Source organism: Micromonospora sp. DT68, from assembly GCF_049847245.1.
GTDB lineage: Bacteria > Actinomycetota > Actinomycetes > Mycobacteriales > Micromonosporaceae > Micromonospora > Micromonospora profundi.
On record NZ_JBNCNZ010000003.1, the window covers coordinates 428,366 to 484,211 of the forward strand.

The 55,846-nt window shown below is 70.2% G+C and carries 55 protein-coding genes and 3 tRNA genes (1 of these 58 only partly in view); 33 read left to right on the forward strand and 25 right to left on the reverse strand.

The window, feature by feature from the left end; all coding sequences use genetic code 11:
- Positions 1–410: the 5' portion of a hypothetical protein gene (locus tag ACPXB1_RS08205; RefSeq protein ID WP_355628419.1), read on the reverse strand. 370 nt of this gene lie to the left of the window's left edge; 410 of the gene's 780 nt are visible here — the first part of the coding sequence; its start codon is at positions 408–410; the stop codon falls past the left edge of the window.
- An 84-nt stretch (positions 411–494) separates the two neighbouring features.
- Here ACPXB1_RS08205 and ACPXB1_RS08210 point away from each other — a divergent pair, with 84 nt between their 5' ends.
- On the forward strand, positions 495–1,025 hold the full coding sequence (locus ACPXB1_RS08210; protein WP_355587207.1) for a peptidylprolyl isomerase: 531 nt from the start codon (positions 495–497) through the stop codon (positions 1,023–1,025).
- Between the two features lie 100 nt (positions 1,026–1,125).
- The gene (locus ACPXB1_RS08215; protein WP_355587204.1) at positions 1,126–2,037 is read left to right on the forward strand and encodes a rhomboid family intramembrane serine protease; all 912 of its coding nucleotides are present in this window, start codon (positions 1,126–1,128) and stop codon (positions 2,035–2,037) included.
- Between the two features lie 7 nt (positions 2,038–2,044).
- On the opposite strand, the gene ACPXB1_RS08220 is transcribed toward ACPXB1_RS08215, so the two are convergent.
- A complete protein-coding gene (locus ACPXB1_RS08220) occupies positions 2,045–2,479 on the reverse strand; it encodes a PH domain-containing protein (RefSeq protein ID WP_355587201.1) in 435 nt (144 codons plus the stop codon).
- Positions 2,480–2,558: 79 nt separating this feature from the next.
- Here ACPXB1_RS08220 and ACPXB1_RS08225 point away from each other — a divergent pair, with 79 nt between their 5' ends.
- From ACPXB1_RS08225 to ACPXB1_RS08250, 6 genes are all read left to right on the forward strand, one after another.
- Positions 2,559–3,731, forward strand: a complete 1,173-nt coding sequence (locus ACPXB1_RS08225) for a thiolase family protein (RefSeq protein WP_355587199.1) — start codon at positions 2,559–2,561, stop codon at positions 3,729–3,731.
- Positions 3,732–3,824: 93 nt separating this feature from the next.
- Positions 3,825–4,838: an aminoglycoside phosphotransferase family protein gene (locus ACPXB1_RS08230; protein WP_355628416.1), complete on the forward strand. Its 1,014-nt coding sequence runs from the start codon at positions 3,825–3,827 to the stop codon at positions 4,836–4,838.
- 111 nt (positions 4,839–4,949) lie between these two features.
- Entirely contained in the window at positions 4,950–5,462 is a 513-nt protein-coding gene (locus ACPXB1_RS08235; RefSeq protein WP_355587194.1) for a hypothetical protein, read from the forward strand.
- A gap of 78 nt (positions 5,463–5,540) precedes the next feature.
- Positions 5,541–6,233: a response regulator transcription factor gene (locus ACPXB1_RS08240; protein WP_355587191.1), complete on the forward strand. Its 693-nt coding sequence runs from the start codon at positions 5,541–5,543 to the stop codon at positions 6,231–6,233.
- Positions 6,226–7,707, forward strand: coding sequence for an ATP-binding protein (locus ACPXB1_RS08245; protein ID WP_425735005.1), 1,482 nt, complete (start codon positions 6,226–6,228; stop codon positions 7,705–7,707). Before ACPXB1_RS08240 ends, ACPXB1_RS08245 begins: the two co-directional genes overlap by 8 nt.
- 56 nt (positions 7,708–7,763) lie before the next feature.
- The gene (locus ACPXB1_RS08250; RefSeq protein ID WP_425735006.1) at positions 7,764–8,351 is read left to right on the forward strand and encodes a hypothetical protein; all 588 of its coding nucleotides are present in this window, start codon (positions 7,764–7,766) and stop codon (positions 8,349–8,351) included.
- A 52-nt stretch (positions 8,352–8,403) separates the two neighbouring features.
- Here ACPXB1_RS08250 and ACPXB1_RS08255 read toward each other — a convergent pair whose 3' ends face one another.
- The gene (locus tag ACPXB1_RS08255) at positions 8,404–10,014 is read right to left on the reverse strand and encodes a ricin-type beta-trefoil lectin domain protein (RefSeq protein WP_355587185.1); all 1,611 of its coding nucleotides are present in this window, start codon (positions 10,012–10,014) and stop codon (positions 8,404–8,406) included.
- Positions 10,015–10,210: 196 nt separating this feature from the next.
- Positions 10,211–12,358: a hypothetical protein gene (locus ACPXB1_RS08260; protein ID WP_425735007.1), complete on the reverse strand. Its 2,148-nt coding sequence runs from the start codon at positions 12,356–12,358 to the stop codon at positions 10,211–10,213.
- Between the two features lie 123 nt (positions 12,359–12,481).
- On the opposite strand from ACPXB1_RS08260, the gene ACPXB1_RS08265 reads away from it, so the two are divergent.
- Positions 12,482–13,189, forward strand: coding sequence for a glycosyltransferase family 2 protein (locus tag ACPXB1_RS08265; RefSeq protein WP_355587180.1), 708 nt, complete (start codon positions 12,482–12,484; stop codon positions 13,187–13,189).
- Here the strand turns inward: ACPXB1_RS08265 and ACPXB1_RS08270 are convergent.
- Together ACPXB1_RS08270 and ACPXB1_RS08275 are read right to left on the reverse strand one after the other, a co-directional pair.
- A complete protein-coding gene (locus ACPXB1_RS08270; RefSeq protein ID WP_425735008.1) occupies positions 13,175–14,068 on the reverse strand; it encodes a transketolase family protein in 894 nt (297 codons plus the stop codon). The two genes, ACPXB1_RS08265 and ACPXB1_RS08270, sit on opposite strands and share 15 nt — an antisense overlap.
- 5 nt (positions 14,069–14,073) lie before the next feature.
- Positions 14,074–14,769, reverse strand: coding sequence for a transketolase (locus tag ACPXB1_RS08275; protein WP_355628407.1), 696 nt, complete (start codon positions 14,767–14,769; stop codon positions 14,074–14,076).
- A gap of 46 nt (positions 14,770–14,815) precedes the next feature.
- Between ACPXB1_RS08275 and soxR the strand changes: the two genes are divergently transcribed.
- Positions 14,816–15,271, forward strand: a complete 456-nt coding sequence (soxR, locus tag ACPXB1_RS08280; RefSeq protein ID WP_355587171.1) for a redox-sensitive transcriptional activator SoxR — start codon at positions 14,816–14,818, stop codon at positions 15,269–15,271.
- Between the two features lie 20 nt (positions 15,272–15,291).
- On the opposite strand, the gene ACPXB1_RS08285 is transcribed toward soxR, so the two are convergent.
- Entirely contained in the window at positions 15,292–16,266 is a 975-nt protein-coding gene (locus ACPXB1_RS08285) for an NAD(P)H-quinone oxidoreductase (protein ID WP_355587169.1), read from the reverse strand.
- Positions 16,267–16,438: 172 nt separating this feature from the next.
- Between ACPXB1_RS08285 and ACPXB1_RS08290 the strand changes: the two genes are divergently transcribed.
- Positions 16,439–16,525: transfer RNA gene (locus ACPXB1_RS08290), tRNA-Ser, on the forward strand.
- Between the two features lie 56 nt (positions 16,526–16,581).
- Here ACPXB1_RS08290 and ACPXB1_RS08295 read toward each other — a convergent pair.
- From ACPXB1_RS08295 to ACPXB1_RS08305, 3 genes are read right to left on the reverse strand one after another with little or no spacing between them, the layout of a single operon-like run.
- Positions 16,582–16,902, reverse strand: coding sequence for a hypothetical protein (locus ACPXB1_RS08295; RefSeq protein ID WP_355587166.1), 321 nt, complete (start codon positions 16,900–16,902; stop codon positions 16,582–16,584).
- Positions 16,899–17,405, reverse strand: coding sequence for a helix-turn-helix domain-containing protein (locus tag ACPXB1_RS08300; RefSeq protein ID WP_355587163.1), 507 nt, complete (start codon positions 17,403–17,405; stop codon positions 16,899–16,901). The genes ACPXB1_RS08295 and ACPXB1_RS08300 overlap by 4 nt, the downstream gene beginning before the upstream one ends.
- A gap of 46 nt (positions 17,406–17,451) precedes the next feature.
- Entirely contained in the window at positions 17,452–17,607 is a 156-nt protein-coding gene (locus ACPXB1_RS08305; RefSeq protein ID WP_355587160.1) for a hypothetical protein, read from the reverse strand.
- Between the two features lie 143 nt (positions 17,608–17,750).
- Here ACPXB1_RS08305 and ACPXB1_RS08310 point away from each other — a divergent pair, with 143 nt between their 5' ends.
- Entirely contained in the window at positions 17,751–18,293 is a 543-nt protein-coding gene (locus ACPXB1_RS08310; protein WP_355587158.1) for a YbhB/YbcL family Raf kinase inhibitor-like protein, read from the forward strand.
- A gap of 118 nt (positions 18,294–18,411) precedes the next feature.
- On the opposite strand, the gene ACPXB1_RS08315 is transcribed toward ACPXB1_RS08310, so the two are convergent.
- The gene (locus ACPXB1_RS08315; protein WP_355587155.1) at positions 18,412–19,122 is read right to left on the reverse strand and encodes a class I SAM-dependent methyltransferase; all 711 of its coding nucleotides are present in this window, start codon (positions 19,120–19,122) and stop codon (positions 18,412–18,414) included.
- A 212-nt stretch (positions 19,123–19,334) separates the two neighbouring features.
- Here ACPXB1_RS08315 and ACPXB1_RS08320 point away from each other — a divergent pair, with 212 nt between their 5' ends.
- Positions 19,335–21,209 (forward strand): hypothetical protein, encoded by a 1,875-nt coding sequence (locus ACPXB1_RS08320; RefSeq protein WP_355587153.1) that lies wholly within the window; start codon positions 19,335–19,337, stop codon positions 21,207–21,209.
- 49 nt (positions 21,210–21,258) lie between these two features.
- Here ACPXB1_RS08320 and ACPXB1_RS08325 read toward each other — a convergent pair whose 3' ends face one another.
- Positions 21,259–22,041 (reverse strand): IucA/IucC family C-terminal-domain containing protein, encoded by a 783-nt coding sequence (locus ACPXB1_RS08325; protein WP_355588415.1) that lies wholly within the window; start codon positions 22,039–22,041, stop codon positions 21,259–21,261.
- Between the two features lie 319 nt (positions 22,042–22,360).
- Here ACPXB1_RS08325 and ACPXB1_RS08330 point away from each other — a divergent pair, with 319 nt between their 5' ends.
- Positions 22,361–23,890: a peptide deformylase gene (locus tag ACPXB1_RS08330; RefSeq protein ID WP_355587150.1), complete on the forward strand. Its 1,530-nt coding sequence runs from the start codon at positions 22,361–22,363 to the stop codon at positions 23,888–23,890.
- 106 nt (positions 23,891–23,996) lie between these two features.
- On the opposite strand, the gene ACPXB1_RS08335 is transcribed toward ACPXB1_RS08330, so the two are convergent.
- The gene (locus ACPXB1_RS08335; RefSeq protein WP_355587148.1) at positions 23,997–25,112 is read right to left on the reverse strand and encodes a globin domain-containing protein; all 1,116 of its coding nucleotides are present in this window, start codon (positions 25,110–25,112) and stop codon (positions 23,997–23,999) included.
- A 145-nt stretch (positions 25,113–25,257) separates the two neighbouring features.
- Here ACPXB1_RS08335 and ACPXB1_RS08340 point away from each other — a divergent pair, with 145 nt between their 5' ends.
- Complete coding sequence (locus ACPXB1_RS08340; RefSeq protein WP_355587145.1) at positions 25,258–26,028, forward strand: CPBP family intramembrane glutamic endopeptidase; 771 nt, start codon at positions 25,258–25,260, stop codon at positions 26,026–26,028.
- Here ACPXB1_RS08340 and ACPXB1_RS08345 read toward each other — a convergent pair.
- Positions 25,989–26,630: a hypothetical protein gene (locus ACPXB1_RS08345; RefSeq protein ID WP_355587142.1), complete on the reverse strand. Its 642-nt coding sequence runs from the start codon at positions 26,628–26,630 to the stop codon at positions 25,989–25,991. The two genes, ACPXB1_RS08340 and ACPXB1_RS08345, sit on opposite strands and share 40 nt — an antisense overlap.
- A gap of 241 nt (positions 26,631–26,871) precedes the next feature.
- Here ACPXB1_RS08345 and ACPXB1_RS08350 point away from each other — a divergent pair, with 241 nt between their 5' ends.
- The 3 genes from ACPXB1_RS08350 (at position 26,872) to ACPXB1_RS08360 (ending at position 28,146) form a co-directional block, all read left to right on the forward strand.
- A complete protein-coding gene (locus ACPXB1_RS08350) occupies positions 26,872–27,495 on the forward strand; it encodes a hypothetical protein (RefSeq protein WP_355587139.1) in 624 nt (207 codons plus the stop codon).
- A 452-nt stretch (positions 27,496–27,947) separates the two neighbouring features.
- Positions 27,948–28,038: transfer RNA gene (locus ACPXB1_RS08355), tRNA-Ser, on the forward strand.
- Positions 28,039–28,073: 35 nt separating this feature from the next.
- Positions 28,074–28,146: transfer RNA gene (locus tag ACPXB1_RS08360), tRNA-Arg, on the forward strand.
- A gap of 525 nt (positions 28,147–28,671) precedes the next feature.
- Here the strand turns inward: ACPXB1_RS08360 and ACPXB1_RS08365 are convergent.
- Complete coding sequence (locus tag ACPXB1_RS08365) at positions 28,672–31,500, reverse strand: WD40 repeat domain-containing protein (RefSeq protein WP_425735009.1); 2,829 nt, start codon at positions 31,498–31,500, stop codon at positions 28,672–28,674.
- A 330-nt stretch (positions 31,501–31,830) separates the two neighbouring features.
- On the opposite strand from ACPXB1_RS08365, the gene ACPXB1_RS08370 reads away from it, so the two are divergent.
- The 4 genes from ACPXB1_RS08370 (at position 31,831) to bla (ending at position 38,133) form a co-directional block, all read left to right on the forward strand.
- Positions 31,831–33,186, forward strand: coding sequence for an SWIM zinc finger family protein (locus ACPXB1_RS08370; RefSeq protein WP_355631177.1), 1,356 nt, complete (start codon positions 31,831–31,833; stop codon positions 33,184–33,186).
- Positions 33,183–35,774: a DUF6493 family protein gene (locus ACPXB1_RS08375; protein WP_425735010.1), complete on the forward strand. Its 2,592-nt coding sequence runs from the start codon at positions 33,183–33,185 to the stop codon at positions 35,772–35,774. The genes ACPXB1_RS08370 and ACPXB1_RS08375 overlap by 4 nt, the downstream gene beginning before the upstream one ends.
- A gap of 651 nt (positions 35,775–36,425) precedes the next feature.
- On the forward strand, positions 36,426–37,052 hold the full coding sequence (locus ACPXB1_RS08380; RefSeq protein WP_425735011.1) for a hypothetical protein: 627 nt from the start codon (positions 36,426–36,428) through the stop codon (positions 37,050–37,052).
- A 169-nt stretch (positions 37,053–37,221) separates the two neighbouring features.
- Positions 37,222–38,133, forward strand: coding sequence for a class A beta-lactamase (bla, locus tag ACPXB1_RS08385; RefSeq protein ID WP_425735028.1), 912 nt, complete (start codon positions 37,222–37,224; stop codon positions 38,131–38,133).
- 17 nt (positions 38,134–38,150) lie between these two features.
- Here bla and ACPXB1_RS08390 read toward each other — a convergent pair whose 3' ends face one another.
- From ACPXB1_RS08390 to ACPXB1_RS08400, 3 genes are all read right to left on the reverse strand, one after another.
- Entirely contained in the window at positions 38,151–39,071 is a 921-nt protein-coding gene (locus tag ACPXB1_RS08390; RefSeq protein WP_355587123.1) for a serine hydrolase, read from the reverse strand.
- Entirely contained in the window at positions 39,068–39,985 is a 918-nt protein-coding gene (locus tag ACPXB1_RS08395; RefSeq protein ID WP_355587120.1) for a LysR family transcriptional regulator, read from the reverse strand. The genes ACPXB1_RS08390 and ACPXB1_RS08395 overlap by 4 nt, the downstream gene beginning before the upstream one ends.
- Before the next feature lie 86 nt (positions 39,986–40,071).
- Complete coding sequence (locus ACPXB1_RS08400; RefSeq protein ID WP_355587117.1) at positions 40,072–40,482, reverse strand: RidA family protein; 411 nt, start codon at positions 40,480–40,482, stop codon at positions 40,072–40,074.
- 79 nt (positions 40,483–40,561) lie between these two features.
- On the opposite strand from ACPXB1_RS08400, the gene ACPXB1_RS08405 reads away from it, so the two are divergent.
- Entirely contained in the window at positions 40,562–40,939 is a 378-nt protein-coding gene (locus tag ACPXB1_RS08405; RefSeq protein WP_355587115.1) for a winged helix-turn-helix transcriptional regulator, read from the forward strand.
- A 59-nt stretch (positions 40,940–40,998) separates the two neighbouring features.
- Here ACPXB1_RS08405 and ACPXB1_RS08410 read toward each other — a convergent pair whose 3' ends face one another.
- Positions 40,999–42,006 (reverse strand): hemolysin family protein, encoded by a 1,008-nt coding sequence (locus tag ACPXB1_RS08410; protein WP_355587112.1) that lies wholly within the window; start codon positions 42,004–42,006, stop codon positions 40,999–41,001.
- Positions 42,003–43,310, reverse strand: coding sequence for a hemolysin family protein (locus ACPXB1_RS08415; protein WP_425735012.1), 1,308 nt, complete (start codon positions 43,308–43,310; stop codon positions 42,003–42,005). The genes ACPXB1_RS08410 and ACPXB1_RS08415 overlap by 4 nt, the downstream gene beginning before the upstream one ends.
- A gap of 467 nt (positions 43,311–43,777) precedes the next feature.
- Here ACPXB1_RS08415 and ACPXB1_RS08420 point away from each other — a divergent pair, with 467 nt between their 5' ends.
- Positions 43,778–44,761 carry a DUF1996 domain-containing protein gene (locus ACPXB1_RS08420; RefSeq protein ID WP_355631168.1) on the forward strand — a complete coding sequence of 328 codons (984 nt, stop codon included), beginning with the start codon at positions 43,778–43,780 and terminating at the stop codon, positions 44,759–44,761.
- Between the two features lie 22 nt (positions 44,762–44,783).
- Here ACPXB1_RS08420 and ACPXB1_RS08425 read toward each other — a convergent pair whose 3' ends face one another.
- Positions 44,784–45,227 carry a DUF4333 domain-containing protein gene (locus ACPXB1_RS08425; RefSeq protein ID WP_355587105.1) on the reverse strand — a complete coding sequence of 148 codons (444 nt, stop codon included), beginning with the start codon at positions 45,225–45,227 and terminating at the stop codon, positions 44,784–44,786.
- 38 nt (positions 45,228–45,265) lie between these two features.
- Here ACPXB1_RS08425 and ACPXB1_RS08430 point away from each other — a divergent pair, with 38 nt between their 5' ends.
- The 5 genes from ACPXB1_RS08430 (at position 45,266) to ACPXB1_RS08450 (ending at position 49,207) form a co-directional block, all read left to right on the forward strand.
- Entirely contained in the window at positions 45,266–45,757 is a 492-nt protein-coding gene (locus ACPXB1_RS08430; protein ID WP_355587103.1) for a type VII secretion system-associated protein, read from the forward strand.
- A gap of 77 nt (positions 45,758–45,834) precedes the next feature.
- Positions 45,835–47,169, forward strand: coding sequence for a hypothetical protein (locus ACPXB1_RS08435; protein ID WP_425735013.1), 1,335 nt, complete (start codon positions 45,835–45,837; stop codon positions 47,167–47,169).
- A 42-nt stretch (positions 47,170–47,211) separates the two neighbouring features.
- Positions 47,212–47,814 carry a hypothetical protein gene (locus ACPXB1_RS08440; RefSeq protein WP_425735014.1) on the forward strand — a complete coding sequence of 201 codons (603 nt, stop codon included), beginning with the start codon at positions 47,212–47,214 and terminating at the stop codon, positions 47,812–47,814.
- A gap of 113 nt (positions 47,815–47,927) precedes the next feature.
- Positions 47,928–48,476, forward strand: coding sequence for a sigma-70 family RNA polymerase sigma factor (locus tag ACPXB1_RS08445; RefSeq protein WP_053651415.1), 549 nt, complete (start codon positions 47,928–47,930; stop codon positions 48,474–48,476).
- Complete coding sequence (locus tag ACPXB1_RS08450) at positions 48,473–49,207, forward strand: anti-sigma factor family protein (protein ID WP_306273212.1); 735 nt, start codon at positions 48,473–48,475, stop codon at positions 49,205–49,207. The genes ACPXB1_RS08445 and ACPXB1_RS08450 overlap by 4 nt, the downstream gene beginning before the upstream one ends.
- A gap of 226 nt (positions 49,208–49,433) precedes the next feature.
- On the opposite strand, the gene ACPXB1_RS08455 is transcribed toward ACPXB1_RS08450, so the two are convergent.
- On the reverse strand, positions 49,434–50,426 hold the full coding sequence (locus ACPXB1_RS08455) for a hypothetical protein (RefSeq protein WP_306273213.1): 993 nt from the start codon (positions 50,424–50,426) through the stop codon (positions 49,434–49,436).
- A 153-nt stretch (positions 50,427–50,579) separates the two neighbouring features.
- Between ACPXB1_RS08455 and ACPXB1_RS08460 the strand changes: the two genes are divergently transcribed.
- The 3 genes from ACPXB1_RS08460 (at position 50,580) to ACPXB1_RS08470 (ending at position 52,398) form a co-directional block, all read left to right on the forward strand.
- On the forward strand, positions 50,580–51,128 hold the full coding sequence (locus ACPXB1_RS08460) for a carboxymuconolactone decarboxylase family protein (RefSeq protein ID WP_053652292.1): 549 nt from the start codon (positions 50,580–50,582) through the stop codon (positions 51,126–51,128).
- Between the two features lie 68 nt (positions 51,129–51,196).
- On the forward strand, positions 51,197–51,745 hold the full coding sequence (locus ACPXB1_RS08465; RefSeq protein WP_425735016.1) for a carboxymuconolactone decarboxylase family protein: 549 nt from the start codon (positions 51,197–51,199) through the stop codon (positions 51,743–51,745).
- A 98-nt stretch (positions 51,746–51,843) separates the two neighbouring features.
- The gene (locus tag ACPXB1_RS08470) at positions 51,844–52,398 is read left to right on the forward strand and encodes a DUF3592 domain-containing protein (protein ID WP_425735029.1); all 555 of its coding nucleotides are present in this window, start codon (positions 51,844–51,846) and stop codon (positions 52,396–52,398) included.
- A 471-nt stretch (positions 52,399–52,869) separates the two neighbouring features.
- Here the strand turns inward: ACPXB1_RS08470 and ACPXB1_RS08475 are convergent, their stop codons facing one another.
- Complete coding sequence (locus ACPXB1_RS08475) at positions 52,870–53,100, reverse strand: hypothetical protein (RefSeq protein WP_053651410.1); 231 nt, start codon at positions 53,098–53,100, stop codon at positions 52,870–52,872.
- Positions 53,101–53,232: 132 nt separating this feature from the next.
- Between ACPXB1_RS08475 and ACPXB1_RS08480 the strand changes: the two genes are divergently transcribed.
- The gene (locus tag ACPXB1_RS08480; RefSeq protein ID WP_209273421.1) at positions 53,233–54,288 is read left to right on the forward strand and encodes an arabinan endo-1,5-alpha-L-arabinosidase; all 1,056 of its coding nucleotides are present in this window, start codon (positions 53,233–53,235) and stop codon (positions 54,286–54,288) included.
- Between the two features lie 46 nt (positions 54,289–54,334).
- On the opposite strand, the gene ACPXB1_RS08485 is transcribed toward ACPXB1_RS08480, so the two are convergent.
- Together ACPXB1_RS08485 and ACPXB1_RS08490 are read right to left on the reverse strand one after the other, a co-directional pair.
- Entirely contained in the window at positions 54,335–54,916 is a 582-nt protein-coding gene (locus ACPXB1_RS08485; RefSeq protein ID WP_425735017.1) for a dihydrofolate reductase family protein, read from the reverse strand.
- Positions 54,917–55,034: 118 nt separating this feature from the next.
- On the reverse strand, positions 55,035–55,697 hold the full coding sequence (locus ACPXB1_RS08490; protein ID WP_355587079.1) for a hypothetical protein: 663 nt from the start codon (positions 55,695–55,697) through the stop codon (positions 55,035–55,037).
- Positions 55,698–55,846 lie beyond the last annotated feature (149 nt).

A 55,846-nucleotide genomic window follows, 5' to 3' on the forward strand; every position in this document is an offset into this window, starting at 1 on the left:
CCGGCGATGGCACCCGCGGCCAGAAGGCCGGTCATCATCGAGCCGCGACGACGCGGCTGCTTCTTCTTGCCAGTGATCCGCATGCTCTTCGACTTGGCCTTCCTGGTCAACGGCCCTGCCTGCGCGGCGCCATCACGGGCCACCGCGGCCAGCGGTGCCAGCGTGGTGAGTGTCGTCCCCCAGCCGGTCGACGCACGATCGCGTACCTTCGCCGCCGTCGGCGCAACGTAGCCACGGGCGACCTGCACCCGCGGGCCGACCGTCGAGCCAGCGCCCTTAGCGGCGTGGTTGGCTGCTTGCATCAGGTGGCTGATGCTCTGGTTCAGCTCTGCTCTGGCCAGCTGACCCTGGGACTTACGCCGCCCGATTCCAAACACGGTCCCACCTCCTGGGAGTTGTTCCTTCGTCATCCTCCACCTTCGGATGCCTCCGCGATGCCAGATCGGGCACATGGGAGGATCCGCATGGAACTGACCAACGAGTGAGGAGTACCCGTGGCCGAGGCTGTCTACGCCACCTTGCACACCAACGCTGGGCCGATCCGTCTGGAGCTCTTCCCGAACCACGCGCCGAAGACGGTCCGCAACTTCATCGACCTGGCCGAGGGCAACCGCGAATACACCGACCCGCGCACCGGCCAGCCGGGCAGCGGGCCGTACTACGACGGCACCATCTCGCACCGCGTGATCAGCGGTTTCATGGTTCAGATGGGCGACCCGACCGGCACCGGCCGGGGCGGGCCGGGCTACAAGTTCGCCGACGAGTTCCACCCGGAGCTGCGCTTCGACCGGCCGTACCTGCTGGCGATGGCGAACGCCGGACCGGGCACCAACGGTTCGCAGTTCTTCATCACCGTGTCGCCGACGCCGCACCTCAACAACCGGCACACCATCTTCGGGCAGGTCGCCGACGAGGAGTCGGTGAAGGTCGTCGACTCGATCGCGAACACCCCGACCGGCCCGAGCGACCGTCCGCTCCAGGACGTCGTGATCGAGCGGGTCGAGATCGAGCGGTCTGCTGGCTGACGAACCAGCGAGGTACCTTTGCTCGCATGATTGAGCGCTCCGGAGCACCGCACCGGCCAGCGCCGGTGCCCCGCGCGGTGACGGACGGAGGGTCGGCCCGGTGAGCGAGTCCCCACCGACCACCCCGGTCTGCTACCGGCACCCCGGTCGGGAGACCTACGTCCGGTGCACCCGCTGCGACCGGCCGATCTGCCCGGACTGCATGCGGGACGCGTCCGTCGGGCACCAGTGCCCGGAGTGCGTCGACGAGGGACGTCGTAGTGTCCGGCCGGCGCGTACCGCCTTCGGTGGTGGTGCGGCCGGCCGGCACGGCTACGTCACCAAGGCGCTCATCGCGCTGAACGTGCTTCTCATGGTGCTCTCCATCGCCTCCGACCGGGGTGGTGACGCGGCGGTCGGCGGTTCCGGCTTCGGCGGTCTGATGGGCGGCAGCACGCCGCTTACCAACTGGGGTTCGGTGCTCGGGCTGGCGGTCTTCCCCGACGGCACGCTCGGCGGCATCGCCGACGGCCAGTGGTACCGGCTGGTCACCGCGATGTTCCTGCACTACGGCGTGATCCACCTGCTGCTCAACATGTGGGCGCTCTGGGTGCTCGGCCGTTCGCTGGAGGCCAACCTGGGGCGGGCGCGTTTCGCTGCGCTCTACCTGATCGCGGGTCTCGGCGGTAACGTCGCCGCCTACCTGTTCAGCGCGCAGAACTCGGCCACCGCCGGTGCGTCCACAGCCGTCTTCGGTCTCTTCGCCGCGCTGATCATCATCGAGCGCAAGATGGGCCGGGACATCTCCCAGGTGATCCCGATCCTGGTGATCAACCTGGTGTTCACGTTGACAGTGCCGGGCATCTCGATCCCCGGGCACCTGGGCGGCCTGGCGGTCGGTGCCGCGATGGCGCTGGTTCTCGCCTACGCGCCCAGGGGCCGGCGCACGCTGGTGCAGGTCGGCGGCGGTGCGGTGATCCTGCTCATCCTGCTGGCCCTCGTCCTGTTCCGCACCGCCCAGCTACTGGGCTGACCACCGGCTATCCGGTCGCGCCCGGGCGGGCGGCGTGCAGCTCGGCGGCCACGTCCTCGGGCATTGTGCCCAGGTCGTAGCGGCCGAAGAGGTGCAGTGACTCGCCCGCGTCGATCTCCAGCATCTCGGTGGTCAGCCCCAACCGGGGTCGGCGGTCCACGGTGATCGCCTCGATCGCCGGCCAGGGCAGCATCCGCCGACCGGCGAACCCGTGGATGACGGTGACCCCCTCCGGGCCGACCGCCAACCGGACCGGCGCGACCAGGTCGCGTGCCGCCCAGCCCACCAGTGCGGCGGCCGCCAGGCAGGCCAGGACCAGCCGTACCGTGTCGCCGTCGGCGAAGAGCAGCCCGATCGCGACGAGTGCCACCGCGCCGGCGATCTTGATCGCCGGAAGACTCGCGGGCACCCGCCACTGCCGGGTCGTGGAGGTCTCATCCATCCGCCCAGCATGCCCGGGGGCGGACGGCCGGTCCACCGACGACGTAGGATCGGGGCAGTCAGGTTACCGGGGAGTAAACATGAGTGACGCGGTCATCGTCGGCGCGGTACGCACCCCGGTCGGGCGGCGCAAGGGCAGCCTCGCCGGTGTCCACCCGGTCGATCTCTCGGCGCACGTGCTGCGCGCCCTCGCCGAGCGCACTGGCCTCGACCCGGCGCAGGTCGACGACGTCTTCTGGGGCTGCGTGTCCCAGGTCGGCGAGCAGTCGTGGAACATCGCCCGCAACGCCGTGCTCGCCGCAGGCTGGCCCGAGTCGGTGCCTGGCACCACCATCGACCGGCAGTGCGGCTCCAGCCAGCAGGCACTGCACTTCGCCGCCGCTACCGTCCTCTCCGGCCAGGCAGACCTGGTGGTCGCCGGCGGGGTGGAGTCGATGACCCGGGTGCCGATGGGCTCCAGCGTGGGCGGTGGCATGCCGTTCAGCGACCAGGTCCGGGCCCGCTACCGGGGCGTCGAGGGCTTCGCCGACGACGAGCCGCTGCCGTTCAACCAGGGCGTCGGGGCCGAGCTGATCGCCCAGCGGTGGCGTCTGTCGCGTACCCAGCTCGACGAGTTCGCGCTGGCCAGCCACGAGAAGGCCGCCGCAGCCCAGGACGCCGGGGCGTTCGACCCGGAGCTGACGTCGGTGCCGCTTGCCGACGGCGGCAAGTTCGCCGCCGACGAGGGCATCCGCCGGTCCACCTCACTGGAGAAGCTGGGCGAGCTGGCCACCCCGTTCCGTGCTGACGGCGTGGTGACCGCCGGCTCCGCGTCCCAGATCTCCGACGGCGCCGCCGCGCTCGCCGTGACCACCTCCGACTGGGCCAGCCGGCACGGCCTGCGCCCGCTGGCCCGCATCCACACCGCAGTGGTCGCCGCCGACGACCCGGTCACCATGCTCACCGCGCCCATCCCGGCCACCGCGAAGGCGCTGCGCCGCGCGGGGCTGGGCATCGAGGAGATCGGGGTGTACGAGGTGAACGAGGCGTTTGCCCCGGTGCCGCTGGCGTGGCTGGCGGAGACCGAGGCCGACCCGGAGCGGCTCAACCCGCGCGGCGGCGCGATCGCCCTCGGTCACCCGCTCGGCGGTTCCGGTGCGCGGATCATGACCACGATGCTTCAGCACATGCGGGACAACGGGATCCGCTACGGCCTCCAGACCATGTGCGAGGGCGGCGGCATGGCCAACGCCACGATCGTCGAGCTGGTCTGATCCCGGGCCCCTCTGCCGCTGGCGAACTGTCGCGGCGCGCCGCCACTGAAAAAGCGTGGCCCGGGAGGGGCAACCGACCCTAGGGTGCCCACCGTGGAGACGATCGCCGGTGAGCATGCCCCCGACTGGTCCAGTGAGCAGTGGCAGGCGCAGGCTCGCGACTGGGTCGACGAGCAGCTCGCGGGAGTCGGCCTGCTGGTCACCGGGGCCGTGGAGCCCCGGGTCCGTCCGTGGTCGCTTGTGTGGCGGGTGCCCACCGACGGCGGGCCGGTGTGGTTCAAGGCCAACAACCAGGGCACCGTGCACGAGGCAGTTCTGATCGCGGCGCTGGCCGAGCTGGCCCCCGACCGGGTGCTGACACCGATCGCCGTGGACCCGCAGCGGGGCTGGTCGCTGCTGCCCGACGGCGGGGAGTCGCTGCGTGACGTGCTGGGCCGCGATCCTGACCTGGCGCACTGGGAACGGGCTCTGCCCGGGTACGCCGCGCTCCAGCTCGCCACCGCGCCACGCGCCGACGAGCTGGTCGCCCTCGGGGTGCCGGACCACCGCCCCGAGGTGCTGGCCGGGTTGCTCGCCGACCTGCTGGACGACAATGAGTCGCTGCGGATCGGCGCCGAGGGCGGGCTCGCCCCCGAGACGTACGAGCGGCTGCGGGCGGAGCTTCCGGCGTACGCCGAGCGCTGTCGCCGGCTCGCCGACCTCGGCATCGCGGCCACCATCCAGCACGACGACCTGCACGACGGCAACGTCTTCGCCGGCCCGACCGGGTACCGGTACTTCGACTGGGGCGACGCGTCGGTGGCGCACCCGTTCGGCACGCTGCTGGTGACACTGCGCTCCATCCGGTACGCCGCCGAGCTGGCTGCCGACGACGCCACGCTGGTCCGCCTTCGCGACAGTTATCTGGAGGCGTGGACCGACAGGTACGACCGCCGGACGCTTGTCGAGGCCGCCGACCTGGCGATGAATCTGGGCGCGGTGAGTCGTGCGCTGTCCTGGCGGCGAGCCCTGGACACCGTCGACCCGACACGCGCCGAGTACGCCGAGGCGGTGCCCGGTTGGCTCGCCGAGCTGTTCGCCGCCGTCCCGTTGCAGCCGGAATCCTGACCGGGATCCGTCCCCGTCGGAAGTCGGACATGCAGTGCGACGAGCGGCGTGGAACTTCCAAAAAAGCGCCGTGACCCGCGTCACCCCTGCCGGGGGGTCGTTGGGCAGGTCATGGACGTCTTCTCCCGAACGTTCCTCCCGGCCGCCGCCGAGGCTGGCCTGGCCGTGCAGACCGTGAGCCGGCACATGCCGGTGTTCCGGCGCTGCGTCGGCTCCGGTGACGCGACAATCCTGGTCACCCGTTGCAGCCGCCCCGACCGCCCGGTCACCGGCGACTACCTGCTCCTGCTCACCCACCGCCGGCTGGTGGTGACCCAGCAGACGCGGCTGCTGCACCGGCTCCGCCTGCACCTCAACACCGAGCTGCGCGAGCTGAGCAACGTCACCTGGAGCCCCGATCCGCGGCTGCACTCGGTCGAGCTGGCCGCCACCGCGATCGACGGGATCCGTGAGCGGTTCCTGATCCGCACCACCCACCCCAAGCAGGTGTGGCAGATGGACGCCCTGCTCAACCACGCGTTCCGGACTCGACTGCGGACGCCCCGCGAGCGGATCGTCGCCACCATCGGCGACGCGCCGGCGACCGTACGGCCCAGTGTGTTCCGCCCCGCCGTGGCGCGCTGACGCCGCACCGGGACGCCTTTACCGAACCCGAACACGCGTCGATCGCGCCGGGGCCGCCCCTTCCGCAATCATGGGCCGGTGACCGTCGAAACGTCGTACCGCGGGCTCGTCCTCGTGGTCGAGGACGAGCCGGCCATCGCCGACCTGGTGCGGCTCTATCTCACCCGCGACGGGTTCGGCGTGCAGATGGAACGCGACGGCGAGGCGGGCCTGAGCGCCGCCCGCCGGCTGCGACCTGTGGTCTGCGTCCTGGACATCGCACTGCCCGGCCTGCCCGGCACCGAGATCTGCCGTCGCTTGCGCGAGGCTGGCGACTGGACGCCAGTCATCTTCCTCACCGCCCGTGACGACGAGGTGGATCGGATCGTCGGCCTGGAGTTGGGCGCCGACGACTACGTCACCAAGCCGTTCAGCCCGCGCGAACTTGTCGCCCGGGTGCGTGCCGTGCTGCGCCGCGCCGCTGGCGGCCCCGAAGGGGCGGAGCAGCCACGCGTCGTCGGCGCGGTGACGCTCGACCCGGCCCGCCGGACTGTCACCGTGGCGGGCGCCCCGGTGCAGCTCACCTCCACCGAGTTCGACCTGCTGGCGCACCTCATGGCCCGACCGGGGCGGGTCTTCAGCCGGGAGGAACTGCTGGCCGGGGTGTGGGGTTACGCAGCGCACGCCGGAACCCGCACCGTCGACGTGCATGTCGCCCAGGTCCGGGCGAAGCTCGGCCCGGCAGGTGTCATCCGCACCCACCGGGGCGTGGGGTACGCCGTCGATGCCTGACCATCCCGTTCCGCGACAGCCCGCGCGCACCGAAGAGCAGGTCGGGGCGCTGCCTGTGGCCGCAGTTCCCCCGCCGGCAGCACCTCGGCGCCGCCGGTTCGGCGAGACCCTCACCGCCCGCGCGGTGCTCGTCACCTGCACAGTGGCGCTGGTGTCGGTGCTCGTCACCGCCATCGTCGCGGTGCCGCTGGCGATCCGGGGCGCGGAGCGGCGAGATCAGGAGGCACTCGCCGCACAGGCACGGCTCGCCGCCGAGGTGCTGCGGACACGGTTGGACCGGGGTCGCACCGCCGACGAGGAACGGCTCATCCGGCAACTGCGCAGCCAGGGCATCGACGCGTACCTGATCAGGCGCGGGACCGCCGACCGACCGGGCCTGCCGCCCCGCGTGGTGCAGCGGGTCGGCCAGGGCCGCAACGTGTCGGCGCGCCGCCCGGTCGACGGCCGCCGTGCTCTCGTCGAGGGCAGGGCTCTGCCCGGCGGCAACGGGGTGGTGCTCTCCCGCGCCTCGTCGCCGGGGCTGTGGCGGCAGGTACTGCTCAGCCTCTGGCTGCCGCTGCTGGCCGGGTTGGCCGCCGGTGTGGTGGCCGGGCTCCTGCTGGCCCGCCGCCTGGCCCGGCCGATCCGGGTCGCCGCGACCGCAGCGGCCCGGCTACGGGCCGGGGACCGTGCCGTACGGGTGCCGGTCGAGCCACCGGACGAGGTCGCCGACCTGGCGGAGGCGTTGAACGGGCTGGCCGCCGCGCTGACCACAAGCGAGGGGCGGCAGCGGGAATTCCTGCTCTCCGTCTCGCACGAACTGCGGACCCCGCTGACAGCGATCCGTGGGTACGCCGAGGCGCTGGCCGACGGAGTGATCGAGGCGGACGGCACGGCTGCCGCCGGACGGACCATGCTCGCCGAATCCCAGCACCTCGACCGGCTCATCGGTGACCTGCTGGCGTTGGCCCGGCTGGAAGCCGCCGACTTCCCCCTCGAACCGGCACCGGTGGACCTGGCCCGCCTCGCCGCCGACGCCGAGCCCACCTGGTCGGGCCGGTGCGCGGCGGTGGGAGTGTCGTTCCGGGTGGAGAGCCCCGGCCGGCCCGTCCCGGCGTACACCGACCCGGGTCGGATCCGGCAGGTGGTGGACGGGCTGCTGGAGAACGCGCTGCGGGTCGTACCCCCGGGGGCGTCCGTGGTGCTCGCGGTCCGGCAGGCGGGTATGGACCCGGCTGCCGGCGGCGTGCTGGAGGTCCGCGACGGCGGGCCGGGCCTCACCGACGACGACCTGGCCGTGGCGTTCGAGCGGGGAGCGTTGCACGAGCGCTACCGGGGGGTGCGCAAGGTGGGCAGCGGTCTGGGGCTGGCGCTGGCTGCCGGGCTGGTCCGCCGGCTCGGTGGAGACATCAACGCGGGTCACGCGCCGGAAGGTGGTGCCGCGTTCACAGTTCGGCTGCCCGGTGATCCTTACCGGATCCGAACATCGGCCTGACGTTGCGCTCGTCATCGCCGGGCAGGCTGAGGGCTCCACTGACGAGAGGGAACGCCATGCCACGTTGGGGACTCGCCACCGCCACCACGTCACTGCTCGCAGCTGTGGCACTCGGCGCCAGCGGCTGCGGAGCGGCCGAGGTGGCCAGCCCACCGGCCCGGGACGCCGCCGTCGAGGTCGAGGCCGCGCTGGGCGTGGAGGGCCAAGCGCTCACCGCGATGGGCTTCGACGCCGATGACCTGGACACGCAACCGGTCGCCGCGCTGGCCACCCCGTCTCCCACCACTGCGGAGAAGGCCAGGCAGAAGCGTGGTGAAGAGTGGCGCCAGCGCCGCCAGGCCCGGGTGCTGCTGCGCAAGAACACACTGCACGGCGAGGCCGTCGTGCAGACGAAGGACGGCGGTACGCGGACCGTCGCCGTGCAGCGCGGCGAGGTCACGGCGATCGACGGTGACTCGATGACTGTCAAGTCCACCGACGGCTACACGATGACCTGGACCTTCGGCGACGATCTGCGGGTCGTGCAGCGGCGCACCACAGTGCAGCCCAGCGAGGTGAAGGTCGGCGCGAAGCTCGGCGTCGCCGGCGCGAAGGACGGCGACAAGAGCGTCGCCCGGCTCGTCCTCATCCCGCGCATTAAGTGAAAGGAAGGGCCCCTCATTAACGCCTCGCGTTAATAAGGGGCCCTTCCTTTCGTCAGTAGACGCGGGAGCCGATGAAGTCGCCGTAACCGTAACCGACCGGGTTGGCGGCGGTACGGGCCTCGGACGACCACTGCTGCCGGGTGCTTGTGGAGCAGGCGGCCAACCGCAGTCGCGGAGTGCCCGCGGTGTCGAACGCCACGCAGAGGTTGCTGGCGCTGGCCGGCTTGAGTTGGTTGCCGACGAAGGCGAACTGCTGGGCAGGGGTGCCGTTGCAGTCGTAGATGTTGACAGCGGTACCGGACGTCATCGATCCACCGGCGACGTCCAGGCAGCGGTCGTGGGAGAGCTCCGAGTGCAGCGAACGCCGGGTCGCGTCGTACCAGAAGCCCTGGTTGCGCCCTCCGTGGCAGCCGTACGACTGCTGGGGGGTGCCGTTGCGTGAGTCGTAACCCTTACCGTCGACGCACGTGTTGGTGGCGAGATTGCGCAACTGCTTGAACTGGAGCAGGCCGGCGTAGAGCACGCCGCCGCCGGTGCTGGCCGGGTCGACGCAGGTGGCCTGGTTCTGCCCGGAGTTCCAGAACTGCGTGATGCACTGGGCGAACATGCCGTGCCCACGGGCGTTCGGGTGGAACGACTGCCGGGCGGCGTTCTCGTTCCAGATCCCCACCTCGATGAAGAGACCACGGACCGATGTGTTGTCGGTGCACACCTCGTGGCCGTGGAACAGCCGGCTCGCGTCGAGGTACCGGGTGCCGGTGTTGACGGCGGCCGAGCGCAGCGCCGACTCGAACAGCGGCACCGCCTTGTTCCGGGCGAACGCCGCGTCGGCGAGGTAGAGCAGGCAGCCGCCGGAGTACCAGCCGGGGAAGTTCGGGTTGTCCTCCACGTCCGGGCTGGCCGGGCCGGGGTACGACATCAGCACCAGCTCGTAGTCCGAGCGCAGGTAGCCGGCTTTGGTCATCGTCGCCCGGATGTCGGTGAGCGCCGCCTCCACCGCGCGCCGGCTGCCGTCGGTCCGGATCGTCCACTGGTCGGTGTAGGCGGGGTAGCAGTTGCCCTGTAGGAAGACCCGGCGTACGGCGCAGTCGGTGGCGACCGGCCCGAACTGGATGGTGCCGTCGCCGTTCGCGCCGACCACCACCCAGATCAGCTTGACGTGCGTGTTGCGCGCTTTGATGCCCAGGTAGTCGCCCTGGTTCAGCTCGTTGTGCTGGGTCGGCCCGCCCGCGATCAGGTTCCAGGGGGTCGCGCCGGAGCACGCCAGGTTGTATCGCGTGTCCGACTGGATGCCGGTGCGGAACACCGCCTGGTCGTACGAGCGGTCGCACCAGTTGCCGTTCTGGTGGGTGCCGGGGACGTAGTTGCCGACCCCCTCACCGGAGATCTGACTGTCACCCATGGTGATCAGCGCGGTGCGGCGTTGCTCGATCGGGCGGATGGCCGGGCTTCCGTAGAGAGCTGTCGCTTCGGTGGCCCGGATGGTCTCCAGGTTGGCGGGCAGTGGCTGGACAGCGGGTCGGTCGGCGGTGGTGGCGGGAGCGGCGGTGGCGGTGGCGGTCGGTCCGGCGAGCATCGGCAGGACAAGAGCGGCGACGGCGACGGCGATGGTGCAGGCCCGTCGTCGGGTCGCGCGTTCGGGCCTGGCGGAGGTAACAGGCATCGACGCACTCCTCTCGGCTCGATCGCGGGACGTCGATCGAGTTACCAGAAGGTAACCCGATGATCGGTGGATGTGAATGCAGCTCGGGTTCTTGCGCGCGGGTTGCCGAACCGCCCGGATCGGACGATCCGGTCACCCGACCCGCCCGCGTCAGCCCGGCCGGGTCAGCCCGTCGGCGTCAGGTCAGCGCGACGAGTCAGCGGCCGGGTGGCAGCGCGTAGCCGACGTAGCCGCGGAACTCCAGCCGCCAGCCCGCCGGAACCAGCTTGGCGCAGGCCGGCTGGCTGCCTGTGCAGACGATCGCGTCCACCGAGGTGGGGTCGGCGGGCGGCCGTTCCGAAAGGACCGACTGCAACGCCACCAGATCCGGCGACCGCCCGTCGGTGTGGCGCAGCAGCAGCCACCACGGGTACTCCCAGTTGTCGTTCTGCTGCACCAGCCCGATCCGCTGGGCGCCGCTGTCGCGGACGGCCGTCGCGGCCCAGCGGAACTCGTCGGTCCACTGCGGGCGGCGCAGGAACCGGGTGTCCCAGTCCGAGGTGGTGAAGACCGAGCCGTCGCCGACGAGCCGGCGCGGGAAGCCGTACGACAGGGAGAGCACTCCGGCCAGCGCCGAGGTGGCCAGTACCGCGATCGCGGTCATGGTGGCCACCGAACGCCGTCCGCGCCCACCTGTGGCGTGGCGCCGGAAGAACGCGTCGAGCCACAGGCCGGCGAACGGGATGGCGAGCACCAGGGCGTAGAGGATCAGCCGGTTGCCCCACGGCTGCCACTTGATCATCGAGGTGTGCAGCAGGACAGCGACGAGCACCACAACGGCGTACGCCCGCAGCGGCCCCGCCAGCCCGGGGTCGATCCGGCGGGGGCGGGTGAGCGCGACGACCGCGCCGATCAGTGCCAGCGCTCCGGCGATCGGGAAGGCCACCCGGTCCTCGTCCGGATACCAGGCGGGCTCGGGGAAGATCTCCCGGCCGAAGGTGATCTCCCGGTCCTGGGGGTCGACGCCGATCGCCTGCGCGCCGCTGATGATCGCCTCCGCGCCGGCCCGCCGCAGCGGCGCCAGTGGCGTGTCGAACGCTGTGTGCCCGATCCGCAGGGCGTTCACCAGGATCGACTGCGGATCGTGCCGTTCCATCGGGATCGACTCGCGAAGCCGGGGCGGGCCCAGCGGATGCCCGAACTCGGCAGTCACGCGGGCCATGAACGGACCGACCACAGTAGCCGCGACCAGCAGGATCAACACCGAACCGCCGACGGTACGGGCCATCGGACCAACCGGCCGGGCCCCACCAGCCTCCGCCCGGGCGCTCACTGCGAGCCGGAGCTGGGCCAGCCCCCAGAGCACCAGCAGCGGACCCACAGCGATCAGGCCACTTGTCTTCGTCACAGCGGTCAGCCCGGTGGCCGCTCCCAACCCGAGCAGGGTGCCCAGGCCGGTCCGTCGGCGCAGCCCGTCCAGCACCAGCGTCGCCGCGCACGCCACCCACGCCGCGCAGACCAGGTCGGTCTGCGTGCTCGTGGCCTGGAGTACGACCATTGGGGTGCTGGCCAACACGAACGCGGTGATCAGTTGAGCCCGGCGGCTGCCGCCGAGCTGCGCGGTGATCCGGGCGACCGCCAGCAGGCAGATGATCCCGGCGGCCCACTGCACCAGGTTGTGCAGCGCGTCGCCGCCCGTCAGCAGGCGCAGGTGCAGCAACAGGTACTCCGCGCCGGGCGGGATGGTCACCTGCCGGTGGATGGCGGTGGGCCAGAAGTCGAGGTCGCCCTGGGCGACCCAGTGCTCCACCTTGGGCAGGTGGTACGTCTGCGAGTCGAAGTTGTTCGGCTCGGCAAGCAGTGCGACAAGCAATTCCACCAGCACCAGGCCGCCGATGGTGCCGGCGAGCAGGCGCTCGCCCCGACCCGCCGTACGCCAGGCGTCGGCCGCTCGGGCGAGCGGGTTCGCGCGTACCCGATCGGGTTGGACCGGCGCGATGTCGTCGGTGACCGGGGCGGCTGTCGCCGGGCCGGTGCCGGCGGTCATCGCCGCGCCGACCGGCACCGAGCGGGGCGCGGCCACCTGCGGCTGCGCGGCAGCCTGCCGCTGGCGCAGCACCGCGGCGGTCCCGGCGGCAAGCAGGAACAGCAGCCAGGCGGCCACGAACGCCGGCCGGGTAAGCGCGTGCAGGGCTCCGAGCAGCTCGACGACGAGCACCGCGTACGCGCCGGTGAGCAGGGCGGCGCGCACCACGGCGAGTCGTAGCGGCGCCACCGTGTCAGTCCGGCGCGGCCTCATCGCGACGGTGAGTAGGAGCACCGAGGCGGCGGGTAGCGCCGCGAGCAGGAAGCCGGCAGCCGACATGGCGCGAAGTAAACACCATCCGGCTGAGCCCGCCACGCCGGCTGCCCGATGGTGCGGCCAGCGTTTGGCTGACCAGCCACGCTAGGCTATGCCCGACGTGTTGTCGCCACCGTGGAGAATCCCGTGAAGCTGTCGATCCTCATGCCGGTCTACAACGAGGAAGAACGCATCGCGGATGCCCTCAAGCAGGCATTGGCGGTGGATTACCCGTGCGAAATCGAGTTGGTAGTGGTCGATGACGGCAGCCGTGACGGCACCGGCGAAATCCTCGGCCGCGCCGACGACGCCCGCCTGCGGGTCATCACCCACCAGCGCAACGCCGGTAAGGGCGCGGCCATCAAGACCGCGGTGGACAGCGCCGAGGGTGACTACATGGTCATCCTCGACGCCGACCTTGAGTACGACCCGCAGGACATCCCCAAGCTGCTCGACCCGGTGCTCGACGGGCGGGCCACGGTGGTCTACGGCAATCGCACCTTCGGCAGCCACAGCGCCTACAGCTTCTGGTACGTGATGGGCAACAAGGGCGTCACGATGGCGGCCAATGTGCTTTTCAACTCGTACATCGGCGATCTGGAGACCTGCTTCAAGCTGATGCCTGTGGCGCTCTACAGGTCGCTTGAGGTGCGCTCGCGTGGCTTCGGCATGGAGGCCGAGGTGACGGGCAAGCTGCTGCGCCGGCGCATCCGGCCGTACGAGGTGCCGATCAGCTACCGGGCGCGCGGTCGCGAAGAGGGCAAGAAGATCACCTGGAAGGACGGCGTCGAGGCGATCTGGATCCTCGGTCGCGAGCGCGCACGCCGCCGTCCTGCCCCCTCAGCGGCGCGCTGACTTCAGGAACGCGCTTATCGACCGCCGCAGGCCGTCGGCGTCCAGGCCGTGCCACCGGGCGTGGTCGGCCGGGTCGCCGTACCGTCGCAGGTCGGTCTGACCCACGCCGAGCGCCAGCAGCCGATGCGGTACGTCCGCCAGCGCGCGGCTCACGACAGCGCTCGACGTTCCCGCCAGGTACGGCTCGACAAGCACCACGTCGGTCCCGACGAATGCCCGCAGTCCGGCCGTGTCGAAGGGCCGGGGTGTGTGGGTGTACGCGACAGTCACGTCCATCCCCTCGGTCGCCGCCATCGTGGGATCGAGCATCGGCCCGACGGCCACCACGAGCGGCGCGTTCGTCCCGCCCTGCCGCAGCACCCGGAGGCGGTCGGCGTCCGGGTACCCGGACGTGTTGCGCTGTTCGCTGAGCCGCAGATAGACCGGGTCGTCGGTGGCAGCGGCGGCACGCAGCAGGGGCGTGACCTCGTCGGGGTGGCCGGGCACCCGAACGGTCCAACCGCCGCCAAGTGAGTCGAAGAGCGCCAGGTCGGCCGGCGACTGGTGTGTCCGGCCCTCCCGTGACCCGTCGTACGACGCGCCGATGCTCACCAGGACCGCGCCCACGCCCTGGTGGTCCAGATCCAACTTGATCTGCTCGTACGTCCTGTCCACCAGGAACGTCGCGTACGAGTGCACGATCGGGCGGAGCCCGGTCAGGGCGAGCCCGCCGGCCATGCCGATCATCAGTTGTTCGCGGATGCCGACGTTGAGCACCCGGTCCGGGTGTCGGTGTCCGGCCGGTGCGAACTGGCTTGCCGAGATGTCGGCAAGCACGAGCGCCGTACGCGGGTCCTCGTCGAGCAGCGCGGCGGTGGTGTCGATGAAAGCGGTACGCATTGCGGTCATCCCTTGCTGTCGATGCGGGCGACCACAAGGTGCGGCCGTCGTGGCCGGTGCCCGGTCAGCGCCGTGTACAGGGCGGTGTGGTCCCGGCCGTCGACGGTGTCGGCCGTCCAGCCGTTGACGGTGAACCTGCTGGCGATGCCACCGGCCCAGCCGTGCGTGGTCGACGAGTTGTCGATCACGATCGCGGTGAGGCTCTCCAGCCCTGTCGCTCCCGCGTACGCGATGGCCTCGTGGTTGGAGCCCTCGTCGAGTTCGGCGTCGCCGAGCAGGACGTACACCCGGGGGTTGAGCAGGCCCTGGGCTCGCAGGCCGAGGGCGGTGCCGACGGCCAACCCGAGCCCGTGGCCGAGTGAGCCGGAGCCGATCTCGACTCCGGGCACGAGCAGCCGGTCCGGGTGGTGGCCGAGCTTGCTGTCCGGTCCGGCCAGATCGTCGAGCCAGGCGTCCGGAATGAAGCCGTGCGCGGCGAGCACCGCGTAGTAGGCGGCTGGCCCGTGCCCCTTGGAGAGCAGAAAGCGGTCCCGCTCCGGGTCGTCGACGGTGTCGGGGGTGACCCGCAGGACCCGGTCGTAGAGCACCTGGAGCACGTCGCTGGTGGAGTGCGCGCTGGGCCCGTGCTTCTCGTCGCCGGTGAGCCGACGGATCAACTGAGGCAGCCGGGAGCCGGTGTCGGTGGTCAGTGTCGAGGTCATCACACTACTGTGGTAGTTAAAGCGCACTTCACCTCAAGGGCATGGAATGCATGATCTGCTGACGATCGGCGAGTTGTCCGTCCGCTCCGGCGTGGCACCCTCGGCGCTGCGCTACTACGAGCGGCTCGGGCTGATCCGCGCCGACCGGACCAGCGGCAACCAGCGTCGCTACGCCCGCTCCGAGCTGCGACGGGTGGCCTTCATCCGGATCTCCCAGCAGGTCGGAGTGTCGCTTGACGAGATCCGCGCGGCACTCGAATCCCTCCCCGACTCCCGCACGCCCAGCCCACAGGACTGGGAGCGGCTGTCCGCGAGCTGGCGCGGCCGGCTGGACGAGAAGATCCGACTGCTCACCAAGCTCCGCGACGACCTCGACGGCTGCATCGGCTGCGGCTGCCTGTCCCTGCAACGCTGCACGCTCTACAACCCGGGGGACGCCCTGGCCGGAGAGGGCCCGGGTGCGCGCCTCATGCTGCCCCGCCCGACCGGTACGCCCGCCTGACGGTCGGCTCTCGCCCGCCCTCACCCGATCGTGAGGACGACCTTGCCGAAGTGCTCGTTCGACTCGACGAGCCGGTGCGCCTGCGCCGCCTCGGCCATCGGCAGCCGCCGGTCCACGATCGGCCGGATCGCGCCGGTCGTGACCATCGGCCACACCTCGTCCCGTACGCCCTGGACGATCTCCGCCTTCTCCGCGAGCGGGCGGGCGCGCAGCGACGTGGCGCTGACGCTCGCCCGCTTCGTCAGCAGCGCCCCGAGATCCAACTCGGCCTTGCGTCCGCCCTGCATCCCGATCACCACGAGACGACCGCCGGTAGCCAGCACGGCGACGTTCCGCCCCAGGTAGGACGCGCCCATGATGTCGAGGACGACGTCCGCGCCCCGGCCGTCGGTGACCCGCCGAACCTCATCGGCGAAATCCTGCTCCCGATAGTCGATCGTGTGTGCCGCGCCCAGCTCACGCAGCCGGTCGTGCTTGGCCGCGCGGGCGGTCGTCAGCACTGTGGCGCCGAGCGCTGCCCCGAACTGGATCGCGAACGTGCCGATCCCGCTGCCACCGCCGTGCACCAGCAGCGTGTCCCCGGCGCTGAGCCGCCCCACCTGGATCAGGTTCGACCACACCGTGCAGGCCACCTCGGGCAGCGCCGCGGCGTCGACCGTGTCGCAGGCCGGCACCGGCAGGAGTTGCCCGGCGGGGACGGCCACCCGTTCGGCGTACCCGCCCCCGGACAGCAGCGCGCAGACCTGCTGCCCGACCGCCCACCCGGCGACGTCCGCGCCCACCTCCGTGATCACCCCAGAGCATTCCAACCCGGGGTACGCGGAAGCGCCCGGCGGCGGCGGGTAGTGCCCCTGCCGTTGCAGCAGGTCAGCGCGGTTGACGCCGCTTGCCCGCACATCCACGATCACCTCACCGGGACCCGGCTCAGGATCGGGCACCTCGGCCCAGACCAGGGCATCGGGTCCACCGGGCTGCGGAATCGTGACGGCTCGCATGGCTCAGTCTTACCCGACGCCTGAGCGGGCCGCAGGCGGACCCAGCGCATCTCACCGGACACTGTGGACGGGCGCGGCTGGCCTGGCCCGCGCATTCGGGGAGGGACGCCGGGCCGCGCGGCGGGAGCCGTGGCAGACTATGCGTGGCCGTACACCCACGGGTGGCGGCCCGGGAGGGTTCGCCTAGTGGCCGATGGCGCTGGTCTTGAAAACCGGTAAGGCAGCGATGTCTTCGTGGGTTCGAATCCCACACCCTCCGCCCATCTGGACAGCAAAAACGCCCCTGACCAACGCGAACGCCGGTCAGGGGCGTGTCTATAGATCGCGAGTAAGCCTCACTTCGTCCCGTTCGGGGCCGCCGGTTCTCACTCGTCGCGGCAAGCCCTGGGCGTAGTAACCGAACGTCTCGTGGAACGGTGAGAGCTCGCGGATGGCACCGTCGACCTGGTCAGCCTTATGGTCGTCCGGGTCATCGAAGAATGCCACGTCGACCTCCATGGAGGTGGTGGCCTCCAGCGGGAGTCTGCTCTCCGGGATCGCCCCCAGCACCGACTGGCTACCAATGACGAGGACGTCCGGGGCTCCCGCGATTTGGCACGCGGACCGCAGGACATGCTCCAGTTGCTCGCGCCTCATGCCGCTCGTTTCCAACCGCTGCGCGTGAACGACTCAAGGACCTTCTTGCGCTGCGACTGTGACAGGACCCCGGCGAAGGGTGAGTTCTGTCGTAGCTCCACAGCTTCCGGATCATCCGAGGTCAGCGTCTTGAGGACGGCATCGACGCCCTCTTCGAGCTTGTCTTCCCAGCGCTTCAACCACACCTCGGTCATGGTCTCCCGGTGCTGCCGGAGGAGCCGATCGAGATTCTCCCGGGCCTTGCCAAGTACCGCGTCCGGATCGGTAACCAAATTGCCCGCCACCGCCTGGTGCAGCCACAGTGACTTGAGTTGATCGCGCGTCAGCTCCGGCTTGGGGCGCAGCATCGCCTCAACCTGGCTCCGCTCAATCCTCCGATGCATGCCGACCATCACGAACGGCAGATCTCCACGCTCGCAGAGGTTGACCACCTGCTGACGCGACGATCCCAGCAGCTTCGCAGCCTGGCCCGTGGTCAGCAGGTTCCCACCTGTCTTCACCATAGTTGAAGCATGTGCCGCAAACGCTAAAACGCAACTCGTTGGACCGCTACTCGGGTGGGTCGGCGGGCGGCTGGTGCTTCCGGATCGTCTGGTCGGCCAGTCGTTCGACAGCGCGTCGACGCTCCTCGGCGAGCGACCGCTCGTCCGGCTTGCGGAGCGCGGTGACGACGGCGATCAGGAAATCACGCCATATTGATGCCATAAGGTATCCCTGTGGAACATTGCGGCGGCAACAGTATTTTCCCTCACTAGTTTTGTGGCCGGCAGGGCCCATCCGGTCGTCGGCAGCCACCGAACGGGGTATGAAGGGGCAGGAATCTGCCCGCACCGGAAGGACGCGTCCTGATGACCCTGGAACGACCGATCGCCCCGGACCCGTACGAGCTGCTGCCGACGGTGCCCTCGTTCACGCTGACCAGTGACGACGTGCAGAACGGCGAGCCGATGGACGCCCGGCACGCGCACGGCAGCACGGGGGGTGACAACGTCTCTCCGCAGCTGACCTGGTCGGATTTCCCCGCCGAGACGAAGAGCTTCGCGGTGACCTGCTACGACCCGGACGCCCCGACCGGCAGCGGTTTCTGGCACTGGGTGCTGGTGAACGTACCGGCCGACGTGACGCAGCTGCCCAGCGGCGCTGGCGGCGCGGCGGGCACCGACCTCGGCGGCGCGTTCTCCGTCCGCAACGACTACGGCGAGCAGGGCTACGGCGGTGCGGCGCCACCGCCCGGTGACCGCCCGCATCGGTACGTCTTCGCGGTACACGCCGTGGACGTGGACCGGCTCGATCTGACCCCGGATGCCAGCCCGGCCTACGTCGGCTTCAACCTGACCTTCCACACCCTGGCCCGAGCGGTGATCCGTCCGACGTACCAGGTCAAGGAGTAACCCCAGCCCACCTCCCCCCGCGATCTTGCAGTTCCTGTCTCGGCATCCCTGGTGTAAGACGCACAAGGGCGACCGAAGTTCAAGATCGCGGGGCGGGGGCGCGGGGCGGAGCGTGGGGTTAGGCGGGGACTCGGGCTACGGCGAAGACGGACTGGCCGAACGGGGGGCGGACCAGTTGTTCGGCTGCCTTTGTCGCGGGGAGCACGAGGGTGTCGTACACCTTGACCATCGGGCCTTCCTTCGGCATCAGGCGGAAGACCTTCGTGGCCATGAAGTAGCCGATCAACCCGAGCGCGTTGGCGTAGTGGATCTTCTCGATGGTCAGGCCGGCGTCGGTCATCGCCGCTCCGAGGGTCTTCTTCGTGTACCGCCGGACGTGCCCGGTGGCGACGTCGGCAGGGCTCATCGCGAACTGGAAGGCCGGCACGATGATGATCACGGCACCGCCGGGGCGGACCAGGTCGCGCATGCTGCGCAGCGCGCCCACGTGGTCCTCGATGTGCTCAAGGACGTTGTACGAGACGGCGGCGCTGTAGTCGCCGCGCTCGTGGTGCGGCAGCAGCATCTGCCGGACGTCGATGCCGGGGTGGGCGGCGAGCCGCTCCTTGAGCTGCACCAACCGGTCGGGGTCGGCCTCCGTGGCGGTGAACCGGGGTAGCAGTTGCGACCACTCCAGCGCGTAGTCGCCGAGACCGCTGCCGATCTCGATCGGGTTGTCACCGAGGTACGGCACCGCCAGTTCGACGAACCAGCGGCGGTGGTTGACGGCCGTCGCCAGACCCTCCAGCACCTCGGACTGGACGCGCTGGTCCCCAGTGATTTCTGCCATGCGTCGATTCCTCACGATATGAACTCGACCCGTGCCTGAACCGACAGAGTGAATCATCCGCTTGGATGGCAGAAGAATCGGGGCAGCATTGTGGCCGAATTGCGGTCGGGGGGTGGGCACGTGATCGGCGGTCGGCGAACCCGGCACATAGTACGGCAGTACCCCGAAACATGTCACGGCAGAGCCATACGCTGACTACCCTATGAATTGTCATGACTACTCCCGAACCGGACGCACCCAGCGACGGACCGGCCACTGTGCCCAGTGGCGGGCCGGGCGCTGCGCCCAGCGACGGGCCGGTCACTGTGCCGCCTGTGGAGGGGGACGGCGGCGACGGGTTGCGCCGCAACGGGAAGTGGGTCGATCTGGCCGCCGTGGTGAGCTTCGTGGCGCTCGCCTTCTGGGTCACTTGCCGCCTCTGGTTGAACCCGGGCAGTGGGGTGCGCGACAACCGCACTGACCAGTCGCAGTTCGAATGGATGTTGGCGCACGGTACGCGGGTCGTCACACGCTTCGTGTATCCATTCCATTCCGATCAGATGAACGTGCCCGACGGCGTCAACCTCATGGCAAATACGTCCGTATTATCCATTTCGCTGCCAATGACGCCCGTCACACTGCTGTTCGGCCCGCGCGCGGCATTCCTGCTCTTTCTCACGCTGGGGATGATCGCCACCGCCGTCTCCTGGTACTTCCTGCTCTCCCGCGTCCTCATCGGCGCTCGCGGGCCAGCCTGGCTGGGTGCGGGCTTCTGCGCGTTCGCGCCGGCCATGGTGTCGCACGCCAACGCGCACCCGAACATCGTGTCGCAGTACGTCGTCCCTTTGATCATCTGGCGGACGCTGCGGCTCGGTGACCCCGGTCGTTGGCTACGCAACGGGGTGCTGCTCGCGCTGGTGATCGTCTGGCAGGCGTTCCTGAACCTGGAGATCCTGCTGATGACAGCGATCGGCCTGGGCGTTGTCGTCGTCGCGCTCGCCATCGGTCGCCCACCCCTGCGGTCGCGCGCCCGGCCGTTCCTCGCCGGCCTGGCCGTTGCCGCCGGGGTCGCCGCCCTGCTGCTGGCGTACCCGCTGTATGTGCAGTTCTTCGGCCCGGGCGCGTACTCCGGGCTGTCCAGCCTGATCCGCGGCTACTCCAGCGACCTCGCCTCGTTCGTCGCGTACGCCCGGGAGTCCCTTGCCGGCAGCCCGCGCACCGCCGGAAACCTCGCCAAGAACCCGACCGAGGAGAACAGCTTCTTCGGCTGGTCCCTGCTGGTGCTTGTGGTCGCACTGGTCTGGTGGCTGCGGCGCTCGGTGGTGGTGCTCGCGTTGGCCGGGCTCGGCCTGCTCTTCACTGTGCTCTCGCTCGGCCGGGAGATCCGCTTCGCCGGTCGGGGCACCGGTATCCCCGGGCCGTGGGCAGCCTTGGAGAACCTGCCGATCCTGCACTCGGTGGTGCCCACCCGCTGGGCGTTGGCCATCACCCCGATCATCGGGGTGCTGCTCGCCTACGGCGCCGAGCGCGTACGCGAGTTGGCCCGCGCACACCCGACGGCCCGGCGGCAGATCCGCTTCGCCACCGCCACCGTGCTGACGATGGCCCTGCTGCCGATCCTGCCCACCCCGCTGCCCGTTGTCCGTCTCGACCCGGTCCCCACATTCGTGACGAGCGGAGCCTGGCGCCCCTACGTGGCCGGCGGACGCAGTGTGGTGACCCTGCCATTGCCGGACACCACCTATGCGGAGCCGCTGCGCTGGTCGGCGGTGACACGCCTGGACATGCCGCTGGCCCGGGGCTACTTCCTCGGCCCGGACACCCGCCCGAGCGCGGACCCGCCGAAGGTCGCGCTGTTCAGCGCCCCGCCCCGCCCCACCAGCAGCTTCTTCTCCACAATCAGGCGTACGGGGGCGGTGCCGCCGATCACCCCGCAGAGCCGGGTGGACGCGGTCGACGACCTGCGCTACTGGCGGGCCGGAGCGGTAATCCTCGGCCCGCAGGAACACGAGGACGCGCTGCGTCGGGGAATGACCGAGCTGACCGGGATCCAGCCGGTCTTCACCGGCGGCGTGTGGGTGTGGGACGTCCGTTCGCTGACCGACTGAGCAGGGCCTGGCGGAGGCAGCCGACTCGGGCCCGGCGGAGGCAGCGGGCTCAGGGCTGGCGGACGCAGCAGCCCTGGCAGACCTTCGGGCTGGGCAGCGTGAAGGCGAGGCAGCAGGTGCGCCGTTGCACTGTCGGCTCGCCGGCCGGGCCGGGCACCAGCTCGACCAGGTCCGCCAGGTCGAGTGCCCCGAGCACCGAGTCGATGTTCTGCACCGTCGGGCCGGGCAGGGCGTCGGCGGCCCGCAGGAGGCCGTGCGCGATGCCGGAGGCGACCGAACCGAGCAGGGTCCGGGTGCCCACCCGAACCTCGGACTGGATGGCCGTGATGAGCGGCGCCAGGTGCGCGTCGAGCAGGGAGGCGCGCAGCTCACCGAGCAGTGCCGTCTCGTCGGCGACGACGCGTACCTGCGGAAGGCCGGCAACCGCCAGCGGGTCGTTGGGCAGCACCGCCACTGTGATGCTGCGGCGCAGACCGAGCGTGATCAGGGGCCGGTGGTCCTCGAAGTGGATCAGCACGTCGGACGGGTCGAGCAGTGGCACCCGCCGGGCCGAGGCCCAGCCGAGCACGGCCGGCAACGCCGTCCAGTAGCTGTAGGACTTCCAGGCCAGCGCGGCGCAGGCGTGCGGGGTGCCGCGCCACCGGACGCTTGCCGCTTGCAGCAACTCCGGCAGGCGGGTGCCGTCGATAAGCGTGGTGGCTGGTGCCCAGACGAACTCGTCGTCGACAAGCAGGCCGCGGGCGAGCCCGGGGAGGTCGTCGGTGCCGAACATGGCCCGCAGTGTGGCGGTGACGGGGGCGAGCGGCGTGGCGGTCATGTCCCGCCTCGGCATCACCGCTGTCACCGTGTCATCCCCTGTCCACGTGACCGAGGAGAACCTCGGCGGACGGCAGTTGCGTCCCGAGCTAAGGCTAGCCTAACCAACCAGGGGGTGTAAGGGAAGCCTCACCTTGGCCCGGGCAGGAGGGCCCGGTCACGCCGACTAGCAGGAGCAGCGCTCCGCCGTACTACCCGGCGCTGCTCGTCGAAAACGTCGACCTCGCGCCCGCAGCTCGACGGGTGCTTGTCAAGCGGAGTGTCGCCAAGTTGCCAGATGCGTGTGCGTATCGCCACAGAAAGTGAGAATGATACTCCCGGCCACGAGGACGCCGATGACGACATCCCCCCTCGAACGGGCTGCCGACTCCTTCGCGGCCGAACTCGCCCGGCAACGGACCGGGCGCGGGCTCTCCAAGAAGCAACTCGCCGTCCTCATGGGGTTCGACCCGTCCTACGTCAGCCACGTCGAAGGGCGCCGACACCGCCCCACCGAGGACTTCGCCCGCCGGGCCGAAGCCGTCCTGGAGGCCAGCGGCGCGATCTGGCAGCGTTTCCGGGAGTACGACAACCTGCGGCACGCCCGTACCGGCCACCCGCACCGCGAACCCCCCTCGCCCGGCCAGTGGCTGCCACCTGGCACCGGCCTGATCGTCGAACGGGAACTGGCAGCCCTCACCCACACCGACGACGGCTACCGGTGCGTCATCCGCCGCGAGTTGTACAACGCCGGCACCGAGCCGGTCACCCGCTACCTGGCACGCGTGGCGGTCGACCGCTACCCGAACGACCCCGGCCGCTCCAACCGGCACCACCGCGAGCACCCCCTCACCTTCGCCGAACTGCAACTCCAGGCCCGCCGGGATGACAGCGTCGGTGACCCCGAGCCGATGCACTGGCGGGCGAAGCACGACCGGGACGCGTTCAAGGAGATCTGGCTGCTGTTCGAGAACGGTGAACGGCGCTTCCCGCTCTACCCCGGCGACCGGGCCACCATCGAGTACGCGTACAGCGTCGGCCAGGAGAAGTGGGGGCCCTGGTTCCAGCGGGCTGTCCGGCTGCCCACCCGTCATCTCGCCGTACGGCTGGACCTGCCGGCGGCGCTCGACCCACAGGTCTGGGGCGTGGAGACCTCGCTCTCGGCGGAGGAGGGCCCCCTGCGGACGGCGCCGCAGCGTCGCGACGCGGGCGACCGGGCGCTCTTCGACTGGCAGACCGACGACCCCCCGCTGAACGCCCGCTACCGGATGCAGTGGCGCTTCCGCGCCCGCCCGGACACCGACCCGGACGTCGGGCCCAACGGCGTCCGGGTCCGGCCCAGTGACCGGATGCGGGGGATCGGCATCGTGCAACGCGGCGACGACCTGCTCCGCCAGCGGGTGCGGCAGTTCGACCTGCCCGGGGAGGAACAGGCCGCCCGGGACATCGTCGACCGGCTCACAATGGCGCTGGCCCGGCTCGACGAACTGCACCCGTTCAGCAAGGGCGTCGGCGTCGCCGCCCCGCAACTCGGCATCGGCCGGGCCGCAGCGGCAGTCCGACCCCCCGACCGGTCGGCGGAGCCGGTCATCCTGCTCAACCCCCGGGTGGTCGACGCCGACCCGGAAACCGACGAGCAGTACGAGGGGTGCCTGTCCTTCTTCGACCACCGCGGTCTGGTGCCCCGGCCGCTGCGCCTCGACGTGGAACACGCCCAGTGGGACGGCAGTCGGATCATCACCTCGTTCGAGTTCGGCATGGCCCGGCTCGTCGCCCACGAGATCGACCACCTGGAAGGTCGGCTCTACGTCGACCGGATGGCGCCCGGCGTGCCGCTGGTGCCGGTCGAGGAATACCGGGAAACCGGGCGTCCCTGGCGGTACTGAGCAGGGCGTCCCGGGCGGTGCTCAGCGGTTCGGTGCGACGACGGGGGCCGGGGCGCGTGCCCCAGGGGGCAGGGGCACGCGCCCCGGCTATGGGGGGAGGAACGTTCTAAAGGTCGCCGAAGGTGTCGTAGCGAATGTTCGGCGGCGGCACCCCGTCCGCTGCCAGCACCCGCAGCGCGGACCGGACCATCTGCGCCGAACCGGAGACGTAGCAGTCGTGCGTCGTCCACGGCCCGTACCGGGCCACCACGTCCGGGATGTCACCCACCTCGCCGTCGAAATCGCTGTCTTCGCTGCACGCCGCCGTGACCGACAACCACGGGTGTACGGCCACCAACTCCTGCAAGGCGGCCAGCCCGTACAGGTCAGTCGCCTGTCGTGCGCCGTAGAAGACGTGCACCCACCGCGTCCGGTTGTAGGTGGCCAACTCCTCCACCAGAGCCTTGATCGGCGCCAGCCCGACCCCGCCGGCAACGCAGAGGATGTCCCGTTCCGAGGTGCGGTCCAGCGTCATCGAACCCATCGGCGCGGCCAGCCGCAGCAGATGGCCCGGCCGCACCCGGCGGACGAGCGCACCGGACACCCATCCCGCGCCCGGGCTGCGAACGTGGAACTCCAGCACGTTGTCGTCGTTCGGGGCGTTCGCCACCGAGTAGTTCCGCCACACCCTCGGGTGGAAGCGCGGCAACTCCAGGCTTACGTACTGACCGGCCCGCCACGACAGCGGATGCTGCAAAGCCCGGCAGGTCAGCACTGCGGTGTCCGGGCCGTACCGCTCATGGGTCAGCACCTCGGCGTGCCAGAACGGCGGGTTGTCGTCGTCGGCGGCACCGGCAACCATCTTCGCCGCGATCGCCGCGTACGCGTCCCGCCACGCCTGGTCGTACTCCAGGTTCCAGCCGTCGCCCGCCGTGCTGCGCAGCGCGTCCAGCAGAGCGACGCCCATCGTCGCGTAGTGCTTGTCGTCGACGTGGTACTTGCGGTGGTCCCGACCCAGCGCCCGCAGGAACTCATCGAAGCTCTCCGGGTCGTCCACAGTGTGGATCGCCGTGATGATCGCCTCCAGCAGGCGGTCACCCTGGCCGGTCATCTGCACCGGGAAGAGCTGCCGCAGGGCCGGGTCGAGCAGGAACAGCCGGGCGTAGAAGTGGCCGCTCAGCCGCTCCCGGTCCTCCTCGACCAGGGTCCAGCTCTCCTTCAGCAACCGCGCGACATTGTCCACCGGGTGCTCCTTCTCCAGACGTCAGCGGATCGGGCATCCATAGAATCTCCACGGAGCGTGCACACCGGTCGCACAGAATGTGCGATCGGCTCACGCCGGCCGGTCGGCCGTACCTGCGGTGCCACCCGTCGGGCAGAGTGGTGCGGTGACCGTTGAGCTGACCCGCCCGGTGTCCCGCCGAGTGTTGGGGACCGAGACGCTGCTGGTTCTCGGCCTCTCCCTCGGCCAGTCCGCGGTCTACGCGGTGGTGTCGATCATCGCGAAGCTGACCGCCGAGGGGCCGCTCTCCAAGCAGACCGCCTCGCTGAACACCTCGGCGTCGGCCCGCCCCTGGCTGGACCTGACGTACCAACTGCTCGGCATCGTCTTCGCGCTGCTGCCCGTGCTGCTCGCCGTACACCTGCTCAGCCGTGATCCCGGCGACCCGGTGCGGACCCTCGGCCTGGACGCCCGGCGGCCCGGCCAGGACCTGGCCCGGGGCGCAGGCCTGGCCGCGCTGATCGGCCTGCCGGGGCTCGCACTGTTCTGGGTGGCGGCCCAGCTCGGCATCAACGCCACGCTGGTGCCGGCCGCGCTGCCGGATCTCTGGTGGACCGTTCCGGTGCTGATCCTCGCCGCCATCCAGAACGCCGTGCTGGAGGAGGTGATCGTGGTCGGCTACCTCGTCACCCGGCTGCGCCAGCTGCACTGGCGGCTGGTCACGATCATCGCGGCCAGCGCGCTGCTCCGCGGCTCGTACCACCTCTACCAGGGCTTCGGCGCGTTCGTCGGCAACGCCGTGATGGGCGTCGTGTTCAGCCTCTTCTACCTGCGGACCCGGCGCGTGATGCCGTTGATCATTGCGCACACGCTGCTCGACGTGTTCGCCTTCGTCGGCTACGCGCTGCTGCCCCGGGAGTGGTTCGACTGGCTCTGACGCGGCCGGTAGGTGGCCACCGCCCGCGCCGCAAGCCGTTCGGCCGCCGCCGAGTCGCCAAACGCCGCAGCCAGCACCGCCGCACCCGGCAGCAGCCGGGACGCCAACCGCAACGCCAGCCACCCGCCGGCCTGCGCCGTGAGCGGCGCGGCCAGCCGCCACGCGGCCTCCGCCGCCCTCGGCCACGCCTCCTCCACCGGATCGCCCGCTGCCTGAGCGGCGGCCAGCGCGGCACGCGCGCTCTCCGGATCCGGGTGCACCTGGGTGAGCACCAGCAGGTCGACGGCCCGGTCGGGATGCGCCGGATCCTGCCCGTACGCCGCCGCCAGGTGCAGCACCAGGTTCGACTGGGTCCAGAGCACCGACACCAACTCCGCCACCGGCGCGAAGAGCCCCGCGAGCGCGGCCGTCGCCCCACCCGTAGCGGCCGCACCGACGTACCGCCGGGTGGCCAGCCGGGCCAGCCCGTCAGCCGGAGCGTCCGGATACCGCGCCCGGAGCCGTTCGGCCCACTCGGCGGCACCCGGGCCGAGCGCCGGCACCGCCGCCAGGGCCAACAACTCCGGCGCGAAACCCGGGTGGTCAAGCACGCGGGCGGTCACCGCCCGAAAATCCCATTCCGAGGTACGCCCCAGAGTCGGCGCCCTCTCGTGCGCGATCTGCTGCGTGGGCGTGTGCACGACCTGCTGCCCGGCTGGCGCTTGCGCGGCCTGCTGTGGGGCTGGCTCCTGTGGGGTCTGCTGTGCTGCGGGCTCGCTGCCCGTGGCGGCGCTGCCGGGGAGGGCGAGAGGCTCCGCGACGTCGGGACGTGGCTGCTCGGTGGCAGTCTCGGGTGCTGCCGACGTGGCTTTCTTCGACGCGGCACTCTTGCGGGGGCTCGCCGCCCGCTTGGCCGGTGTGGATGCCTTCGTCGGTGTGGCTGCCTTGGCGGGCGTGGCTGCCTTGGTCGGCGTGGTCGCCTTGCTGGGCGCGACTGCCTTGGTCGCCTTGGCGGGCGCGGTTCGCTTGGTCGGGGTCTCTTGTGCGGCCCGCTTGGCCTGGTTGACGTGGTCGCTCGGGGTGGCCTGCCTGCTCGAAGAGGTCTGCTCGCTCGGGGCCGCCGCTGGTTCGGTCGGAGCGGTTGCCGGCTCGGTTGGGCTAGGCGGAACCGTCGGCGCGGTCGTCGTGCTCGGGTCGCCGGCCGACGTCAGCGGCTTCTTCCGGGCGGGAGCCTTCCGCGCGGAGGTGGAGCGCGCCTTCGCTGCCCGCGCCGGACCGGTGGAAGCCTCCGCGCTGCCCCCGGGCGCTGACTCACCCGCAGTGCGTGTCGTCGAGCCGCTCGCATCGGCGGTACCCGCTTCATTCGCCTCCGCCGCAGGGGCGTCGGCCGCAGAGGCGTCCGCGCGGGTCGGGCCGTCGACGTCCGCCGCCGGGCTTTCCGGCGCTTGGCCGCGGCCTGACGTCGCCCGTTCCGCCGGCCCTGCCTGACTGGCATCCGGTGCCGAGGCTTGCGTGCTGGCGATCGTGCTGTCGGGCGCGAGAGCTGGCGAGCGCCTCGGCTGCCGGGGCAGGGGGCGCTCCGGCTCCGGTGGCTGGAACAGGACCGTCGGGGCGGGCCTGGTACGCCTCGGGCGCTGCTCACCTGACGTATCCCCGGCCGCCGCAGGCCCCGACGGTGCCTTCTCCACGGCCTGCTCAGCGGCCGTCGGCGGAGTGAATGTCGCCCGCGGAGAGCGCCGCCGCGCTCGGTCAGCAGGCTCTCGACGGGTCGGCTCGCTGGGCGGCTGCTCCTGCATATCGATGGAGCGTAGTCCCGATCACGCTGCCGCACAGCTCGGAACACGGGCTCCAGGAGCTGCGGCAGACGTACCCTGGAAGTCGTTTTGCTCCCGGTGGGTGGGGACCTGTATCCTCGGGCGCGGTGGTCTGCGGGCCACCTGGGAGACTTCGCCTAGTCTGGTCTATGGCGCCGCACTGCTAATGCGGTTGGGGTCTTAAAGCCCCTCCCGGGTTCGAATCCCGGAGTCTCCGCGCGAAAGTCAGGTGTGTACACTGGCTGAGCACGAGCGCCCGTAGCTCAATGGATAGAGCATCTGACTACGGATCAGAAGGTTAGGGGTTCGAGTCCCTTCGGGCGCACAGAAAGATCGAGCCCGTGACCTGCGGAAACAAGGGTCACGGCCTTTTGTTTCCCATTTATAGCGTCTGCAATCCCGCATAGTGGGATTGCAGCGTTGAGCGGGCTTCGCCACGCGATCGGGGGCGGACCCGCATCCCGCGGTTACTTTCGTGACGCTTGCCGGGGTGCTTGTCGTCCCGGTGCCGTTGCTGGCTGCTGCACCGGAAAGGCGACAGCGCCGCGGCCAGCGGCAGACCGGTGACCGGGCGATGCTCGTGGGATCGTGCACGTACTCGAGTCCGCCGGCTCGTCGCGCAAGCTTCCGCCTCGTTCCTGGTGCGCTGGCAGGTCGCGCACTGCCGGCTCGCGGAATAAGGCAGCCCGCGTCTACTTGTAGACCATCGGGTTGTCTGCCGGCCTGGTACCCGCTGTCGGCGCCCTCCGTCATGGCCGCCGGGTTGACACTGGGTTCCCTCGCGGGACGTGATGGCGGCCGCTTGTTCTCGCCACAACACCCCGTGCCACGAGTTTGGCCTGAAAGCGGCTCAGCCTGGAAGCGGAACCCGCCTGATATGCAGGCTGTTCGCGTAGTCGACGGAGGCGATCGCCAGGCCGCCAGCGGCCTCGGTCACGGCAACGAGTCTGACGGCCTCACCCTTGTGTCCTTTGTAGGCGTCGCCGACCTGCCGGAGTTCGTCGTCGAGTAGCACGACACCGCGCGCGTGGCCGGAGGCGATCCAGGTTCGTCCGGCGGCGGTTGTCAGCGCCACGGCGGTGCAGCAGTGGTGTTTGTGATTGTCGAAGTCGTGGAGGAGTTCTCCGGTCACGGCGTCCCGCAGTTGTAGAGCGTCCATGCCTGCCGGGTCGTAGTCGAAATCGTCGGCGGCGACGTCCAGGCCCTGGATGAGCGCCGCCCGGTCGTTCAGCATGCCGAGCACGGCGACGTCAGCGCCGTCTTCGAGTTGTAGCGGCTGCCTTATCCGTTCGGCGGCCCACACGTCCCATAGCGCGGCCATGGAATCTCCCAGGCATGGCTCGTCGTCGGCGATGTCGCCGTGCACCATCGCCAGTAGTTGTTCGCCGGTTGCGGCCATCGACAGGGATCTGACGGTTTGGCCTACCGGCACCTGGGTGAGCAGTTCGGCCGTCACGATGTCCCAGAGTCGCAGCGTCTGGTCCGCTGCGCAGACGCCGAGCAGGCAGCGGCTGCCGGTGTCGACCGTGGCCGCCGCGTACATCGCAGGACCGCCATGGTGCAGCGGATCACCCAACTTCGTGCCGGAGTTGGCGTCCCAGCGCTGCACCAGCCCTTGGTCGGTGACACCCACCAGGATGTCGCGACCGGGACCGCCGAAGGCCACTGAGGTGACCGTGCCGCCGGCATCGAGGGAGTCGATGATCCGTCCGGTGGCCGCGTCCCACAGCCGGATCGTTGCGTCCTCGGAACTGGACGCGAACACCGGCTCACCGCGGCGGGTCCCGGCGGCCAAGGCGGTGATTCTGCCGGTGTGGCCGGTGTCCACCGGCGCTGCCTGCAGGATCCACATGCGCGGAGCGCCCTTGCTGGCCACCGAGATCAACACCTGCTCACCGGCCCACAGTGCGGGCAACAGGGCGGTGATCTTGCCGGTGTGGCCGCTGAACGGAATCCCGACGGCCTCGCCCGTGGCGGCGTCCCACACCCGGATAACCTGATCAGTGCCGCCGGCGATCACCACCTCCCGGCCGGAGATCTTCGCGAAGGCGATAGCCAGCACCCATGCGCCCGCGTGCCCGGCACTGGTGGGCACCGGCGGGTGAGCGCGTAGCCTCGGGGCGACCTCCTGGCCGGTGACCGGATCGAAGACGTGCACCGCACCGTACCCGTCTCCGGCGGCCAGCACTGTACGGCCACCGAGGCGCCCGGCGGCGAGAGAACCGATGATCCCCATGCCTGTGGTCTCGATGCGGCCGACCATCTCGCCGGTGCGGGCATGAAAGAACTCGATCTGCCGGTCCCCGCGCATCGCCACCGTGGGCAGCCCGTCGAGGTCGACGAACGTCATGGGGCAGTCGAACGTGACATCGTCCTGTCTCGGCGGTAATTCGCGGGAGAACAGCGTCTCGTCGGTCTGCGGGTCCCACATTCGCAACGTCAGCGCGTACGAGGGTCTGGTGCGGGTCAGGACGGCGAACACCGCGCGGCCGTCCAGCCGGCCCGGGGTGATCGTCTGTACGTCGGCACCGGGCAGCGCGGCAGCGACCACCGGCAGGCCGGACTCGATGTCCCAGATCACGCCGGTGGCACCGCAGCGGAGCACGGACCCCCGCCCGCCTATCTCGGCGAATGACGCGGCGCGGATCTGCACCTCTTCCGGGATCCAGTTGTTGTAGTACGGGCTGGCGACCGTGGCGTCCGTCGTCATGTCGAACACCCGCAGCGCGCGGCCGTTGGCGGCCACGACCGCAGCGGCCCGGCCGTCGAGCACGCCGAGCGCGAGTGCCGTGCAGCCGCCGAAGCGGGCCGCCAACCGCCGCCCGTCGGCGGCCGGTACCCACAGGTCGGTGCCGTCCCGGCCGTGGTATCCCCACTGCACCAGGACGCTGATCTCACCGTTGTCGACCAGCACCGCGATGTCCTCGAACGGCCAGTCAGCGGCCGCTTCGGCATCCCACAACGCGGGCAGGGTCACTGCCTCGCCGGCGGTGGCGTCCCAGACTATGAGTGGATCAATGCCACGTCGGCCGGTGGTGAAGAACACCCAGAGGTGCCCGTCCACCTCCACCGCCGCCTTGGCACGATCACGGATGTTCGGCAGCGGCACCTCGAACGGATCGCCGACAATGGCACCGGTCAGCGCGTCCACGAGCATGAACCGGCTCTGCGGGAAGTCGTAGCACAGCAGCAGAAGCCGTCCCTGGTGGACCGCGTGCATCATCAGGAAGCCGCGAGCGTTGCCCTCGGTGATGAGGCTGCCATCCTGCGCGTCGTAGACAGCTGCACCTACGGCGACGACCCCCCGGCCGTCCACCGTGGCGACCGCAACCCGCGACTGCGCCCGCGTGGGCGGAAACTGCACGTCGAGGAGCTCACCCGACCAGAGGTCACGTAACCGCAACACCCCGCCGAACTTGTCACCGTCCTCGGGATGCCGCATGAGAAGCGCCATCACCGCCTGGTCGCCGCACATGCCCACCGCCACGCTGTGCGGTCCGTGCGCGCCGTGCATCCCGGACCGGTCCGGGATGCGGGCCCCGGTCTCCACGTCGATGGCGGCGTAGTGGGAGCCGTCGGGGGTCGGCAGACCGGCGCAGACCAAGGTGGGCCTTCCTGCCACGGTAACCAGTGCCGCCGGGCCGACCTCGTCGTAGGCGTGCAATTCGTCGAAGCCCAAGGGGGTTCGTAGCACCCGATGTGGTGCGGCCCTGTCGTCCGGTTCCCAACCCTGCGACATCCCGTTCCCCTTCATTCACGAAGATCGACGGGTCAGCTTTCCAGATCACGCAACGTGACCATGAGCTAGAACACTCTTCCGCCAGGGGTATGCGCCGCCACGGGATCCAGGTGGCCCGAGCCGCGGGCGGCTTTGACGGCGAACTGCGGATCACGGATGAAGATCCAGGACCGGTACTGCCACGGTTTGATCGTGTCCCGGGCGAGGATCCGGCGGACCTCCTCGCTACTGGCCTGACCGGCGTAGCGGTGTTGATCTATCCTGCTCGCCGTGACACAGTCGTCGCATTCGAGCGCCTATGTGCGACCCTCGCAGGTATCGTCCGGGTCAGACGGCGGTCGGGTTGCTCTGGAGACCTCTGGCGGCCGGACGCCGCGGGGGACCGCGGCTCATCCCCACTTCTTCTCCGGCTTCCTGACTGACGCGCGGAGCGCTGCAGCCGGGCTGCTCGCTGTGGCTGACGTCGCCGCCACCCGCTACTACCAGCCGGCGTTGAGGAACTCGCTCGATCCGGTCATCACCGGCAACGGGGATCGGTTGCGTTTCGAGTCTTTTTCCGGCTGTTGCGGGGTCTACGCGCGGCTGGACCTGCTCGCTGACGGGATGGACGGCGGCGACATCGGGCACGGCACGTCGAACTTCGACATCAACGATCCGCTTCGGCTCGCGTTGTCGCGGATCGCGCCGAACGATCCGCTGCACTTGCGCGTCGGCCCGGACGAGCTCGCCGTCACAACGCTCAGCGGGCCGCTGGTGGAGAAGAAAGTGCCCCTGCCGCAGCGCTGGGTACGCGGTTTCGCGGAGACGCAGGTGATCGCCCCGACGTTCGACCTGCGGGCCGAGGTGTCCGCCGCCGACGCGGTGCGGTTAATGCGGTCGCTGCCCACCCGTGGCCGGGCCGGCGAGTTGTGGGTGGTGCCCGCTGGCCGGACGCTGCGGACGACGTCGCGCCCGGCGCCCGGTGCGGTCTGCCTGCCCGGACCCGCTCGGCTGGCAGCGCTGAACCGCATGCTGCGGCACGCCCGCACCCTGCGGCTGTACGGCCCCGCAGTCGCCAGCGGCAGCCCGCCGTCTGCCAGTGCCTGGGAGGTGGAGCTTGCCGGCACGCGTCTGACGCTGATGCTCTCCCCGCATGTTTCGCGCGGCTTCTCCGGCGAAGGCGCCGTGCTGGACCTCCTGGCTGGCCCGGAGGCGCAAGCCGATGCCGACCTGCTCAGCGTGCTGCTCGCCTGGGAACCGCGGATCGACGTCAGTGACCTCGCCGTGCAGGCCGGGCTGACGACCGACCGGGTGCGCGCGGCGCTCACCCAGTTGGGGACCGCGGGCCGGGTCGGCTATGACACCGCGGAGGCTGCGTACTTCCATCGTGAGCTGCCCTACCACGCGCAGCAAGCGGAACTGCACAACCCACGGCTGCGCGACGCGCGGGAGCTGGTGCGTGGCGGCGCGGTGACGCTGGACGCGACGACAGCCACGGTGCGTTCCAAGGACAACGTCTATCTCGTCAACCACACCGGGCGAGTCATGGGATGCACCTGCCTTTGGTGGGCCGAACACCGCGGTGGGCGAGGTCCGTGCAAACACGTACTCGCCGTACGCATGACCATCAGAGGAGATCAGCGATGAGCCCTGAACGACAGCGACTTCTCGACGCGGTCAGCGCCGGCGACAAGCAACAGGTCCTGCTCCTGGTCGGCAAGATGGACGACGCGACCCGCAAGATATGTCTGCCCGCCGTGACACAGGTCCTGCGCGAGGTGCCCCGCGGCACGTACCCTCCGGTCTTCGGCGCTGCCGAACTGGCGGGCCTGGGCTGTCAGCCCACGCCGGCCGCGGCCGCGCAGTGGGTCAGGGCCACGAGCCGCAGACGGCCTCCCGGAACCAGGTACCCCGAGTCCTCCTCGGACGTCCTCGCCGGACGCGATCCCGGCTGGCTCGGCGAGCTGGCACACCGGCTGGCCGCGGAGATGGATCAAGAGGGCGTGTTCGCGGGCACACACCCGCTCTACGAACTCGTGCAGAACCTGATACGGATGTCGGATTGTGCGACGCCGGCCACGGCCGGCTACGCCGTCACCCGGCTGAGATACAGCCGAGGGCTGGCCGATCTACGCGCCGATCCCGACATGCCGGTGCTGATACCGGTGGCCCTGGACGTCGATGGATTCGGAGCGCGGATCCTCCAGGATGATCAGTGGTTGTCCGACCTGGTGGCCCTGGCCGAGTCCGGACATCTGGACCGCGCGGCACTGATCGACAAATGCGCCGCCCGGTTGCTGCGTGGTGGGAGACCCAGCGAAATCCGCGGATTCCGGCGCCTGCTGGAACGCCTGGAACTGACCGGCGACGAGATCGCGGACCGGGCCGGTGACTGGGCACGCCTGGCAGCCGACGCCGACGCCCCGGTCGCCGGCGACGCACTGGCCCGACTGCGCCTGCTGACCGACGCCGGTCGGCTGAACCCCACCTTGCTGGCGGACACCGCGCAAGACGTGTTGGCCCGGCCGGAGAAGGCACTGGTCAGCGCACAGCTCAAGCTGCTGGACCGTGCCGTCCGCCACGACCGCTACGACGCGGCTCCACTGCTGGTTGCCGCGACTGTGGCGTTCGGGCACGAGGAGCACGCCGTGCAGGACCAGGCGTGGAAGCTCGTGGCCCGGCACCTGCGTACGGTGAATCAGGCGGTGCGATCGCAGATCGCCGAGGCGGTCGCGGTGCTCACGCCCGACTTGCGCCGGCGTGCGACCGATGAGCTCGGCGGGCCGGCGCCCACCGCCGGGCCGGTGCGGGCGCGGTATCGGGAGACACTGCCGCCTGTGGCGGTGCCCGAACTGGCCCCTCCCGTACTGGAGTCATTGCCGGAGCTGGTCCAGGAGGTGAGCGCGATCCTGGCCGCCAAGCGTCCCTCCACCACTGAGTCGGAACGGGCTCTGGACGGCCTGGTCCGGTTCGCCAACCGAGATCGGGCCGCGCTGACGGACGCGTTGAGCACCATCGCGTACGTCAGGAAGCCGCCGACCTACGTGGCGGGCATCGGTGTCGTCGTGCTCGTCCTCGCAGGCGAGCTCGACGGCGTGAAACGTCCGCTCGTCCCCAGGGAGGTGGATACCCCGGTTCGAGAAAGGCAGTGCGCGCATTGCGCATTCCGCCTCGTGTGGCGGGCCCGGCTCTTCGAGGTGGCGCGCCGCATCACGACCGATCCGCCGCCGTTTCTGCTCGCCACGCCCACCTGGCACACCGGCGTGGTGGACGCCGATGTGCTGCTGGAGCGGCTGACCGAGTACGCGCGACGCGGCTTCTCGGCCGGATCCGCCGACCTCGAGCAGGCTCTTCTGCGTACCCGGCTACCGGAGCAACCGGAACGCGAGCGGCTCGCGGCAGCCGCCGCGGGATTGGGCACGGCGGACGGCACGCGGTTCGCAGCCTGGTTGTCGTCCGGCGGCCTGCGACCGGTGGCGGAGGAATCCTTCGGTTCGGCCCTGCCCGCGCTGCGGTCAGGTTTCACCGAACCGTTCCGGCGAGTGAGCGGGCGGATGTCCCGGGTGGACGGCTACGACCAGGAGGGGCACGACCTGCCAGGCAGATGGGGGTATCTCGATCTGGTCGGCCGCGGCATCGACCTACCCCAATGGGTTGCCACCGTCCCCGTGCAGCGAGAGTACGTCGCGGAGCAGATGCTCACGAGCAAAGCATGCGAGCACCTCGACAAATACGCCCGCGATCTGCACCGGCTCGTAGCGGCCGACGGGCCGGCCGGGCCGGCCCTGCACCGGCTCATCGCAGACGCACTGGTGCGGGCCAGCCCGCAGAACTGGGCCGGTGTCATCGACGCACTGTTGCAACTGGTCGCCCGAAACGAGTTCGACGCGACGCAGTGCGGACAGTATCTGGGCCGCTGGCAACAGGGCAGCGACTCCCGGCCGCCCGAAGTGCTGGATGTCCTGAGTGAGATGGCACGCACCGGTGCGTACGCCACCGTCTGGCAGATCCTGGCCGGCGCCCTACCCGGTCTGCTTCCCGAAGGCCGGCGCCCACGCCGCCTCGCGGCGCTGCTGTCGCTGGCCGCCGACTGCGTCAGCCGATGCGGAGCAACAGGAACGCTCCCGGAGTTGGACGCCGTCGCCGACAGCAAGGCCAGCTCGCAGACGGTCAAACAGGCCCGGCGCCTGCGTCAGTGCCTGACCGCAGGCGCCAGCCCTCGCATGCCGTCATGAGCGTCTGCGCATCGGCCGTCGATCCGGGTCCTCATCAACCACCCCCAGCGAGACGAAAGCGAGGAAGGTGATCATGCCGGCAACTGATTGCTTTACCAGCGCGGGGCCTTAGGTTTTGCCATCGACACAGACGGCCCGGTCGTGAGCTGCGATCGCACGCCCGGGCCGCGCTGAGAAAAGGATCAGGGGAGGTCGATCGGGCGCAGGACCCGGTCGATGCCGTGCGCGATCTGCGGCGGCCGACCGGAGTCTCTAAAGGTGATCTTGGATCAACGGTTCGTCACCCCGGATGCCATCGCACGGTGTTGACGCAGTCGTGGGCAATGCGCTGCCGCCGCTGTCGACGTCGTATCACATAAAGGCCCAGCCAGCGTTGTGCTTGTCGGTGGAGGTCGGATCTGCCGGATCGGCGTCCCGGCGCGCCGTTGTAAGACGGTGGCCGTCGGCGTGCGGAAGGTCCACCCCGGCGACGTTGGTCACGGGCGGAGGGGCGGATCTGCGATTCGGCATCACGCCTCGCCGGCAGAAGCGTCGGACCTGTCGATGCCCGATATACTGCATGCGGCAACGTGGCTACCTGTTGGTTCCCCTTCCGGTCCAGCGAAGATCGCCTCGCGCAGAGGCCGGGGTGCCAGCCGAGCTTCACCGCTGGTGCCCTTGCGGACCGCCACCTGGCCCGCTGTCGTCGCGTCCCTCGGCGGCGTCGACCTGATCAACCTCGGCTTCGGCGGCAGCGCGCTGCTCGACCCGTTCACCGCCCGCGCCATGCGGGACACCCGAGCGGACCTCATCAGCGTGAAGATCGGCATCAACCTGGTGAACGCCGACCTGATGCGGCTGCGCGCCTTCACCCCGGCCGTGCACGGCTTCCTCGACACCATCCGGGAGGGCCACCCCACCACGCCGTTGCTTGTCGTCTCCCCGATCTACTGCCCCATCCACGAGGACACCCCCGGACCGGGCGCGTTCGACCTCACCGCCCTCAGCACCGGACAGCTGCGGTTCCGGGCCACCGGCGACCCGGCGGAACGGGCGAGCGGGAAGCTCACGCTCCGTGTCATCCGCGACGAGCTGGCGCGGATCACCGCCCAGCGGGCCGCCGACGACCCGAACCTGCACCACCTCGACGGCCTCGACCTCTACGGCGCGGCCGACTTCGCCGAGCTGCCGTTGCCCGATCAGCTCCATCCGGACACCGCCACCCACCGACGCATCGGCGAACGCTTCGCGCAGCGGGTGTTCAGCGCCGACGGTCCCTTCGCGGGACCCAGCTCCTGACGGACCGGGTGAACCGGTGGGGAGGGGACCCGTCCGTGAGACGCTGGCGATGCCGAATGAGCATGAACACCGCCGGTTCCGTCTTCGACCGCATGCCGTACCCCTGTCAAGGTCGAGTCCTGTCCGTCCGGCGCCACCCCGCGCCGGACCTCACGACCGACAAGGAGTGATCATGGTGCGTGCGACACGCCGTCTGGTGGGCGCGCTGGCAGTGGTGTCACTGGCCGCCTGCGGTCCCGCCGATGCCGGAGGGCAGCCGACGCGGACCCCTGCGGCGACGGTGAGCCCGTCCACCGCCGCCGCTGACCGGGACCAGGAGTTCCGGCGACTGGAGGAGAGATTCGACGCGCGGCTCGGGGTCTACGCGATCGACACCGGCACTGGCCGGACCGTGCAGTACCGGGCCGACGAGCGGTTCGCGTACGCCTCGACGTTCAAGGCGTTGGCAGCCGCCGAGGTCCTCGACGAGACCACCGACGCCGAACTGGAGCAGGTGGTCCGGTACTCGGCGGACGATCTGGTGACCTACTCGCCGATCACGGAGCAGCACGTCGCCGACGGCATGACGCTGCGCGCGATCGCGGACGCGGCCGTGCGCTACAGCGACAACACCGCCGGCAACCTGCTGCTGCGCCAGCTCGGCGGGCCACAGAAGTTCGAGAAGGAACTGCGCGAGATCGGCGACAAGGTCACCGATCCGGAGCGCTACGAGACCGCGCTCAACGAGGCCAGGCCGGGTGACCGGCGGGACACCAGCACCGCGCGGGCCCTTGCCGGTTCCCTGCGGGCGTACGCCGTCGGCGACGTCCTCGAATCGGCGGACCGCGACATCCTCAACGGCTGGCTGCGGGGCAACACCACAGGCGGCGAACTGATCCGCGCCGGTGTTCCCGACGGCTGGGTCGTCGGGGACAAGACCGGGTCCGGCGGCTACGGCACCCGCAACGACATCGCGGTGATCTGGCCGCCGGATCGGGCACCGATCGTCCTCGCTGTGCTGTCCAGCCGCGACAAGAAGGACGCCGACTACGACAACGCCCTCATCGCGAGGGCAACGGAGGTCGTGATCGCAGCGCTGTGACTGCGGTCCCCACCTGACTAACTCCACCAGGGCAGGGTGCCCGTGCGGAGGTGGTCGTGCAGTGTCCGGGCGACCTGCGCCATCGTCGCCTCGCTACCGGGCTGCGCGACGGCGGGCACCCGGGAGGCGGTGAGCGCGGCGACCGCGTACGACTGACCGTCGGCGTGGTCCACCACCCCTACCTCGTGGCGCAGGTGCAGCAGGGTGCCCGTCTTGGACGACCAGCGGGACGCGTCGGAGGTGAAGTCCGGGGCGAGTCGCTGCCGGTGCAGGTTGTCGCCCATCAGGGCGCGTACCCGATCGGCAGTGGCTTCCTGGATCGTCGACGGGCGCCAGAGGGCGTGCAGCAGGTCGACGTGGGCCCGGGCCGATCCGGTGTTGGCGCGGGTGACGTCGAGTTGGGCGACCGGGTGGCCCTGTCCGGGGGTTCCCGCGCTGATGGCGAGGGAATGGGCCAGGTGTACGTCGTCGGGGTCGAAACGTTCCGCAGGCGTCTCGGCGAGGTCGCCGACCCGGTGTCGCACGGCGATGCCCTCGATGCGCAGTCGCCGCAGCTCGACCGCGACCTCGGCCGGCGGGACGAGGTCGAACAGCGCGTCGGCGGCGACCCCGTCGCTGATGGCGGTGCTCAGGTAGAGCAGGTCGTCCACGGCGATCCGCGCGGGGTGGCGGAAGCGGCTCAATCCGGTCGGGCCCGGTGTGGTAATCCGACCGGGCGGGACGTCGACAGGCGTCGCCGGGTCGAGTTCCCCGCGTGCGATCCGTTCGAGCACGGCGACTGCCAGCGGCACCTTCACCAGTGACGCCGCCGGGTACGGGGTGTCCGCGTCGAAGCCGATCTCCTCGCCGGTGTCGAGGTTGCGGACCAGGAACGCGCCGTGCAGCCCCGCCTCGTCGAGCAGGTCCTGGGCGTTGCGGACGACTGCGGTGGCGCTCACGCGGGATCTCCCGTCGTGCCGGCCCTGGCCGGCTCTGGATGGCCGTCGGGCGCGCCGAGGCATCGCGCGATGTCCGCGTACAGGACCGTGCTGAGCTGATCGAGGTCTTCGCGTACGCCAGCGGCGACGTCGTAGCCGCGCAGGAGCCGTGGGCCCGCGAGGGGGCACCAGTGCAATCCGAAGTCCTCGGCCTGTTGACGGGAGCACAGCAGCAGGTCGGGGGAGCCGAGGGCCGCTGCCGCGGCGTCGACGAGGGACGGCGCGACCGCCACCTGAGCCGGCACCAGGCCGGCCGACTGGCCGGCACGGGTCAACGGGTCCCGCAGGTGGGCGACGTCGTCCTCCGGTTGGATCAGGATCCGCCGGCGTGCCTGCGTGCGGGCCCGGCCGCTGCGCAGCGTCTCCAGGAACACCGTCGGCGCCGGGAAGGGGGTCCGGGCGGCCAACCCGAGCGGCACCCGCCAGGACGCCGCCGCCTCCGGAACCGCCACGATTCCGGCACCGACCTCAAGGGTCTGACAGAGCCGGGCTCGTTCCGACGGGCCGGCCGGCCGTACCTCCAGGTGGATCCGCTGCCGCCGCGCCGCGACCACCAGATCGGCGAGGCGGCGCGGCGGGCAGATCTCGGGTACGGCGACCCGCAGCGGACGCAACAGTGCCCGCTCGGCGTTGTCGCCCATCGCATCGGCGAGGTCGACCAGGCGCCGGGCCGACGGCAGCATGTCCTGCCCGAACGACGTCAGCCGCACCGCGCGGGACGACCTGTCGAACAACCGCGCCCCGAAATGCTCCTCCAGGGCGGCGATGCGGCGACTGGCGACCGACTGGGGAATACCCGCCGCAGCAGCCCCGGAGGTGAAGCTGCCGTGGCCGCTGACGGCCACGAAGGCTCGGCAGGCGGCGACCACATCCACCAACCGAACGTATCGCGGCCGTGTGCCGCCCTGAACAGCAGCCGACGGGCGGCGTCTTCTCGCGGAGCGTCGCGGGTCATCAGCGTTTACTGCGCGATAGCGGTCGCCTCCAACTCGACGAGCACGTCGGGCTCGAAGAGGTAGTCCACGCCGATCAGCGACGCCGGCGGCAGGGGCCAGGGCAGGCCGAGCTCCTCGACGACCGACTCGATCCCGGCCATGAACGGCCCGATCTTCTCGGGTGCCCAGTCGGTCACGTAGAAGGTCAACCGGACCACGTCCTCGAATGACGCGTCGGCTCCGGCGAGGGCCCGGCCGGTGTTGCGCAGCGCCTGCGCCACCTGCCCGGCCAGGTCGCCGGGAGCAACGGCTGTGCCGTCGCCCAGGCGTGCGATCTGACCGCTCACGTGAATGTGACGGGACCCGGTAGCCACCGCCACGTGAGCGTAGGGCGTGTGCGGCTGAAGACCGTCGGGGCTGAAGCGGGTGACAGACATCGTTTCTCCTCTGGTGGAACCAACTCGGTTTACTATTGATACCTAGTCGATGAAGGACACTGCAAGGAGACCTGGTTTCATGCGCGATACCACCACCCCCCGAGCCGGCGAGCTACGTATCGACGCACCCCACCGCGAGTTGCTCGACCAGGTGTTGGACAAGTGGTCGCTCAGCGTTCTCAACGAGCTGTGCGAGCGCCCGAGCAGGTTCAACGAGCTGCGCCGGGCGGTTCCGGCGGTGACGCAGAAGTCACTAACGGCGACGCTGCGACGGCTCGAGCGCAACGGGATCATCGAGCGCCATGTCGTGGCTACCCGCCCGGTCGCCGTGGAGTACCGGATCACCCCGTTGGGGAAGACCCTGCGTGCACCGATCGACACCATCCTCGAGTGGGCGGACGCGTACATGCCGCAGATCGAGCACGCCCGCACGGCGTTCGACGCCCAGATCGAGTAACGGCCGGTGCCGCGGGTGCTCGACGGGTTTGCTGGAGGGCGAACCCGTCGAGCACCGCGTCATCGGGCGGGGGCGCGGAGCAGTCGCTCGACCACGTCGGTGAGGGTGGTCACCGCCGGACCGTCCGGTGTGGTGACCACCACGAGGTGGTGGCGGGTGTTCCGCATCCTGGCCAGGGCTTCGTAGACGAGCGTCGAGCCGTCCAGCACGAGAACATCGCGCATCACCTCGCCAGCGGTCCGGTCGTCCGGCTGGTCCATGGTGTCGCGGACGTGCACCACGCCGACGGCCGCACCGTCACGCAGGACCACCACCCGCAGGTGGCCGGTGGCGCGGGCCGTTGCGCGGACGGTGAGCACCGTGTCGGCCGCTTCGACCGAGGTCAGCCCGCGCTCCGGGCCGGTGAGGTCGGCCAGGGTGAGCTGGTCGAGATCGAGGGCATCGGTGAGTTGCGCGGAGTACGACGCGTCGAGCGCGCCGACGTTTGCCGAGTGCTCGACCAAATGGCGCAGGTCGGCGGCGTTCTGGCCGGTGGCGATGGTGTCCCGGGGCTCGACGCCGACCCGGCGCAGGCACCAGTTCGCGCTGGCGTTGAGGGCACGCAGCACCGGACGGGTGAGCCACATGAAGCCGCGCATCGGGATCGCCAGGAAGATGGCGGTCTTCTCCGGGTGGGCGATCGCGTACGACTTCGGTGCCATCTCCCCCACGACCAGGTGCAGGAAGGTGACGACAAGCAGCGCCAGCGCGAACCCGACCGCGTCGGCCGTCCAGCCCGGCGCGCCCCAGGACAGGAACACTGGGGTCAGCGCGTAGTTGACGGCTGGCTTGGTGACCGCGCCGAGGCCGAGTGCGCAGGCGGTGATGCCGAGTTGGCAGCCGGCCAGCAGCACTGTCAACTCGTCGAAGCTGCGCACCGCCGCCCGGGCCGACCGGCTGTGCTCGGAACGCGCGTCGAGGCGGTGCCGGCGTGCCGCCAGCAGCGCGAATTCGGCTGCCACGAAGAAGGCACTGAGCACGATCAGCACAACGGTGACGGCCACCACGACCCAGGGGTTGCCGATCACCGGTTCTCCTCCGTACGCAGGCGGACCAACGACGGGACGTGCCGTTCCAGCTCCATCACCTCGAGTGTCAGGAACACCGCGTCGAGGCTCAGCTCAGCCGTGGCGCCCGGGGCAGGTAGCTCGCCGATCAGTTCGATGACCAGGCCGGCGAGGGTTTCGCTGTCCGATTCGGGTAGGTCGTGCCCGATGGCGCGTTCGACCTCGTCCAGGGGCAGCTGGCCGGAAAGTTCCCAGGTGCCGTCCGCCGGCCCGACCGGCAGCGGGGCCACAGTTGTCTCGTCGTGTTCGTCCTCGATCTCCCCGACCAGTTCCTCGGCAAGATCCTCGACGGTGACCACGCCGGCCAGTCCGCCGTGCTCGTCGAGCACACAGGCGAGCTGGGCGCGCCGCTCGGTGAGGGTCTGCACGACCCGCGGCAGCGGCATCGACGTGGGAACCAGCACCGGTGGCCGCATGATGTCGGCGACTGTGCGCGCAGCGTCGCGGTCGACAGCGAGCAGGTCGGCGAGGTGCACCACTCCGATCACGTCGTCGCGCTCGTCGAGCACCGGGTAGCGCGAGTGGCCGCCGGCCATCGTGGCCCAGAGTTCCCCGGTGGTCAGGTCGGGCTCCACGACATCGACCCGGGCCCGCGGAACCATCGCGTGGGCTGCGTCACGGTCGGGGAAGTCGAGCACCCTGTCGAGCAGCATCGACAGCTCGGCGGGGAGATCACCGGAGTCGCGGGACTCGCTGACGATGTATTCGAGGTCGTGGCGGCTGGCTGCGTGTTCCACGTCATGCACCGGCTCCATGCCGAACAGGCGCAGCAGGGCGTTGGAAGACTTGTCGAAGAAGGCGATCATCCAGCCGAACACCCGCAGGTAGACCTGGGTGGAGCGGGCCAGCCAGACGGCCACCGGCTCGGGTCTCGAGATGGCGAGGTTCTTCGGGAACAGTTCGCCGAACAGCATCTGTACGAACGTCGAGAGCAGCAGCGTGCTCACAGTGCCGACGACGATGCCGACACCGGTCGGGACGCCGACGCCGCCGAGGGCGGTGCCGAGCGACTTGCCGACCAACGGTTCGGCGACGTACCCCACAAGCAGGGCGGTGACTGTGATCCCGAGCTGGGCGCCGGACAGCATGAACGAGGTCCGCCGGGTCACGTCCAGTGCCCGACCCGCCGCCTTGTCACCCGCCGCCTCGCGGGCCTTGAGCCGCGACCGGTCGACGGCCATGTACGCGAATTCCTGCGCCACGAAGTAGCCGGTGGCAGCGGTGATCACCAGGATCACCAGCAGCCCCAGGAGGAGACTCAACACCCACACGTCGTCGTGCTCCTGCTGTTTGTCGCCCCAGATGAATCAGGCCCGCGCCAGCGGGCCAAAGGTCTCAGGCGGTGGTCTTCGCCCATCAGGTCGTGCTCCTCCTCGTACCGACAGTGCCGGAAGCTTGGCACGGCTTTCTGGACGCAAGCTGGTAGCTCCGCTGCTAGCTGACCAGGAAAAACCTGCACCGATCGCCGCCAGCCGAAATCAGCCCGCGCAGCCCGATGTGAGCTGCACGGCACCTGCGAACTCTGCCCCGGGCGCGCCGTCATTACCTGAGCGACGACGCATACGCGCCTGATCGGAGACGCCAAGTGATGGCCTGGATCATTCACAAGCTCGGCCTGACCCCTGCCTTTCCTCACCCGGTCAGATCACATTCCCGACCGTCGACGGAAGGGCCGCCCGCGACCGGCCTGGGCTCGTACGACGTGGTGCGACAGGGGTATGCGAAGGGTCGCGTGACAGCGCGGCATCGGGCCGTGACCGTGACGCTGGCACTGGAGTTCGTTCTCGTGCTGCTCGGCTGCGGCGCGGCCTGGCAGGTCGCAGCCGGAGTCGGGGCGCCTCAGGCAACGGCGACCGGGCTCCTGGGCTCCGATTTCGTCGACATCAGCTTCGTCGCGCCGGGCCCGGCCTCGCCCGCCATGGTGCCCGGCGCGGCGACCGGTACCTACACCTGGGACTGCGGCCGTAACGAGAACGGCCACCGCAACACCGCAAACATCGTGATGGCGCCCGGTTTTCCCGGGCAGTCGCATCACGTGCACGACTACGTGGGGAACCTCTCCACCGCTGTCGGCTCGACGCCGAAGACCCTCTCGGCTGCGAGGACGACGTGTGGCAACGGTGACCGGTCGACGTACTTCTGGCCGGTGCTCCGGACGGTCGAGCCGGTGGACGTCGGGGAGCACGCCGGCCACGGCGGCGAGATCCAGGTGCCTGTCGACGTGACGCTCACGTTCTCCGGCAACCCCCGAGGGAACGTCGTGCCGATGCCGCGGCAACTCGCCGGCACGGTGGGGGACGCAGTGGCTTTCACAAACGGCACCCAGAAAGCAGCAGCGACCTGGACGTGCTCCAGCACGCCGGAGCGCCGCACCACCGCGTACCCCCGGTGCCCGGCCGGTGATCAGGTGCAGCGTGTCTTCGACTTTCCGAGCTGTTGGGACGGGCGGCAGGTGGACAGCGAAAGCCACCGTGCGCACCTGGTCTTCCCGTCCCCTGACGGCTCCTGCGCCCGCAACACGTTTCCGGTGCCGCAGCTGCGACTGACAGTGGCGTACGACATCGCGCCGGATGCCCGGTTCCGGATCGACGCCTTCGAGGGCCAGAACAACAGCCCGCTCACCGATCACGCGTTCTTCGTCAACCTGATGCCGGAGCCCCTGATGGCGAAGGTCGTGGACTGCCTCAACAGCGGGCGGAGCTGCCAGGACGATTGACCGTACGCCGGGTGGTCGTACCTCACTGGGGACGAGCGACCTCGAACCGGCCGTCGGAGGACACCACCGTGACGGTGATCGTCTTCGGTCTTCCGGCGACCTGCGCGGAGCAGGAGAAGCGGCTGCCCAGAGTGACCGGCCGGCCGGGCGGGCAGGTGACGAGGTCCGCGTCGAGCAGGTAGTCGTCACGCAGCACCGACAGCACCCCCTGCTGCAACGCCGCTGTGTCGAAGACCTTCTTGTTGAGGAAGCCGGGCCAGGCCAGGCCCAGCACGGCCACCAGCGCCACCACTGCCACGACCGGGCCGGCCACGGCGATCACGAGTCGCCGGGAGAAACGCCGCCGGCCCTCGGAGGGCGTCGTCGAGCCGGTGGACGCCGGCCCCCACTGCGCCGGTGGTGCCGGTGCCCAGCCAGGGGCGGGCGTCGGGGAGTCGCCGTCGGATCCCCGGTACAAGCTGGTCATCGTCGTCTCCTCCGGCTTCAGGGAGCGGTGGGCGTGGGGTGGAGTCGATCGTCGGCGGTTGGCTCGTCAACGACGAGGGAACGGTTGAGGCCTTCGAGCCCAACCCGCTCTATCTGCCCGTCGGCGAGGACGCGCCGACCGGACCTGTCGATGCGGCGGTGAAGCTGGTCGTGGCAGGGCGTGCCGAGCCGAGCATTGTGGTGCTCGCGATACGTGACAGCCTGGTCGAGGTCGCGGTCGACGACGAGGAACGCGTCATCGTGGCCCCCGCTCCCGACGGGGTGCCGTGTGTGTGGGTCACCACGGGGGCGGCGGACCAGCTTCGGGTGTCAGCACCAGGCTGGCTGCAGGTCAGTAGCGCCGAGTTGGTGGAGCTGCTACCCGAGGACGTCGACGTGCTGCTCAACCCGGGCGGTTCCGCCTCGATGCGGCTGTTCGCCAACGTGCTGCGCGAGGCCGTCGTCGGAGCAAACGAGCCCGGCGAATCCGGGGCGGGCGCGGAGCTTTCTACGGATTTGGGGCCGAGATGAACCCGTCGGTTCCGAGTGCGTGTTCGGCTCGGCCGAATCCACCCCTGCGGCTCATCAGTGCGAGTTACGGCTTCGCCGTGAGCGGGGTATTCGTGCGGCGGCTGCTCCGTACCGCCTTTGCTTGTGCGTCGCGCACGGCGGGGGGCGGGTTGCTGGCCGTCGCTGCTGTGTTCCTGCTCCTGCCGCTGAGTGCAGGCACGGCGAGCGCCGTCGAGCCGTCGGTGCCGTACTGGGTGGTGCCGGGAGAACCTGGCGCGGTGAGCGGCCTGACGCTGCCCGGGGTCGCCGACCGGGTGCTCGGCGACAGCCAGCGCTGGCCGGAGATCTTGGAGCTCAATCAGGGGCGTATCCAGCCGGACGGCGGCGCGCTCATGGGCCCGGCTCAACCGATCCGCGCCGGCTGGGTGTTCGTTCTGCCCGAGGGCGCGACCTCCGGTGAGATCCGGGTCGGCACGCCGCCGGCGGCCAGGCCAAACGAAGGGCAGCCCGAGGCACCACCGGTCGACCGACCACTGCCGGTGGCGGACGGCGGCGGGATCCTGGGGCTCCGACCGGTCACAGCCACCTTGGTCGGTGTCGGCACGGTGCTGCTGACGCTCGCCGTACCGATGTTGATCCTGCTGGTCCGGCCCCGCCGCGCGGCCGTGGCGGCGCGACCGGCCCCGACCCCGGGCTCACGGCAGGTGCTGGATCGCGCCCTGCGGCAGCTCACCGCGCAGGCCGCCCAGGCCAAGGTGTACGCGGCGCTGATCGGTCCGGAGCAGGTCTCACTGCGGCTGGCACCCGCGCTGCCGGACGCGCCGCCTCCGTGGCGGACGCGGCAGCAGGGTGCGATCTGGGAGGCTCCGAGTTGGCAGTTCGACGAGAGCGTCGATGGCGGCGACGGGTTGCCGCTGCTGGCCACCGTCGGCACGGTCGAGGGTGAGTTGGCAGTGGTCAACCTGGGCCGCGCGCCGGGAATCGTCGCGCTCACCGGGGATCCGGTAGCTGCCATGCGCACAGCCCGAGCCTTCCTCGACGAGATCGGCTGGCACGCCGCAGCCGCGTCCCTCACGGTCAGTGTGGTAGGCCCGCCGTCGCCCATGTGGCCGCCGTCGGAGCAGGTCCGGGTCGTTCCCGACGCGCGTCCGGTCCTGACGTCGCCCGGTGACGGCGCGACCGGTCAGCCCGACGTGCTGCACGACCACCTGGTGCTTGTCACCACCACGCTTCCGCAGGCGGAGCTGGAGCAGCTCGGCGCGCTTGCGGCCGCCTCGGCCGGTACGGCGGCGGTAGTGGTCGTCGGCGACGTACCGAACGCCGCCTGGCGGTTCGAGGTCGATGCCGACGGGACGCTCGACGTCGGTGTGCTGGGGCTCGACCTCGACAGCCCGGCACCGAGTGGTCGGCTCGTCCCGAACCTGCGCCGCTGACCCGTCTTCCCCGCCCGGACACGTCGATCGATTGGTGTGACGATGATGGCACTCACCCCCCGTACCCTGGCCGGTTCCCTCGCGCTGACGGTGGCGCTCCTGGCCTCCGGGTGCACCACCACTGTCACCGACCCGGTCGGCGCACCGCAGCCGGAGGCCGGCGGACCGGGGCCGCAGCCAAACGCGGCGCAGAGCTCGCAGGGGTCCGCCGCGCCGGACGACCTGGGGCAGCGCAGCCGGGACGGGGGTTACTGGCCGGCGTCGGTGCAGCTCGGCGAACACCCGGAACTCGGCCCTGTGGTTCTCGACGGGCAGGGCTTCACGCTCTACCGGTTCGACCGGGACAACGCCGCACCCTCGCAGTCGAACTGCACGGAGAGTTGCCTGACCAGGTGGCTGCCGGTGCTGGTGAACGAAAAGGTGAAGTTCAAGGATCTTGACCCGTCCCGGCTCGGCGCAGCGGCCCGTCCCGATGGAACCCAGCAGGTGACGGTGGGCGGGTGGCCGGCCTACCGCTTCGTGGACGACCGGGTGCCCGGCCAGATCTCCGGACAGGGTGCCGACGGGCTCTGGTTCGTCGTCGCTCCGGACGGGGGCAAGGCCGCCGCACCGATCGGCCAAAACGGCGAAAGTTCACCCAGGTGAGCATAGAAACACATGCGCTCCGGGCTGCCGGTTTTCGCAAGTACGGCAGGCATCCTGGTGACCCGGATGCGCCGGTGGCCACGCCAGCGCGGGGTCAGCAGAGGACGGTAAGAATGGCGGGGCTGAGACCCGTTCGCCAACGGGAAGTAGCGGACGAGGCGTTGGTCCGAACGCTCTACGAAGAGCACGGCCGGGCGATGCTCGCGTACGCGACGCAGTTGACCCGCGACCGTGCTGCCGCGGAAGACATCGTCCAGGAAGCGCTGGTGCGAGCCTGGCGCCACCCGGACAGCCTGGTCAACGGCAAGGGGTCGGTACGGGGGTGGCTGCTCACCGTTGTTCGTAACCTCTTCACCGACTCCGTGCGCGCCCGGAAGGCGCGGCCGCCGGAGGTGCCGGAGAGCCCGACAGACGTCGCGGTCGAGCGGGACCACGCCGACCAGGTGGTCAATTCGATGGTGGTGGTGGACGCTCTCAACCGCCTCTCGCAGGAGCACCGCGAGGTCCTTGAGCAGGTATACCTACTCGGGAGTACAGTCGCGGAAGCCGCGAAGGCGCTGGGTATCCCGCCAGGCACGGTCAAGTCACGCTCCTACTACGCACTCCGTGCGTTACGCGACAGCGCGGGACGCTCGACCGGGGTGGAACGGTCTGCCTCATGAAATCGGACAGCTTGATGCCGGCCGGTGACCACGTGGACATCGGCGGCTACCTGACGGGCGATCTCGACCCGGAGCAGCTCCGCCAGGCGGAGGAGCACCTGACGGGCTGCGCGGAGTGCCGCACCGAGGTCGAGTCCCTCAAGGAGTGGCAGACCGCGCTCGAAGCCGTACCCGAGGCGATGTTGCTCGACGGCCCGCCGGAGGGCGGCGACCTGCTGTTGCAGCGGACCCTGCGCCAGGTGCGCAGCGAATCGGCAGGGCATCGCCAGCGCCGCGGGCTGCTCCTGAGCGCTGCCGCTGTGGTGGCTCTCGCCGCCGCGACCGCCGGCGGCGTCCTGCTCGGCCGCAGCACCGGTGACGCACCCGACACGCGTGCGCTGCCGACCCCGCCCGCCCCGTCGACCGCGGTGTCCGCCGCCAACCCCGCCACCCGGTACGCCAGCACGACCGACCAGGGCACGGGTGCCCGACTCACCGTCGCGGTGGTCCCGGCGGCTGGCTGGGTGCGTGTCAACGCTGCGGTGTCCGGGATCCCGCAGGGGGAACGCTGCCGGTTGCTGGTCCTCGGCAAGGACGGCAGTACGGTGGTGGCGGGCAGTTGGCTGGTGTCCGAAGACGGGGCGGCCGGGGGCACCACGCTCGATGGCAGCGCCCTGATCGACCCCGCCCAGGTCGACGGTGTGCGTGTGGAGAACACCGACGGCAAGACGTACGCCGTCGCGAAGCTGTAGCCGGGCGGACCCGTGCCGTGGCCCAGCGCCCGGCCCATCGGCTCTGCGCCCATGTTGTGAGACCTCATCTTTCGTCGCCCTCGCGGCGGCGAGGCGCGGGCACGGCACCTCGATCGGCAAAGGTCGACAGGGCGCATGCCGGCCACGGCTCGACCGGTACGAAAACGGGTGTGCCCCCCGGCAAGGAGCCGGGGGGCACACCCGTTTGTCGAGCTGGGACCGTCGGTCAGTTGAAGCGGACCGAGACGACGGCCTCGTCGAAGCCGATCGTCGCCAGGTCGGCGACGTCCCCGTCGATGACCTGGGACCGGCCGGTGCAGTCGCGACCCGCCCAGATCTTCAGCGAGCCGAGGGCCGCGACGGAGGAGGCGACGCCCGGACGGGCCAGGTTCTGGCACCCGTTGCCGGCCACGCCCTGCGAGGCGCCGTTGTCGCTGAAGTTGGCCTCGTCGAAGAAGACGGCGCTGGTGGCGGGCGGAGTGGTTCCGTTACCGGTGCCCGGGGTTTCCTGACCGCCCTCCGGCGCGCCGGCCTTGCCACCGGCCGGGGTCACGCCGAACCAGGTGCCTCCGACGCCCTGACCGAGGGTGTCCCCACGCTTGGTGTCCTTGGCGAAGCGGTACACCGGCCATCCGCCGATCGTGACCTGCCGCGTGCCGTCGGCGCGCCGGACCGTACCGACCTTTGACTTCTTGATCCCCGCGATGAAGATCTTGCCGCCCGGTGCCACCGTGACCGGCGGCCAGGTCTGGGCACACTCGCCGTTGCAGGTCGAGGTGGGCGGGTTGTTGCTGTCCTTGTCGAAGCGGTAGAGCGTCAGTCCCGCACCGTTGACGACCACCGGGTTGAGGTCGCCTGCCCGGCTCGCTGTCAACTGGACCCACCGTTGCGACGACTGCCGGGCCGCGCCCGCCGCGACACCGCCGTTCGGCACCGCCCAGTCACCGGTGTTGGCTGCCGAGTTGTTCGACTTCGCGGTGCCGGAGAGCAGCGCGAGGTCGCCGCCCACAGCGTCGTTCGCGGGTGCCGTGGCCTCGCCACCGGCCGGTGCGGACGCCCTCGCCGGGGCAGGCGCCTCGGGGGTCGAACTGCACGCCGACAACGCCACCGTGCCGGCCGCCATGACGGCGACGAGGGGCACCAGGTGCTTGCGCATCATTTTCGGGATCTCCCAGGTTCTCTCCGCTTCCAGTACGTCCGGAAGCCGTTCGGCATCCACACGGACCTCACTCGGAATCGGTTCAGCCGACTTCGGCCCTAACTACCTCCGGCGCCTCGGCGGAGAGTCACCGCACGAACACTATTGAGGTGCAGTGATAGATCCACTAAGTTCGATCACAGTCCAGCTTCGACGTTCCCGGAGGGTGACCCCATCGCACACATCGATCTAGGGGTGGACGAGACCGAACTCCCCGGCATCCGTGGCCCCCTGCGCTTCCGGCCCGAGACCGGCGGACCGTTGCTTGAGCTGGTTGAGGTGCTGCTACGCGGGCCGCACCCCCTCTCACCGGGGGAGCGGGAGTTGATCGCCGCGTACGTCTCCGGTCGCAACGAGTGCACCTACTGCTGCTCGGCGCACTCGGCGTACGCGGCGGCGCAGCTCGACGAGGGCATGACCCTTGTCGACCAGGTGCGCGCCGATCCGGACAGCGCCCCGATCTCCGCGAAACTGCGCGCACTGCTGCGCATCGCCGGTGCCGTCCAGGTCAGTGGCCGGGAGGTCACCTCCGAAATGGTCGCGGCGGCCCGTGCCGAGGGCGCCACGGATCTGGAGATCCACGACACGGTGCTGATCGCGGCGGCCTTTTGCATGTTCAACAGGTACGTCGACGGCCTCGGCACGCAGCCGGCGGCCGACCCGCTGTGGTACGCGCAAGCGTCCGACCGCATCGTCAACATCGGTTACCGCCAGGTCGTCTGACGACGACGATCCCGGCGTCACCGCACCGAGACCTGCCCACCTACGAGCAGAACCCGGAGTTGCAGGCAATGGCACACATCGACCTGGGTGTGGACGAGACCGAGTTTCCCGGGGTCCGGGGCCTGATGAAGTACCGGCCGGTGACCGGGAAGCCGATGATGGAGCTGGCCGAAACCCTGCTGCGTGGGCCGCTGAGTCTGCCGACGGCTGATCGGGAGTTGATCGCCGCGTACGTCTCCGGTCGCAACGAGTGCACCTACTGCTGCTCGGCGCACTCGGCATTCGCGGCGGCCCTGCTCGACGAGGGCATGACGGTTGTCGACCAGGTACGCGCCGATGTGGACACTGCCCCGGTCGGCGCGAAACTGCGCGCTCTGCTGCACATCGCCGGGGCCGTGCAGCGCAGTGGCCGCGAGGTCACCTCCGAGTTGGTGGAGGCGGCCCGCACCGAGGGCGCCACCGACGAGGAAATCCACGACACGGTGCTGATCGCGGCGGCCTTCTGCATGGTCAACAGGTACGTCGACGGCCTCGGCACGTTCGCCCCGAGTGATCCGAAGTTCTACGACGAGGCGGCCCAAAGGATCACCAGCGTCGGCTACCGCAACATGGCCTGAGCGCTCTTGTCGATCCGCGCCCCGGGCGGCCGAGGGCGGCAACAGTCGTACCCATGGACCGGTTTGTTGTTTGGTAGCGCCATGATGCGTGCGTGAACATGTGGCGACGACGCTCGTCGGTCTGGGCGAACCTCGGTTGCGTGTTGCTGGTGGTGGCCGGAGGCGCATTGCTGTGGCTGCCGTTCCACACCCAGTTCGAGCTGGACGACTGGGCAGCCGAGCTGAGGACGAGGGGCGTGCCGGCGCGGGCGGTCGTCGACGACCGCGTGACGAAGGAAGGCGGCAATCGGGAGAGCCCGTCCACCACAATGTATTTCCGGTACGACCTGACCGGCCGGACGTACGAGCAGGAGGTCGGCTGCGTCGAGGTGTGCCGGTCAGCCGGAGACGAGGTGTCGATCTGGGTGAACCCCGCCGACCCTGGGGACTTTGTCACGGACTTCGGCCAGCTCAGCGGGCACCGCGGTCGCGTGCAGGGAGTGCTGGGGGCCGTGGGGTTTGGGATCCTGGTCCTTGCGGTTCCGCTGCTGCTGTCACGAGTTCCGTTCCGCCGGTGGTTTCCTCGGCGTACCCGGCGCCGGCCTGTCGCGCTGGTACGGGGTGGCGGCAGATTCACGGGCCGCTCCAAGCACAAGGGGTACGGCCGGCGTTGACAACGCCGGCGGGAAGGTGAACCTCTACCGTCCGTCCTGTCCACAGGTGGAAAGCGGACGGAAGGGCGATGGCAAGGATGTGTTGCCAAGCTTTGCGGCATCGAGTCGAAGGCGGTCCGTAGTTCGCAGGGCACCGCCAGGAACGCTTGAGCTGTGAAGGGGTGAACCATGATCCGTATGATCGAGAACATCGGATACAAGGCGCTTTCGCGTCTTGTTCCGACCGCCTCGGCCTCCGCGTACAACTGCCTTTGCGAGGCCAATTCCTGGTGGCGCAGCATGGGAAAGATTTGTTACTGCACGCCGGACTGCAAGTCGGTCAAGTGCTACTGGGGATAGTGGCCGGTAGCCGGAACAGGTAGGAGACGGCCGAACTCCGTGCACGATCAAGTGCGGGGGCGTGTGACACACGTGGACGGGTGGTGAGCAGTGCGCTCACCACCCGTTCGGCTGCTTGGGGTTGAGCCGGGGTCAGAGCTCGTCGGCTGCTCGGCGGCGGTCCGCCTCGGCGTCCGCCGCACCGACCGGGGTGCCGTCGTTGTCGCGGTGGGCGCGGGACAGGTCCACGTCCGCTCCGGCTCGGGCGGCGTCGGCCGCAGCGTCGTCCGCTCCGACGACGGTCCCGCCAGCCTCGTGGCCGGCGTCGTCGATCAGTCGTTCAGGCGCGGCCAGCCCGATGGGTGCATATCTGGGGTCGGTCATCTCGATCCCTCCTTGGGTCACGGCTACCCCTATTCGCTACCCAGGTTGGAGCCGGGCACACACATAGGCGTACACATCGACGAGTATCGACGTATGGTGATTGGGTCACCTTTCCTCTCCGAAGGGGCTGCCATGATCCCGTCAGCTCTCCCCGTACCCCGGCTTGGCAGCCGCCTCGCCGTGCTGGTCGCAGCTATCGCGGTGGTCGCGGCCGGCGGCGCGGTGGTGACCGCGCGCCCGTCGGACGCCGCGCCGCCCGGTGCCGCGGTCCCTCTGGCCGCCGCCACCCCGACCGTCCCACCGGCCGCCTACCCCAACCCGGGAGTGGTGACGGGCAACGTCGGCGTGCACGACCCGACGATTGTGCGCCGGCCCACCGGCGGCTATCTGCTGGCGCATACCGGCGACAACATCGCCCTGAAGACCTCCACCGACCGGACCGCGTTCCGCAATGCCGGCAGCGCGTTCCCCGGCGGTGCCCCGTGGACCACTGCGTACACCGGCGGCAGCCGCAACCTGTGGGCACCGGACCTCACCTACCGCGACGGCCGGTACTGGATGTACTACTCGGCCTCCACCTTCGGGTCCAACCGGTCGGCGATCTTCCTGGCGACAAGCACCACAGGTGAGTCCGGCAGTTGGACCAACCAGGGCCTGGTGATCGAGACCCGTACCTCGGACAACTTCAACGCCATCGACCCGAACCTGTTCGTCGACTCCGACGGCCGATGGTGGCTGAGCTTCGGCTCGTTCTGGTCCGGCATCAAACTGATCGCGCTCAACCCGACGACCGGTAAGCGCGCCGACAACACGATCCACAGCATCTCCGGCCGTGGCGGCGGCGCAATCGAGGCGCCGGTGATCGTCAAGCGCGGCTTCTGGTACTACCAGTGGGTGTCCTTCGACAGGTGCTGCCAGGGCGCCTCCAGCACGTACCGGGTCATGGTCGGCAGGTCGACAAGCGTCACCGGCCCGTACGTCGACCGCAACGGCACCCCGATGAACGCGGGCGGCGCGACCCAGGTGCTTGCCAGCCACGGCAGCATCCACGGCCCCGGTCACCAGGCCGTCATGGCGGACAGCGACGCCGACGTGCTCGTCTACCACTACTACGCGAACAACGGCACTTCGCTGCTCGGCATCAACCTCATCGGCTACGACACCGCCGGCTGGCCGTTCGTCTACTGACCTGCCCGCAGCGCCACCGCCGCTGTCCGCCCGTGTGGCGTGGGGGTCACGCCACCTCGTACTCGAGCAGGAGCACGCCCGTGCTGGTCGGCACGCAGGAGGTCAGCCGCAGCGGCCTCGGCCGGGCCGTCTCGCGGAACAACCGCTTGCCGGTGCCGAGCAGGAGGGGGTGCAGGAACAGCCGGTATCCGTCGACAAGGTCGTTCGCGACGAGGTCCTGCACGAGCACGCCGCTGCCCAGAACGGCGATAACGCCGTCGCCCTGCGACTTCAGGTCGGCGACCGCCGCCACGAGATCTCCGTCGAGCCGTCGGGCGTTCGACCAGGTGAAATCGGTCAGAGTACGGGTGGCGACGTACTTCGGGGTCGCGTTGAGGTGTGCGGCCATCGGGTTGTCGTCGGGCTGACTCGGCCAGAACCCGGTCATCTTCTCGTAGGTCCGGCGACCGAAGAGGTACGCCGTTGTCGACCGCAGCCCTTCCAGTGCGGTGGCTGTCTGAACGTCGTCGAAGTACGGCGCTGCCCAGCCGCCGTGCTCGAACCCTCCGTCGCGGTCCTCGTCCGGCGACCCCAACCCCTGCATGACCCCGTCCAGCGTCACGAACTCGATGACCACCAGCTTGCGCATGACGGCACCCCTCAACTCGGTGGGCGACACCGCGTTCGCCCGCTCGCCCTCTACACGAACGCAACGCGCGCCGATCGACAGTCGATCCGGCCGAGTTTCCGATCGGCGGGACCCACCGTCAGAGCCAGACGACGATGCCGGTCAGGTCGTTGAGCACTGCGGCCACGCCCGCCCGGATGGCGGCGGCGCACCGCTCGGCCGTGAACGAGCCCGGGTCGTACGTCGAGGACATGCCGAGCCCTTCGCCACGGAACGACGCGCCCGACCAGTCGACGGCTGTGACGTTGTGGGTGGGCTCGGCCAGTTCGGCGCCCACCACGAGGAACTTCTCGTCCAGGTGGTTGGGGGTGACCATCGCGAGAGCGTCGACGAGGTCGTTGCCCGCGCTGACGACGAGGTCCGGGCCCATCTCCATGGCCTTGACGATGCTCGGAACGGCGTCGTGGGCGGTACCGACCGTGATCGTGCGAAGGGCGACGTCCTCGTCGTCGGCCCAGTTCTTGACCGCCGTCACGAGGGCCTTCGTCGGCTCGTCGTCACCGGCGGTGAGCAGGACGACCCGGTAGTCCTTCGGCGGGTGGACGCCGGCCCACGAGCCGGGCTGCGGCGTGATTGTCGCCTCCGGTGTGGGCTTTGCCGAGGGATCGACGAACCCTGGACCCAGGGTGCCGACGGCGCTGGGCACGGGGCGTGGCTGTGACCAGTCGTCGCTGGAGTCGCAGGCGGCGACAAGCGCGGCGGTAGCGACCAGGATGGCAACGGCCCGAAGCGGGGGGCGCAAGGCGGTCGTCCTTTCGAAGGTGTGGCGAGGCGCGCGTACTGCTTCGTATTCCTATCTCAATTCCGGCCGCCGACAATCGGCGTGCTGCCCTGCCGGTTATTTGTTCTCCGGCGGTTCGTCGACGGGCGGTTTGCTGTTTACCCACGACA

Coding starts and splice junctions, on each gene's coding strand:
- ACPXB1_RS08220 (WP_355587201.1), bottom strand. CDS start 2,479: ATGGATGAGACCTCCACGACCCGGCAGTGGCGGGTGCCCGCGAGTCTT.
- ACPXB1_RS08225 (WP_355587199.1), top strand. CDS start 2,559: ATGAGTGACGCGGTCATCGTCGGCGCGGTACGCACCCCGGTCGGGCGG.
- ACPXB1_RS08235 (WP_355587194.1), top strand. CDS start 4,950: ATGGACGTCTTCTCCCGAACGTTCCTCCCGGCCGCCGCCGAGGCTGGC.
- ACPXB1_RS08245 (WP_425735005.1), top strand. CDS start 6,226: ATGCCTGACCATCCCGTTCCGCGACAGCCCGCGCGCACCGAAGAGCAG.
- ACPXB1_RS08250 (WP_425735006.1), top strand. CDS start 7,764: ATGCCACGTTGGGGACTCGCCACCGCCACCACGTCACTGCTCGCAGCT.
- ACPXB1_RS08255 (WP_355587185.1), bottom strand. CDS start 10,014: ATGCCTGTTACCTCCGCCAGGCCCGAACGCGCGACCCGACGACGGGCC.
- ACPXB1_RS08260 (WP_425735007.1), bottom strand. CDS start 12,358: ATGTCGGCTGCCGGCTTCCTGCTCGCGGCGCTACCCGCCGCCTCGGTG.
- ACPXB1_RS08270 (WP_425735008.1), bottom strand. CDS start 14,068: ATGCGTACCGCTTTCATCGACACCACCGCCGCGCTGCTCGACGAGGAC.
- ACPXB1_RS08275 (WP_355628407.1), bottom strand. CDS start 14,769: ATGACCTCGACACTGACCACCGACACCGGCTCCCGGCTGCCTCAGTTG.
- soxR (WP_355587171.1), top strand. CDS start 14,816: ATGCATGATCTGCTGACGATCGGCGAGTTGTCCGTCCGCTCCGGCGTG.
- ACPXB1_RS08285 (WP_355587169.1), bottom strand. CDS start 16,266: ATGCGAGCCGTCACGATTCCGCAGCCCGGTGGACCCGATGCCCTGGTC.
- ACPXB1_RS08295 (WP_355587166.1), bottom strand. CDS start 16,902: ATGAGGCGCGAGCAACTGGAGCATGTCCTGCGGTCCGCGTGCCAAATC.
- ACPXB1_RS08300 (WP_355587163.1), bottom strand. CDS start 17,405: ATGGTGAAGACAGGTGGGAACCTGCTGACCACGGGCCAGGCTGCGAAG.
- ACPXB1_RS08305 (WP_355587160.1), bottom strand. CDS start 17,607: ATGGCATCAATATGGCGTGATTTCCTGATCGCCGTCGTCACCGCGCTC.
- ACPXB1_RS08310 (WP_355587158.1), top strand. CDS start 17,751: ATGACCCTGGAACGACCGATCGCCCCGGACCCGTACGAGCTGCTGCCG.
- ACPXB1_RS08315 (WP_355587155.1), bottom strand. CDS start 19,122: ATGGCAGAAATCACTGGGGACCAGCGCGTCCAGTCCGAGGTGCTGGAG.
- ACPXB1_RS08320 (WP_355587153.1), top strand. CDS start 19,335: ATGACTACTCCCGAACCGGACGCACCCAGCGACGGACCGGCCACTGTG.
- ACPXB1_RS08325 (WP_355588415.1), bottom strand. CDS start 22,041: ATGCCGAGGCGGGACATGACCGCCACGCCGCTCGCCCCCGTCACCGCC.
- ACPXB1_RS08330 (WP_355587150.1), top strand. CDS start 22,361: ATGACGACATCCCCCCTCGAACGGGCTGCCGACTCCTTCGCGGCCGAA.
- ACPXB1_RS08375 (WP_425735010.1), top strand. CDS start 33,183: ATGAGCCCTGAACGACAGCGACTTCTCGACGCGGTCAGCGCCGGCGAC.
- ACPXB1_RS08400 (WP_355587117.1), bottom strand. CDS start 40,482: ATGTCTGTCACCCGCTTCAGCCCCGACGGTCTTCAGCCGCACACGCCC.
- ACPXB1_RS08405 (WP_355587115.1), top strand. CDS start 40,562: ATGCGCGATACCACCACCCCCCGAGCCGGCGAGCTACGTATCGACGCA.
- ACPXB1_RS08425 (WP_355587105.1), bottom strand. CDS start 45,227: ATGACCAGCTTGTACCGGGGATCCGACGGCGACTCCCCGACGCCCGCC.
- ACPXB1_RS08440 (WP_425735014.1), top strand. CDS start 47,212: ATGATGGCACTCACCCCCCGTACCCTGGCCGGTTCCCTCGCGCTGACG.
- ACPXB1_RS08445 (WP_053651415.1), top strand. CDS start 47,928: ATGGCGGGGCTGAGACCCGTTCGCCAACGGGAAGTAGCGGACGAGGCG.
- ACPXB1_RS08450 (WP_306273212.1), top strand. CDS start 48,473: ATGAAATCGGACAGCTTGATGCCGGCCGGTGACCACGTGGACATCGGC.
- ACPXB1_RS08465 (WP_425735016.1), top strand. CDS start 51,197: ATGGCACACATCGACCTGGGTGTGGACGAGACCGAGTTTCCCGGGGTC.
- ACPXB1_RS08470 (WP_425735029.1), top strand. CDS start 51,844: ATGTGGCGACGACGCTCGTCGGTCTGGGCGAACCTCGGTTGCGTGTTG.
- ACPXB1_RS08475 (WP_053651410.1), bottom strand. CDS start 53,100: ATGACCGACCCCAGATATGCACCCATCGGGCTGGCCGCGCCTGAACGA.
- ACPXB1_RS08480 (WP_209273421.1), top strand. CDS start 53,233: ATGATCCCGTCAGCTCTCCCCGTACCCCGGCTTGGCAGCCGCCTCGCC.
- ACPXB1_RS08485 (WP_425735017.1), bottom strand. CDS start 54,916: ATGCGCAAGCTGGTGGTCATCGAGTTCGTGACGCTGGACGGGGTCATG.